Here is a 54,905-nt window from a genome sequence, read left to right as displayed (position 1 = left end):
AGCTTCAGCACCAGTCTTGTGAATGTACCGACGCCGCGCGAATCTGTCATCGGTAGGAGGCGTCCCGGCCATCATCCGGGCCAAATTCGCAGGCTGCGAGGACGCCAGCGAGCCTCGCGGGCGGACTGCGACGGCACCCTTAAAGCGCTGTTGCACGCCGCCATTCCAAACCCTGGCCGTCTCAGAAAGCAAAGATCAGCAGGCGCCCTTCCCGCGAGCGGGAAGGGCGCCTGCTGATCAGTCGATGCCGGACCGGTTAGTCGGCGATGTAGAACAGGCGCTTGTTGACGAATTCGTCCATGCCCAGCGGGCCAAGCTCGCGGCCGAAGCCGGAGCGCTTCACGCCGCCGAACGGGATGTCGGCGCCTTCACCGACGCCGTTGACGTTGGCCATGCCCACCTCCAGCTGCTGGGCAATCTTGCGGGCGCGCTCCTCGTCCTTGGAGAAGACGACGCCGCCCAGCCCGTAGTCGGTGTCGTTGGCCAGTTCCAGGGCTTCCTCGTCGCTGCTGACCTTGTAGACCACGGCCACCGGGCCGAACAGCTCTTCGCGGTAGGCTCGCATCTCCGGAGTGACGCCGGTCAGAACAGCCGGGGCCAGGTAGGCGCCGGGGCCATCGTGCAGGGTGCCGCCGGCGTGCAGCGTGGCACCCTTGTTGACGGCGTCCTTGAGCTGCTCGTGCAGTCCTTCGGCCGCCGCCCGGGAGGAAAGCGGGGCGTAGGTTCCCTCGGCCTCTTCGGCCGGGTCGCCGGGCTTGAGGTCCTTCGCCAGGTTGGTCAGCTCGGCCACGAAGTCGTCGTAGATGTCCTCCATGACGATCATGCGCTTGTTGGAGTTGCAGGCCTGGCCGGTGTTCTCGATGCGGGTGGCCCACGCCTGCTCGGCCGCGGCCTTGACGTCGTCGGTGTCCAGCAGCACGTAGGGATCGGAGCCGCCCAGTTCCAAGACGGCCTTCTTCAGGTTCTTGCCGGCGAGCTCGCCGATGATGGCGCCGGCCCGCTCGGAGCCGGTCAGCGAGACACCCTGCACGCGCGGGTCGGCAATGATGTCCGCGATCTGCTCGTGGCTGGCGAAGAGGTTGATGTAGACGCCGTCGGGCACGCCGGCGTCGTCCATGATTTTCTGGATGGCCAGGGCGGAGCGAGGGCAGGTCTCGGCGTGCTTGAGGATGATGGTGTTGCCCAGCATCAGGTTCGGCGCGGCGAAGCGGGCCACCTGGTAGTAGGGGTAGTTCCACGGCATAATGCCCAGCAGCGGGCCGACCGGCAGCTTCTGGATCATGGCGCGGCCGCCGCCGATGGCCTTGATTTCCTGGTCCGCCACCAGGTCGGGGCCTTCAGTAGCGAAGTAGCTGAAAATGTCGGTGCAGAACTCGGCCTCGCCCTTGGACTCGGACAGGGGCTTGCCCATTTCCTCGGTGATGATCGCGGCGAGCTCGTCGGCCCGCTCGGTGAACAGTTCCGCAATGCGGGACACCACCTTGGCACGGTCCGTGATCGGCGTGGCCTTCCACGCTGTGTAGGCAGCCTGGGACCTGGCGAGGGCGTCCTTGACCTCGGCGTCGGTGGCAGTGGGGAATTCCTCGACCACCTCGCCGGTGGACGGGTTTTGGACCCGGTAGCCCGGCTGGGTGGATGAAGCGGCGTGGGAAGTGGTGGTCACAGCCCTGATCTCCTTCAGATAATGACATAGCAGCGGGACGGCGGCGCGGCCGTCTCCGGTTTCCATCTTGTACCGTCCGGCCGGTTATGTGAAGTGAGTTACGCTCACGGCATGGAAGTAAGAAGCCCGGCGCGGCGTGAATTGACGGGCAGCGCGGGCCGATCGGTGCAGCATCGGGCCATCCGGCCGTCCTGAGCGGCCGCCGAACGGCTTCCGGGCTCCCGTCCTGAGCGGCCGCCGAACGGCTTCCGGGCTCCCGTTCCCAGCGGCCGCCGAAGCGCCGCCGGGCTCCCGTTCCAAGAAACCACCGAACTGCTTCCGCGCTCCCGTTCCTAGCGGGGGCCGCGCAGCCTGTCCATCTCCCGCCGGTCCTTCTTGGTTGGCCGGCCGGCACCCCGGTCGCGCTGCGGGATTCCGAGCGAGGGCATCGCCGGGCGCGGCGGCGTGTGGTCCGTGAAGCAGTGCGAGGCCGCCTCGGCTCCCACCCGCTTGGCGATCAGCCGGCGCACTTCCAGGATCCGTTCGTAGCCGGGCTGCCGCACCCGCAGGGTGTCGCCCGGGACCACCGGCTGGGAGGCCTTGACCGGGTTGCCGTTAAGCCGGACGTGTCCGGCACGGCAGGCGGCGGTGGCCGCGGAACGGGTCTTGTAGGCGCGGATGGCCCACAGCCACGCATCGACGCGCACCGAGCTCGGGGTATTGGCGGAAGTGTTCATGCCACTCCGAGTCTAGCGTCGCCGCGGCGGCATCCCGCGGCGGTCCGATTGCGCCGTCGCCGCGCCCCGGCCCTTGGGCGGTGTTTCCTTTCACTGCGAGTTCACAGCCAGTTGGCCCGCAGGTCCACTGGCGCTGTGAAGCTCGATGGCGGGGAAACCCGGACAACCACTACGAAGGGCGTCATATCCCATGGCATCTCGCCTGCTCAAAACATTGACCACCTCCGCCGCGGCCGTCGCCGTCGGCGCTACCCTCGTGGCCGCCCCGGCGGCCGGCGCGCAGAACAACCCGGGCGGGCAGGATGAAGCCCCGCTGCTGATCGGCCACCGCGGGGCCGCCGGCACCGCCCCCGAAAATACGGTTGCGGCCTTCAAGGACGGGCGCGCCTCCGGCGCCGACTTCTTCGAGATCGACGTCCAGCTCAGCGCCGATGGCGTACCGTTCCTGTTCCACGACGACACTCCGGCCCGGACCACCAACGTGGAGGAAGTATTTCCCGAGCGTGCCGGGGACCCCATCACGTCCTTTACTTGGGATGAATTGCAGCAGCTCGACGCCGGATCCTACTTCGGCGCCAAGTACCAGGGGGAGCGGATCCCGCACCTGGATGACGCGGCGAAGATCGCCACGGTGAAGACCGGCGTGTACATCGAAATCAAGTCGCCGAAGAACTCCCCGGGCATCGAACAGCTCGTCGCCGACGAGCTCCGCACCGATGCCGCCTGGACGAAGCTTGTTGCCGCCGACAAGGTCCAGGTCCTCGGCTTCGACGAGGCCTCCAACCGCACCTTCGCCGACCTGGCCCCCGAGATCGCGCTGCAGCAGCTCTCGAGCACCGTCCCGGGTCCGGCCACGCTGGAATCCTGGGCGGCCTTTGCCGATTCAATCGGCACCAACTACCGCACCCTGACGGCGCAAAATGTTGCAGACGCCAAGGCCGCCGGGCTGGTCGTCGGCGTCTACACCGCCAACTCGCCCGAGGCCGTCCAGCACTCCGTCGACCTCGGCGTCGATGCCGTCACCGGTGACTTCCCGATCCAGACCATGCGCTACCTGGACGGGCGGAAGCCCTTCCCCGCGGGCACCGGCCTGGAAATCGCCGGCGCGGTGAATGACCCCGCCGGCAGCGACGTTCAGCCGGAGACCGGCGAGCACGTGGTGCTGCGCAACACCGCCAACCACAGCATCGACGCCAGCGGCTACATCATCCGCGACGCGGCGAACAATATCCTGGCTGTGGGCGAGGGCTACGTGCTTGCCCCCGGCGCGGAGTTGCGGGTCTACACCGGTCCCGGCACCAACAGCGCCGAGGCCTACTACAACAATGGCACCGCGTCAGTACTGAACAACACCGGCGACTCCATTGCGCTGTGGGCCCCGCAGGGCACGCTGCAGGACGTCTTCGCCAACTAGGCGGCAGGTTCTGCAGCTCCGACGCCGGCACCTCGGGCGGCCTTGCCCGAGGTGCGGGCCTCGTTAATCGCGTTGCCCAAACGTGCGCCCGAAGCTGCGACGGCGAAGCTCTCGCCGGGCGGCGGGAGGACGGACCGGGCGTCCCCCAAAGTACCGACGGCTGTGCTCTCGCCGCGTGCCATTCCGGCCGGCCCTGCCTGGCGGACCGGGCATTTTGGTGCTCAGACATCAAACGTCTAACGTTTAGAGAATGATTTTAGAGCGACGGCCCAGCGGCGGCAGCAGCGGGGACCACGCGCTGGGCAGCGACCACGCGCCGGGCGGCGACCATGCGCCGGGCAGCGACGAGGCTCCGCGGGAGTTCGCCGAGGCCCTGGTGCCGGAGCTCAACGTGCAGGAGCCTGCCCCGGCGCCCGCCGCCGCGGACCGCCGCTGGTTCATTGCCGCGGCCGTAGCCGCCGTGATACTCATCGGGTTGAACCTCCGGGCTGGTATTGCCAGCGCGGCCGCGCTCTTCCACGACCTGCAGCAGCTGCTGGGGTACGGGCCGCTGGTCGCCGCACTGCTGCCCACCGTTCCCGTGTTGTGTTTCGCCGTGGCCGGAGCCGCGACCGCCTGGCTGAGCAGCCGCATGGGGCTGGAACGCGCCATCGCACTCGCGCTGACACTGCTGATTGCCGGCTTGGGCCTGCGCGGAGTCGAATCCGTCGGGATGCTGCTGGCCGGCACGGTGGTGTCCATGTCCGGACTGGCGGTCTGCAACGTGGCGCTGCCGGCGTTCATCCGCAAGTACTTCGCGCACCGGCCGTCGACGATGACCGGGGCCTACACCATCTCCATGTCCGTCGGCGCCACCCTGGCCGCGGCCGTCAGCGTCCCGCTGGCCGCACAGTTGGACTCGCCGTCGCTCGCGCTGGCCGTCTGGGCGCTGCTGGCCGTCGTCGGGCTCGCGGTGTTCCTTCCCATGGCCGTGGTCGGCAGGCGCGGGTCGGGCACACCGACGCGAGTCCATTCGTCGCCGTGGCCGCTGCTGCTCACGCGCAAGGGCGCGCTGCTCACCGGCCTGTTCACCATCCAGGCGCTGCTCGTCTATTCCGTGATGGGCTGGCTGCCGTACATCCTGATCTCGCGCGGGGTGGATGCCGCGGCCGCCGGGCAGCTGCTCGCGCTGGTCCAGCTGGTGTCCATCCCCGCCGTCGTGCTGCTGTTGTCCATGGCGGCGCGGCCGGGCCTGCTGCGGCCGGCTTTCATGATGACCTGCGCGGCGTCGCTGGTGGGCTACCTCGCCTTGCTGGTGCTGCCTGCCGAGCTCGCCGTGCTGCCCGCGGTTTTGATCGGACTGGGTTTCGGGGTTTTCCCGCTGCTGATGCTGGTGATCAGCCGCAGCGGTTCGGACGCGGCCGAGACCACCGCGCTGTCCACGCTGGCCCAATCGGTCGGCTACCTCTTCGCCGCACTGGGCCCGTTCGGGCTCGGCCTGCTGCACGATGCACTCGCCGACTGGACCATCCCGCTGGTGCTCCTGGTGGCCGGCGCGGCGATGCAACTGCTGCTGGCCCATGCGGTCAGCGGCCTGGTGCGGGAGGCGCGGCCGTGAGGTCCGGCCCGCTCCAGCGGCCGCCGCTCGCGGAGGAAGTGACGTCCAGGCTGCGGGAGTCCATCGCGGCGGGGCGGTGGCAGCTGGGTGCCCGGATCCCTTCGGAGCCGGAACTGATGGCGAGTCTGGGCGTCTCCCGCGGCACGCTGCGCGAGGCGGTCAAGGCTTTGGCCCACGCCGGGATGCTCGAGGTGCGCCGCGGCGACGGCACGTACGTGCGCGCCACCAGCGAGATCAGCGGCACCGCCCGCCGCGCCTACCGGGAGTACGACGACGAGGACGTGCTCCAGGTGCGCTTCGCGCTCGACACCCAGGCGGCGCGGCTGGCGGCGCAATCGTCGCGATCCGAGCCGTCGGGCCCCGGCGGCGCCGTGGAGGCGCTGCGGGAGAGGCTGGCCCGGCGCCGGCATGCGTGGGCCGAACAAGACCTGGAAGGCTGGATCGCTGCGGACTGGGACTTCCACCTGGCCGTGGCCGAGGCCTCCGGCAACCAGCTGTTGCACGAGCTGTACGGCAGCTTCGGCGATGTGTTCCACGGGACCAAGATGGCCCAGCGATTGCGGGACGGCTTCGATGGATGCCTGCGCGCCGGACACGAGGACCTCGCGGACGCCATCGCGGCCGGAGACGAAGAAGCCGCGGTGCGGACCGTCACCGCCAACCTGCGCTACTGCCTGAAATGGATGCCGCAGCACGGCCAATAACGCCATGCTCACGCCGTGCTGCGGCGGGCTCTGGCCGCCGCGGCCGCGCGTGTGGCATGATGCCGCCCCGCCGGGGTACCTTGAATCACGAAGCCCGGACTGTCGGGACGCAGGGAACGAGGAAAGCTGGCGATGTCCACTTCGACGAAACCGTCCGGGAGCACCCGGAAGACGTGGCTGAAGATCACCGCGGCGGTGGCCGGCGCCGTCGTCGTGCTCCTGCTGTTGGTGTTGCTGGCCAAATGGATGCGCACGATGCCGGGCGTCCAGGACTTCCTGGCCGCCTACCCGGGCCGTTCCGAACTGCCCGAATCCGCGCCCGTCGGGCTGCCCGCCTGGCTGGGCTGGCAGCACTTCCTCAACTTCTTCCTGATCGTGTTGATCATCCGCACCGGCCTGCAGGTACGGGCCGGTACCCGCTCGCCGGCGTACTGGACACGCAACAACAAGGGCCTGGTGAAGACCAAGAACGCGCCCACCAAGATCACCCTGAACCTGTGGTTCCACCTGACGCTGGATGCGTTGTGGGTGCTGAACGGCATCGTCTTCATGGTGCTGATCTTCGCGACCGGGCACTGGATGCGGATTGTGCCCACCAGTTGGGACATCTTCCCGAACGCGCTGTCCGCTGTGCTGCAGTACGCCTCGCTGGACTGGCCGCTGGAGAACGGGTGGGTGAACTACAACGCGCTGCAGCTGCTGACCTACTTCGCCACCGTCTTCATCGCCGCCCCGCTGGCCATCGTCTCCGGCCTGCGCACCTCGGCCGCCTGGCCCAAGCGGGCCGCGGTCAACAAATACTTCCCGATTGAGGCGGCCCGGGCCATCCACTTCCCGGTGATGGTGTACTTCGTGCTGTTCATCATCGTGCACGTGACCCTGGTGCTGGCCACCGGCGCGCTGCGCAACCTCAACCACATGTATGCGGCCACGGACGACGGCGGATGGACCGGTTTCTGGATCTTTGCCGCCTCCGTTGCGGTGACCGTGGCGGCTTGGTTCCTGGCCCGGCCGATCTTCCTGCGCCCGATCGCCTCGCTGACGGGCAAGGTCACGAGCCGCTGACCGCGCGGCCGCCTGATCGCCGGCCGCTGACCGCGTGGCACGCGTGGCCGCCGCCTTACCGCCAGCCGCTGACCGCCTGACCGCGGCTGAAGGCTGCACCGCTACACTGCTCCCCATGATCACCGTTGCGGCCATCGCCGCGTGCCTTGTCTTCGCGCTGTTGGCCGTCTTCCAGATCCTGCTGGCCGCGGGCCTGCCGCTGGGCCGGTTCGCCTGGGGAGGAAGCCACCGCATCCTGCCGGCGAAGCTGCGCATCGGGAGCGCGGTCTCGGTGCTCCTGTATGCGTTCTTCGTGTTCGTCATCATGGACCGCGCGCAGTTTCTCGACGCGTTGCCGGAGACCGCGTCGCTCGTTCTTGGCTGGGTCCTGACCGCGTACCTGTTCGTCGGCGTCCTGATGAACGCCATCTCGCGCAGCAAGCCCGAGCGGTGGACCATGACGCCGGTCGCCCTGGTCTTGGCCGCGCTGAGCCTGGTGGTTGCCCTCGGTTGACGTGGTTTCCCGCCCTTGGCGGGCGAGCTGCAAGGCTTTTCGTCGGTGGCCGTCCAGCCGTTTGCGGGCCTCACGGCCCTTCGCGGGCGGGGGGGTCCGGCGATTGACGGTCAGGCAGGGGAGGGGCTTGCCCCGCGGGCGGGGCGGGCTCACGATTGGTTCACTACCGGCCGATCGGAGGAAGCCATGCAGGTCCGTATCCGCCGCGCACTGACAGCAGTTGCCGTGCTCGTCACCGTCCCGGCGGCCCTTGCCGGCGGCCTGGTCCTGTGGCTGCGCTTCAGCCCCCGGCCGCTGGCGGTGCTGCTGCGGGTGCTGTCGGAACGGGACGGCCGGCGCACGGCCCGCGCGATGGCCCGGCACGTGCCGGACGGAATCAGCGAAGTATTGGATCAGGAATACCTCAGCAACCACGGGCATACCCGCCTGGACGTGTTCTTCCCGGACAAGGCGGCCGAGGATTCGCTGCGTCTTCCGACAATTGTCTGGATCCACGGCGGGGCCTGGATCTCCGGCACCAAGAACGACGTCGCCAATTACCTTCGAATCCTCGCCTCCTACGGCTTCACCGCCGTGGGGGTGGACTATTCGCTGGCCCACGTGCGCCGCTACCCCGCGCCGGTGCGCCAGACGGCCGCCGCGCTGCGCTACCTGGAACACAATGCCGAGCGGCTTCACATCGATACCGAGCGGATCGTGCTGGCCGGGGACTCGGCGGGCGCGCAAATTGCCGCGCAACTGGCGCTCGTCATCGCCGATCCCGACTATGCCAAAAGGCTCGGCATTGCCTCGCCCATGAAGCCGGAGCGGCTGCGCGCGGTGCTGCTGCACTGCGGGGCGTACGACCTCTCGCTCGCCGGGGCGGACCAGGCCGGGAACCAGAATTACCTGCGCACGGTGCTGTGGTCCTACACCGGGGCCAAAGACTATCTGGAGCGTCCGTACGTCGCGCTGGCCTCCGTGGCCAAGCACGTGGGCGCCGATTACCCGCCGGCTTTCGTGTCAGCGGGCAACACGGACCCGTTGCTGCCGCACTCGCTCGGGCTGGTCGAAGCGCTGCGGATCAAGGGCGCGGCCGTGGAGGAGTTCTTCCCCCATACGGAGGCCGGCCTAGGGCACCAGTTCCAGTTCAACCTGGAGTTGGAAGCGGCGTGGCAGGTGCTGGAGCGCAGCGTGGCGTTCCTCCGTCGCCACACCGGCTGATGCCGCCCGAGTTGAATCGGCGCCCCGCTACGAGGAGTGTTCTTCGGTGTCTGCATCACCCGGCCGGCGCCGACGCCTCCCCGGGCACCGCCGTCGTACGCTGGAAACCTGTCCAGCGAAGGGGGAACTTTCAATGAACGACGCCGGCTCGCGCCTCATATTCGGCTGCATGGGGTTGGGTGGTGGCTGGGGGAGCGGGCCGCTGGAAGCGGCCGATGTGGCGGCCGCGCACGCGGCCGTGGCGGCGGCGCTGGAGGCCGGGATCACGACGTTCGACCACGCCGACATCTACGCCCACGGCAAGGCCGAGGCCGCGTTCGGGCGGGTGTTGGCCGGAAGTCCCGAGCTGCGCGACTCGATCCGGCTGCAGGGCAAATGCGGCATCCGGCTGCCGGCCCCCGGCATGGTCGGGCACTACGACTCCTCGCGGAAAGCCATCCTGACCCGCACCGACGAGAGCCTGCGCCGGCTGCACACCGATCACCTGGATACGCTGCTGATCCACCGGCCCGATCCGCTGACGCCGGCCGAAGAGATCGCCGCGGCGTTCAACGAGCTTCGGATGGCCGGGAAGGTCCGCCGCCTTGGTGTCTCGAACATGTCCGGCGAACAGATGCGCTGGCTGCAGTCGGCGCTGGATGAACCGCTGGCGGTGAACCAGCTGGAAATGAGCCTGTACCGACGCGACTGGCTGGAGTCAGGGGTGCTGGTGAACCACCCGGAGGGACCGGGGATCAGCTTCCCGCACGGCACCTTGGAATACTGCGCCGCCCACGGGGTGGAGCTGCAGGCCTGGGGAGCGCTGGCCCAGGGCCGGTACAGCGGGCGTGCGGCAGCGGAGGCCGCGACACCGGATGCTTCCGCGCCCGCGGATGCCTCTCCCCCGGCGGATCAAGCAGCGGCAGCCCTGGTCACGGAACTTGCCCGGGACAAGGGGTGCCCGCCCGAGGCCGTGGTGCTGGGCTGGCTGCTGCGGCATCCGGCAGGCATCCGGCCGGTCGTCGGTACCAGCAGCCCGGACCGGATCCGGGCCTGTGCCGAGGCGGAAGCGGTTGGAGCATCGATGACCCGCGAGGAGTGGTACTCCCTGTGGGTGGCGGCCCGAGGCAGGCCGCTGCCTTAGCTGCCCGCGCCCGGCCCCGCAGCTGCGGGCGGGGCCGGGACCATGCGTCCTAGACGAAGGCCGGCTGTTCCAACCGGCGGAACGCGGAATCGTGGAAGACCAGGGGCTCGTGGGTGCCGTCGTGCGTGGACAGTCCGTGCACCTGCAGCAGCACGACGTGGTGGTCCCCGGCCGGGACTTCCTGGTGCACCGAGCAGTCCAGCCAGAGCGCCGCGTCGTTGAGGAAAAGCGCGCCGTCGTCGGTGCCGTGCAGGCTCAGGCCGGCAAAGCGGTCACCGGTCCTGGACGCGATCTGGCGGCAGACGCCGTCGTGCCCGGTGCCGAGCACCGAGACGCCGATCCGGTTGGCCCGCCGGACCAGCGGCCAGGTCCGTGAGGTGTTTTGCACGGCGAACATCACCAGCGGCGGCTCGAGGGAGACGCCCACGGTGAACGAGGAGGCGACGATGCCCTGCGGCTCGCCGTCGACGGTCGCGCACAGCGCCGCGATGCCCGAGGGGAACCGGCCGAAGGCGGAGCGCAACGTGTGGGGGGTCAGGTCATGGTGTAGCGACATGGCGTCCTTGGGGCTTGGGCGCATCCGCTGCGGCCGAGCTGCTGCGGGTGGATACGCGTACTTGCCTGCCGACATCCCCGGCGGGCCGAATCATCACCTGGAGCACCCCGCTACGGTAGAGGGTTGCCGGCCAACCAGCCAGGGCTGTGAAGTTGGCGCTCTTGATTCGTCTCCACGCTAAGAGCGGGGAAGGGCCTGGGTCAAACGCCGGTAACAGTTCGTCAAATGCAGCGTTTTACTCCCGGGCCACGCGAGGTGGCTGCTGCCCGACGGGCGGCCGTGCGACGGCTGCTGCCCCGAAGGCTACTGTCCGACTGCTGGCGCCACGGCTACTGCGCGGCGGCGCCCGGGCGCACGGTCTGCTGCCGGAACGGATGCGCCGGGTAGACGCCCAGGATGCGGATTTCGGTGGTGAAGAAGTCCAGTTCCTCGAAGGCGTGGACCATGGCCGGATCGTCCGGGTGGCCTTCGACGTCCACCATGAACATGGTGGCGGCAAACTCGCCGCCCACCATGTAGCTCTCCAACCGGGTCATGTTGATGCCGTTGGTGGCGAAACCGCCCAGCGCCTTGTACAGCGCGGACGGCACGTTCCGCACGCGGAACACGAAGCTGGTCACGGCCGGACCGGGAAGTTCCTCGCGGGACGGGACCGGCCGGCGGTCGGCCAGCACCACGAACCGTGTGGTGTTCGTCGGATCGTCTTCGACCTTTTCCGCGAAAACCTCCAGGCCGTAGAGTTCGGCGGCCATCGGCGGCGCCAGGGAGACCTTGGTCGGGTCCTTCCATTCGGCCACCTCCCGGGCCGAACCGGCGGTGTCGCCGGCGATGACCGGAGTGAGCCCGAGCCTGCGGATCAGCTTGCGGCACTGGCCCAAAGCATGGATGTGGCTGTGCACCTCCCGGGCCTGCTCCACGGTGGCCCCGCGTACGCCCAGCAGGCTGAAACGGATGGGCAGGAAGAATTCCTCCACGATCTGCAGGGTGGTCTTCGGCAGCAGGGCGTGGATGTCCGCCACCCGCCCGGCGATCGAGTTGTCGATGGGGATCATGGCCAGTTCCGCCTCGCCGCCGGTGACGGCAGCGAACGCATCCTCGAAGCTGGCACACGGCACCGCTTCCCAACCGGGGCGCACTTCCAGGCAAGCCATGTGGGAGTTCGAGCCGGGTTCACCTTGGTACGCAATCGCTGGAGCCATGGGCGAAATTATCCCACCGGGGCGGGCCGGCGCTTCATTCCGGGCAACCGGGCGGCGTCATATAACCGGGACCGGCCCGCCAACCGCTTAGTACAGATGCGATTCCTGGGTGATGCCGTAGGGCACGTCGTCGCTCAGCTCCACCGTAAACTGCCCGGGGCCGGTGCGAGTGACCAAGATGCCGCAATCGCCGTCGATGGCGGCGAGCTTTTGCAACTCTTCGACCGCAGCATTCAGGAGATCGTGCGCTTCGGAAGCCGTCTGTGCGGTCAACGACTTGGTAGCCAGGGAAGTGGCCATGGTTCTGCCTTTCGTGGCCGGAGGTTTCCGCGCAGGAGAAACGCGGGATGGAAGCTTCCGGCCGGAACGAGCCTGCCATGCGGAACGGTGCATGGAACTTTACATTCTGCCATCCCAGATGACATCAGATGAATTTCGCACCGGCGTGGCGTGCGCCACACCCGGCGTGGCGGCGTGGTGCTGTGGACCGGTGCAGGCGGGCCCCCCCCCCCGCGGATGCAGGGAGCCGTCGGGGGGAGGGTGGGGGCAGCCGGAAGTGAACCCGGTCCTAGAACGGGTTGAGCAGCCGGTGGACGAACTGCCGGGTGCGCTCCTCCCGCGGTTCGCGCAGCACCTGTTCGGGGTGTCCGCGTTCCACCACCACGCCGCCGTCCATGAACACCACTTCGCTGGCCACTTCACGGGCGAAGGCCAGCTCGTGGGTGACCAGGGCCATGGTCCAGCCCTCGTCAGCCAGTTCCTTGATCACGTGCAGCACGTCGCCCACCAGTTCAGGATCCAGTGCGGACGTGGGCTCGTCGAACAGCAGCAGCGAAGGTTTGAGCGCCAGCGCCCGGACAATGCCGACCCGCTGCTGCTGTCCGCCGGAGAGCTGATGCGGGTACTGGTCTTCCTTGCCGGAGAGCCCGACACGGTCCAGCAGCGACCTGGCCTCGCGCACCGCTTCGGCCTTGGACCGCTTCTGCACCTGGACCGGGCCCTCGATGATGTTCTGCAGCACGGTCATGTGCGGGAACAGGTTGTAGTGCTGGAACACCATGGCGCTTCGGTCGCGCAGGGCGGCGATCTGTTTTCGGTTCACCGGCGAACCGAAATCCACGGCCGGCCCGCCCGAAAAGGCGACCCGCCCGCCGTCGGGGATTTCCAAGCCGTTCAGGCAGCGCAGCACGGTGGTTTTGCCCGACCCGGAGGGTCCGATCAGGGCCAGTACCCCGCCCGTCTGGACGGAGAGGTCGATGGACTTGAGCACCTGGTTGCTGCCGAAGGACTTGCGCAGCCCCTCTACGGAGAGCACCGGCCCTGCGGCGGAGCCGGGCTGCGAAGCGGCGGCGGAGGGGACGTCAGTGGGCGACATAGCGGTCCAGCCTCTTCTCCAGTCGGGACTGCCCGGCGGAGAGCACCAGGCAGAACACCCAGTAGACCGCCGCGGCCTCAATGTAGAGCAGCATGAACTCCTGGCTGAACGCCGCGATTTCCTGGGCGGCCCGGAACGCCTCGGTGACCAGGATCAGGGAAGCGAGGGAGGTGTCCTTGACCAGCGAGATGAACGTATTGGACAGCGGCGGCACCGACACCCGCGCGGCCTGCGGCAGGATGATGCGGCGCAGGGTGGTGGTGCCGGCCATGCCGATGGTGTGGCCGGCTTCCCACTGGCCCTTGGGGACGGACAGAATCGCGGCGCGGATGATTTCGGCCGCATAGCCGCCCACGTTCAGGGAGAACGCGATGATGGCGCTCGGCCACGGTTCAAGCACCACGCCGATCGACGGCAGGCCGTAGAAGATCACGAACAGCTGGACGAGCAGCGGGGTGCCGCGGATCACCGAGACGTAGGCGCGCGCGATGCCGGCCAGGATCCGGTTGCGGCTCAAGCGCATCAGGGCCACGACGAGCGCCAGCAGCAGGCCGATGGCGAAGCTGGCCAGCGAGAGGGGGATGGTGCCGGTCAGCCCGCCCTGGACTATAGGCCAGAGTGAACTGCCGACGAGCTCCCAGTCGATGTCCATACGGTTACGTTAGCGTCTCCCTTTGAAGCGGCCGGATTTACTTGCTGACGTCCGCGCCGAAGTACTTCTCGGAGATCTTTGCCAGCGTGCCGTCGGCGCGCAGCTCCTCCAGCGCCGTGTTGAAGGCCTCCACCAGCTCGTCGCTGCCCTTCTGGAAGGCGAAGGCGCTCTGCGTTTCTTCGTCCGTTTCGGCGGCTACCTTGATGTCTTTGTTGTCGTTGGTGGCCTGGTAGTCCAGGTAGGTCAGCTTGTCGTTGACCGTGGCGTCCACCCGGCCCTGCTCCAGCAGCGAAACCGCCTGCGCCCAGCCCTCCACGGCCTCGACATTGGCTCCGGCGCCCTTGGCCAGTTTGTAGAAGTTGCTGGTCAGCGACTGGGCGGACGTTTTGCCCTCCAGATCCGCCAGGGAGGAAATGTCGTTGTTGTCCGACTTCACGACGACGACGCCGGTGCTGACCGTGTACGGGTCCGAGAAGTCGTACTTGGCCAGGCGGTCTTCGTTGATCGAAACCTGATTGGCGATTACGTCGAAACGGCCCGCCTCCAGCCCCGCGAAGATGGCGTCCCACTGGGTCTCTTCAAACCGCACGTCGACGCCGAGCTTGTCCGCCACCGCGGTGACGACCTCTACGTCGTAACCGGTCAGGTCGCCGGTGCCGTTCTCGTGGAAGGAGAACGGGCGGTAGGTCCCCTCGGTCCCCACGGTGATCACGCCTGCGTCCTGGATCTCCTGCAGCGTGGTCGCGGCGGAGGAGGTCGCCGGCTCCGACCCCGACGGCGAGGACGTGCTGCAGCCGGCCAGCACCAGGGCGGCGGCTGCGGCGGCACCGAGGACGGACAAACGACGACGAATCATGGTGGAAAACCCCTTGTGATGTGGGACGACGAGCCAACCGGCGGGTGGCCGGCAAACGCTGAAGCTACCACGTGCAACAACGGGTACCTCAAGATATGTTCCGAACTGTGTCGGCAATGTGAGCAGCCGCACTCCCGGCGGCGCGCACCGGCGTCGTTATTGTTCTATTCGGGTGCCACCCGCACCACGAGTGCGCCCGGATCGACGCGCATCATCAAACGGGACCCCATGCCAATATGGTCGCCGTCCAGCTGCATCTCCTGGGGCCGGCCGGCGTGGATCTCCACGTGCTTGCCCTGGTAGTAGTCAACCGAAGGATCCACGCTCCGGCCGCGTTTGGCGAGCCCGGCCAGCACGCCGAGCCAGCCCAGCCGGCCACGCGGGGAGATGGTCATGACGTCCAGCAGGCCGTCGTCGAGCTGCGCACCGGGGAACATCTCGAATCCGCCCTGGATCTTGCCGCAGTTCCCGCCCATTACGCTGCGCATCCGCACGGTCATGGGCTTGCCGCCGTCTATGGTGACCGTGGCACGGACCGGCTTGCCCGGAAGGTTGCGCAGGCCGGCTTCCACGTACGCCAGCCACCCGATACGGTCCTTGAGGCCGTCGTCGGTGCCGCCAATCACGGCGGCGTCGAAGCCGAGGCCGGCCATGACCAAAAACACGGAGTCACCGCCCGACCTGTCCACGGTGGCCCGGACCACGTCGATCCGCCGGTCCCGGCCGGCCAACGCGATGCCGGCAGCGGTCTCCGGGTCGTCAACCGGCAGGTCCAGGTTGCGGGCCAGCAGGTTGCCGGTGCCCAGCGGGATCACGCCCAGCGGCATGTCGGTCGCCGCCAGCCGGCCGGCCACCCGCCGCACCGTTCCGTCACCGCCGGCGGCGATGACCAGATCGACGCCCGCTTCCAGCGCCTGGTGCGCCTGGCCGGCGCCCGGATCTTCGAGCGTGGTCTCGAGCCAGAGCGGCGGCTGCCAGCCGGTCTCGGCGCACAGGCCCTCGACCAGCGCCACCAGGTCGAAGTTGAACTTCTTGGACGGGTTCCAGACCACCGCGGCACGGCGGGAAGCTGGGGGAGCGGATTCGGTCATGGTGTCCTTACTGTCCTGTTTGCCGGCTGAAGGCCGACGTCCCGACGAACCCATTCAAGCACCATCCCGCCGGTGCCGCCCGGCTCGACATCGCTGCTGGCCGCTTATAGGTTCTAACAGGACACCCTCGGATCCGGGAGAAGAATTGCTTCGGCGCGCACTTGCATCAATCACCGCCCTGCTGCTGACGGTAGCGGTCTCTGCCTGCGCTCCGGAGCGGGAATCGCCGGATCCGACCGCCCGGGCACTGGCGGAAGCGTTGGCTGCCAATGACGTGTCGAACGTGGCCTTCGCCGATGCCACCGGCGCCCAGGTGCAGGAACAACTGGCCGCGCTGACCGAGGGGATGGCCCCCTTGGAGCCCGAAGTCACCGTGGAAGGCGTCGAAGAGGTCGAATCCAACCTCTTCCGGGCCACCCTTTCCTATGACTGGCCGGTGGCCGATGCGGAGCAGGGCTGGAGCTACACCACCAGGGCCGACCTGCACTACGCCGAGGACACCTGGCACGTGCGGTGGAAGCCCGAAATCCTGGAGCCCTCGCTTGCCGAGGGCGAACGGCTGGTGCTCTCCACCGAGGAACCGCGGCGCGGCCAGATCCTCGACGCCGAGGGTGAGGCGATCGTGAAGAACCGCCCGGTCAGGGTCGTTGGCATCGACAAGACAGGCCTGGACACAGCGACCGCCGAGGACTCCGCGCGCGCGCTGGCCAAGCTGGTAAACATCGATGCCGCCGCTTACCTGGAAAAGGTTGAAGCCTACGGGCCCAAGGCATTCGTGGACGCCATCACGCTGCGTGAGGACGCCTTTGACAAGTTGGACCAGAAGAAGCTGAAGGACATCGAGGGCTTCCTGGCGGTAGGTGACCAGATTCCGTTGGCGCCCAACCGCACCTTCGCCGCGCCGGTGTTGGGATCGGTCCGGGAGGCCACGGCCGAAGACATCGAGAAGTCCAAGGGCACCGTGGCCGCGGGCGAGACCGTAGGCTCGTCCGGCTTGCAGGAAGCCTTCAACACCGAGCTCTCCGGCACGCCGGGAGTCACCGTCTCCGCCGTCGGGCAGCCCGCCGAAGAGGGCGGCGAAGCGCCGTCCCGCCAGCTGTTCCGCCAAGACCCGGTGGACGGCGAAAACGTGAAAACCACGCTCGTGCCGAAGTTGCAGTCGGCAGCCGAGGACATCCTGGCCGACATCGACTCGCCGAGTTCGATCGTCGCGCTGCGGCCGTCGACCGGTGCCGTCCTGGCGGCCGCGAACGGTCCGGACAGCGAAGGCTACAACACCGCGTTCCTGGGCCGGTACGCCCCCGGTTCCGCCTTCAAGATCGCCACCGCGCTGGGCATGCTGCGCAACGGCGCGACGCCCGATTCCGCCGTCACCTGTGACCCGGAACTGGTCGTGGACGGCCGAAGCTTTGAGAACGCGGACAGCTACCCCGCCGAGTTCACCGGCCGGATCACCTTGACCGAGGCCATCGCGCACTCCTGCAACACCGCGTTCATCGCCGAGCACCGGGAACTTTCCCAGGACCAGCTGGCTGATGCCGCCGGCGCCCTGGGCATCGGCATGACCGCGAACCCCGGCATCGAGGCCTTCATGGGCGACGTGCCGCGGGAGGACACCAAGGGGACCGCGCACGCGGCCTCGCTGATCGGCCAGTCACGGGTGCAGGCGTCGCCGCTGGCGCTGGCCACGATGATGGCGGCCGTGGTGGAAGGCGGTTCGGTCGTGCCGACGCTGGTGGACGGTCACGACCCCAAGGCCGAGCTCCCGGACGTGCCTGAACTGACCGCCGGGGAAGCCAAGCAGTTGCGCAGCATGATGCGCTCGGCCGTGGTGGACGGCTATCTGGCCAACCTGGCCGACCTGCCCGGGAAGCCCGCCATCGGCAAGACCGGCACCGCAGAGTACGGCTCGCAGGACCCGCCGCAGACCCACTCCTGGGTGATCGCCGGCCACGGGGACCTTGCCATCGCGGTGTTCGTGGAGGACGGCGAGCTGGGCTCCGAAACCGCGGGCCCGCTGGCCGAGGCTTTTCTGGAAGCCGCCGCCGGCTAGGCATCAAACGACGACGACGACGCCGGCGCCCGCCAAGGTGCCTGAAGGCACCGAAGGCGGGCACCGACGTCGCCAGCGGCCGGCCAAGGCCCGGCCTTCGCCCGCCAGCCGCCGGCCTGCCTGCAGAGTTCCAGGCTTACCAGCGGTGGGCCACGTCAATCACCAGGCGGGACATGCTGCCCGGGCCGTCCAGGGTGAAGACCCGGAACGGCAGGCGGGCGCGCACGCCGAGGCCGATGGTGGTGTACCCCTCGAAACTGCCGCCCCAGGAGAGCTGGCGGAAGGTGGTGTAGCCGGTGACGTTCACCAGCTCCTTCGGGTTGGCAGGCCGGTAGGTGCCGCGCCCGTTGGAGTCATACGCCGGAGCCTTCACGACCACGGCCAGATCGGCGCCGCCGCGCAAGGGGATTACATGGCCGGATCCTTGGGCCCGCACCGTCCCGTACCTCACCGAGTAGCCGGCCACGTCGCCGCGCAGGTCCACAACCATGCGGTCGAAACAGGCGTGCCGGCCGGTGCGCACGTTGGTAATGGGTGCGGTCGTGGTCCCCGGCGCGGACTCCGGCGTCGAGCCCCAGGTGATGCCGCAGTAGGGCGCCGCGGTGGCGGGGCCGGGCGCCACCAATCCCAGGCCGAGAACCAACAGGATTACGGACAGCCATGTGGGGAGCTTGCGCATGGCACACCGCCTTTCATGGGGGTGACAGATGCACTCAGGATAGGGGCGTTTTCCGCGACGGGACCCGGCACGTCCGCGATAACGCCGCAACCGTTACGGCACGCGGCCCGGGCACGCTTTTCTTGATCCTTCGGTAATCGGAAACGCACTCCGCCCGTAACCAAACACGGCGGGGAGAAGTGTTACGACGTTTCGTAACATAAATCACAGTGCTGCAATTTAAAGGCGCGGCCAGTGGCATAATTCCAGCATTAGCCGGTTCGGACCCCCACGTTTTTGCCGGGCCGGCGATCCCCCAAAGAGCCGGTCCCGCGTGAACATACCGCGGGGCCGGCTCGATTTAAACGTCACACCATAGGCGCCGCCCGCAGGCGTCCCCGGCGCCCCTGCAGCCCCTGCAGCCCCTGCAGCCCAGTGCAGACCCCTTCAGCCCACTTCGAAGGTCCTGAACCCGCCGGTGGGCGGGCCGTACGTCGCTTCGACCGCGTCCACCCGCCCCGGCGCCGTGCCGGATTCGAACGCGGCCGCGAACTGCCGCACCGCATCGCGCGGCCCCTCTGCCACCACGCCCACGGTGCCGTCCGCCTGGTTCACGGCCGAGCCCACCAGCCCCAGGCGTTCGGCGCGTTCCCGTGCCCAGTACCGGAAGCCCACTCCCTGGACCCGGCCGCTCACCGTCGCGCTCAGGCGGACGTTCCCGGTGGGTTCCTGTTGCATGCTTCGCTCCTGTTCGAACATCGGTCCAGCGTACGACGGCGCCTCGCTTCAGGCAGCGCCGGAACCGTAGGGGCGCGTGATGGCCTCCAGAAAGTGGCCGTTCGGGTCGGTGAAGTACACGCCGCGGCCGCCGTCGTTGCGGTTGATTTGCTGGGGTCGGCTGCGGCCCGGGTCTGCCCAGTAGGCGATTCCGGCCGACCGGATGCGCGTGAGGATCCCGTCGAAGTCGTCCTCGGCGACCAGGAAGGCGTAATGCTGGGGCTGCACGTTCCCGGCGGTGTCCGCGTAGTCGAGTGCCACGCCGCCCTCCAGCAGGACCGTCATGAAGTGTCCGAACATGGGCTGCGGCGGATCGAGGCCGAAGATCTCCGCAAAGAATTCCGCCGACGCCGTTTTGTCTGCGGCGTAGACGATGGTGTGGTTGAACGAGACGGCCATGGCATGCTCCGAAGGCGGTGGCCGGGACGGAAGCCGGCCCCAATGCTGGCTCCATTCAACTCCGGCCAGGCCCGCCGGACAAGCGCAGAACCGGGAAGGTCCGGGTTAACGAAGCAACGGACGACGCCGGCGCCGTGTGGTCGCCGAAGCCGTCCGCTCCGTTGGGGTGGCTGTGCCGCCCCGTGCTGATGTCAGCCCTTCTGCGGCAGCCGCCAGACCGTGCAGTCCTGCGTGCTGATGGCGCGGCGCGAGCCGTCCGACTCATCACGGATCCACACCAGGCCGACGCCGGGCGCGGTACGGTCGACGCGGCCCCGGTACTGGACGGCATTGTCCATGCGGGCCTCGACCGAATCGCCGCGGCGCAGATGTCCGAGATTGCGGATACGGGTGGGGGTGGAATTGACCAGCGGGGACTGACCGGGTGCGGATAGTGTCATCCGTGACCTCCTGTGTTGTGGCGGTAAGGGCGTGCTGTGCCAGGCGGATCAGCTGTGGGGCCGACCCTGCCGTGGCATCGTTCGGGGACTGCTCGTCAGGCGTGAAGCGCCGGCTCCTGCCGGGTGGCGGCGAGCGCTGACGACAGGGGCTGCGAGGCGGCAGGGCGCGGGAAAGAGCTTCTCCGCTGATCCCTGCTGCAAACTTGTTGGTGGTCCCTCAGCTGTCCGTTGGCAGTCTCACTTTAAGGAACACCTTTGGAGGGCCGGATTATTCCGCCGGAGCAGGAAAAGTTTTTTGGGCCCTCGCCGGTGGCCGCAAACGGAGCCAGGCTGCGTCCACGGCAGACGGCGGGCGGTTTCCCGCGGCGCTGCGGCGCCACTGGCCAGGCCCGGAAGCCTCAGGGGCCAGCACGCGAGCGGCAGGTTCAGTCCCTGGGCGGCAGCTGCTGCAGCGCCCAGGTGTTGCCGTCCGGGTCGCTGAAGTAGACGAACTTACCCCACGGCTGCGCGTCCACGTCGCTCGCTGCGACGCCGCGGCTGAGCAGTTCTTCCCGGGCCGCTTGGGCATCGGCAACGACCATCTGGAGCCCCTGCTGCGAGCCGGGTGCCATCTCCGTGATGCCCTCGCCGATCACGATGGAACAGGCCGAGCCGGGCGGCGTGAGCTGCACGAACCGCAGGCCGTCGCTTACCCGGTGGTCGTGGTCGGCGTGGAAGCCGACCTGCTCAACGTAAAAATGTTTGGCCCGGTCGACGTCGGTGACCGGCACGGCCACCAGTTCGAGTTTCATCTCCATGCCGGACACGCTAGCGCCGGCAGGGCGCCCGGCGGTAGGGGTTGGCGCGGGACTGCGGTCAGGCCCGGTCCGCAACCAGATGGAGCCGGTACCCCTCGGACGTTTCGAACAGGGGCCGCGGGTGGGAGCCAGGCGGCACGGGTGGGAGCAGCTGTGGCCAGCCAGAGATGATGCACCCGATGGCGGCCGCGGCCAGCTAATCCCCGAAATAGCCGCGCTCCAACAGGGAGCCGGGGTGGTACAGGCAAACGGACGTGCGATCACCCGAATCCCAATCCGCTTGCGTAGGGAACAAGAGCCGGTGCGTTCCGTCCGGAATCAACCGGGCTTCGAGAAACTGGGACATCACCTCGCCGCACCGGGGTCCGGCCTCGCGTTCCAGTGCTGACTGACCCGGATACAGCTCGCCGGCGTGGGTGATGGTGCCGAATATCTCGCCTTCATGCGGTTCCTGGCAGGGCACCTGAAACAACGCGGTGGTCGTGGGGCCGGAGGAATACTCCCAATCGAAGAACGCACAGTCGCCGACGGCTGCCTCACTCAGGGCCGAGGGCTCCACGCCGGAAGACCATTGCGTGGCGAGGAAGTCGTCGATGTAGGCACTAGTGCCCTCCGGATCCGCTGCTCCCACGGTCTCCGCGGGTGCCATGGTCGGGCGACCCGGCGGGGGAGAGGCCAGCCGGACGGGTCCCTGGGATGTGCCGGCGGCAGGGCCGCTGGCGTACCCGCCGCCGGAGGCTGGCGGAGTGGCACTAGCCGTGGCCGGGGATGCCGCTCCAGCTTCCGCCCCCGGTTCCGTGCAGCCCGCGAGCAGCAGCGCGAATAGCGCCATGAGGGCGGCCATCGGCCTATTCCGCATGTTCCCCCGATGCCGGCTCTGCAGCCGCCCGACCGGCGGCTGGAATTGTGAGCAGCCTAGCAGGGTGTGCCGGAGGGCCGGGGCGCGCCCCGCCCACGGCCACACTGCTAGCGGACCCATCGGTCCGGCTTGCGTCGCGGGGCCTTGCCGCCGTGCCGGGCGGGCCAGCCGGGCTTTAGACGGCTGCGGCAGCAGCGGCGTCGGCCGTCTTCTTCCGGTGGATGGCCAGGAAGGAAGAAATCCTGCGGACCGCCTCCTCGATATCCTCCACCGACGGCAGGATTACGAACCGGAAGTGATCCGGCGTGGGCCAGTGGAAGGCGCTGCCGTGCGAAACCAGGATTTTCTCCTCCTCGAGCAGGTCCAGGACAAACTTCTCGTCGTCCTCGAACGGATAAACGGCAGGATCCAGCTTGGGGAACAGGTACATCGCCCCGGCCGCGGGCACACAGCTGACGCCCGGGATCTGGTTGAGCAGCCGGCAGGCCAGGTCGCGCTGTTCGTGCAACCGGCCCCCGGGCTTCACCAGGTCCCCGATGGACTGGTAGCCGCCCAGCGAGGTCTGGATGGCGTGCTGCGCCGGGACGTTCGAGCACAGCCGGAGCGAGGCCAGCAGTTCCAGTGATTCGCGGTAGGCCGCGGTCTCGGCGCGCGGCCCGCTGATGGCCACCCAGCCGGCGCGGTAGCCGGGCATCCGGTACGCCTTGGAGAGCCCGCTGAACGTCAGCACCGGCAGGTCCGGGGCCACCGAGGCGGTGTGGACGTGCACGGCGCCGTCGTAGGTGATCTTCTCGTAGATTTCGTCCGAGAACAGCACCAGATCGTGCTTGCGAGCCAAGGCCGCGAACTGTTCCAGCACGTGCCGCGGGTAGACGGCGCCGGTGGGGTTGTTCGGGTTGATCAGCACGATCGCCCGTGTCCGGTCGGTGATTTTGGCTTCGACGTCCGCCATGTCCGGCCACCAGTGGTTGTCCTCGTCGCAGAGGTAGTGCACGGCCTTGCCGCCGGAGAGTGTGACCGACGCGGTCCACAGGGGGTAGTCGGGCGCGGGGATCAGCACCTCGTCGCCGTTTTCCAGGAACGCCTGCAGCGTCATGGAGATCAACTCGGACACCCCGTTGCCGATGAAGATGTCCTCCACGCCGATCTGCATCAAACCCTTGGTCTGGTAGTACTGCGAAATGGCCGTGCGGGCGGAGAAGATGCCCTTCGAATCGCTGTAGCCTTGGGCGCCGCGCAGGTGGTGGATCATGTCCACCACAATCGACTCCGGCGCCTCCAGCCCGAACGGTGCCGGATCGCCGAGGTTCATCCGCAGGATGCGGTGGCCCTCCGCCTCCATCTTCTTGGCCGCGTGCAAAATCGGGCCGCGAAGTTCGTACCGGACGTTCTGGAGTTTGCTGGAATGTTGCATGGGACGCATGCCCTATTTTTTCACAGAGTGCATCGGGCGTTCATGTGGGCTTCACCACTGCGCGGGTCTGGTGCCCGGTGCCGCATCGGCCTACCGTGGTTACGCTCCCATAGCGGCACCGGCACGCGGTGCCGGTGCCGTGCGCCCCGAACCGGAAAAACGGAGGAAAGCCAATGGCTCTCACGCACATTAATCCAGCAGGCATGTTCCGCAGTCCGGCCTTTTCCCAGGGCGTGCTCGTGGACGGCCCCGGCCGGCTGCTGATCGTCGGCGGCCAGAACGGGATCAACGCGGACGGCGAGATGGTCAGTGACGATCTTGCCGGCCAGACCAGGCAGGCGATGCGCAACGTGCTTGCGGTCCTCGAGGAGGCCGGTGCAACGCAGCAGGACGTGGCCAAGCTGAACATCTACCTCGCCGCCGGGCAGGACGCGAACGCGGGGTACGCCGCGGCAGCGGAGGTGTGGGGGCCGGTGCCGACGGCAATCACCGTCCTGCAGGTGGGGTCCGCGCGGCCCGGCGTGCTGGTGGAGATCGACGCACTCGCCCAGGTCCCGCCGCAGCCCGAGTAGCCGCGGCCTGCGTAGCCGCTGACAGGGACCGCAGCCACCGCCGTCGTGCGCTGCCCTGCCACCCTGGCGCGGTGGCGGCCTGCCCGGCCCGGGTTGCTTACTGCGGGCGGACCGGGTGCTTGCTGACGATGGAGACCCGGTTGAAGGCGTTCATCGCGACGGTGATCCAGCTGACCGCGGAGAACTCGTCGTCGGTGAGTTCCTCGCGGGCGGCGGAATAGGCTCGCTCCTGGCTGTGGTGGTCCGGCAGTTCGGTCAGCGCCTCGGCCAGGGCCAGCGCGGCCCGTTCTTTGTCCGTGAAAACCTCGGTGTCCCGCCAGGACGGAAGCACGGAAAGCCGCTGGGCCGTCTCGCCTTCGCCCAGGGCCAGCCGGGTGTGCATGTTCAGGCAGTACGCACAGCCGTTGATCTGCGAGATGCGCAGGTTCAGCAGTTCCACCAGCTTCCGGTCCAGGCCTGCCGCTTCGGCCGCTTCGCCGACCTTGAGCGCCAGTCCGTTGAGCGCGCGATAGGCTGCCGGCGTCTGCTTGTCGATGTAGAACTTGGCGGGACGATTGTCGGAACTCACTCATGCCTCCTGTGTTGCTGGTCGGCCTTCATTCTCTCAGCACTGCCGACGGGAGCCGCGGAGGAGTAGCGTGTGCCCCATGGAATTCGATGCACCCTTCACGGAACCCACTGCACGGCGGATCCGGGTGCGGCTGGGTGGAAGCCTGGTGGCCGACAGCACGCGGGCCAGGCTGATGGTCCAGTATGGCCGGGACGGTCTGCCGACCTACTATCTGCCGCGGGAGGACGTCGCGGCAGGGGTGCTGGCCAATGCGCGCCCCGGGCCGGCGGGCCAGCAGCTCTGGGATGTGGCCATCGGCAAGAAGCGCGCGGAGGCCGGGGCGTGGGAGCATCCGGAAGCGCACGGCTCGATGAGCGACCTGGCCGGCCACGTGACTTTCTCCTGGCGGCAGCTGGAGTGGTACGAGGAAGACGAGCGGGTGCTGGTCCATGCCCGTGATCCCTATAAGCGGGTAGATACCCTGCGCAGTTCCCGGCGGGTGCAGGTCTACCTCGCCGGCGAGAAAGTGGCGGACAGCATCCGGCCGCTGCTGCTGTTCGAAACCCACCTGCCCACCCGCTACTACTTGCCGGCCGAGGACGTGCGGACCGACCTGCTGGAGTCCAGCGACACCGTCACGAGCTGCCCCTATAAGGGCGAGGCCCGTTACTGGTCGGTGCGGGTAGGCGAAAACGTTGTCCGCGACGTTGTGTGGAGCTACCCGAACCCGATCCCGGAAAACCCCAAGATCCGCGATCTCTTCTGCTTCTACAACGAGAAGGTGGACCTCGTGGTCGACGGCAAACCGCAGGAGAAACCCGACACGCCCTGGGCGTGATTTCCGTCCCCGTTTCGCTCCGGTCCCGCGCTGCCATCGAGAGCGGCTGATACCCGACGCGGGCACGTCAGGGACGGACGTTCCCGCATGGCTCGGCCGCTCTGGATGATTTCGGCTGCTGCCGCTCTCCTCCGCCCCCGGTGGCCCGGGGCGCGGTCGGAGCGGCGGCTGCTTATACCTTCTTCTCCCGGGAGAAGAAAAGACTTTCGGGCATTTTTTCACCGTTCGCCTGTTGCATAATCAGCATGCTTATGGTCTCTTGGGGGAGAAGCGCTTCTGGTCCGCGCTTCCCGGATAGAGAGTGGGCCTCTGGTGCAATACAACGACAAGGATGACAAAGAGATACAGGTCTTGTTCCGCAGGGCGAGACGCGCCAAGGGGTCCCTGCGCGCCGCCTTGGAAGAGGAGTTGGTGCTGGGGCACCTGGGCATTGCCGAGGGGATCGCCCGCAACTATTCGGGCCCGGGCAGGGAGCTCGATGACCTGAACCAGGTTGCGCGGCTGGGGCTGCTCAAGGCGGTCCGCGGCTTCGACCCCGACCACGGCGCCGATTTCCGTGCCTACGCGGCTCCCACGGTCCACGGCGAACTGAAGCGCTATCTTCGGGACAGCTCGTGGATGATCCGCCCGCCGCGCCACCTTCAGGACCTGCGGACGGCGGCGATCAAAATGACCTCCGAACTCGCGCAGCGGCTGGGCCGCGAGCCCGGGCTGCAGGAGTTGGCCGACGCGCTCGCCGAAGACCCGGAAACGGTCGCCGAAGCCCTCAACTGCCACGGCAGCCTGCGGCCGGAATCACTGGAAGGGACCCCCGAGGGACAGGGCCTGGCGGAGACGCTGGCTGCCTCCGACGGCGGGACCGAACGGACCGAGGAACTGCTGATGCTTCGCGGCGCCATCCGCGAGCTGGAGCCGCAGGAACGGCAGTTGCTCTTCTACCGGTACTTCCAGGAAGAATCCCAGCGCCTCATCGGGGAGCGCATCGGCATGACCCAGATGCAGGTGTCCCGCGCGCTCGCCAGGATCCTGGTCAAGCTTCAGCGCCGGGTGCTGGGGGAACGGCAGACCCCCGGGCGGCAGCGGATGCGGACGGCGTAGCGACCGGCAGTTGTGCGACGGCGGCCAGGACGTCGTCCGGGCCGACGGCCAGCAGGGCAGGGTCGGGGTCGGCGGAGAACGTGTCGCCCAGGCGCAGGCTCTCGTCGGTCAGGACCGTATGGGGTCCGGGTGGCGGACCCCATACGCTGACGGGTGCCGGGCCGAAAATGACCACCGACGGCCGGGCATAGGCCGACGCCAGATGGGCGGCACCGGTATCGGCGGAAATGACGAGCGCGGCCTCGGCGATCGCCGCGGCAAACTCCGCCAGTGGCAGCGTCCCCGCGACGACGGTGTCAGGACCCAGCCCGGCCAGTTCGGCCACGGCCTGTGCCCGGGGCCGTTCCGCCGCGCTGCCGGTGAACACGATGCGGTGCCCTTGGGCTGCCAGTTCCCGGGCGACCGCGGCGAACCGCTCGGCGGGCCACAGCCGGCTGCCGTAGGCGGCACCGACATGGAGTACCGTCGCTCCCGGGCAGGGGCTCTGGACGGCGGGCTTGTCCAGCCGGTAGTCGAGCGGATCCGCGTCGATTCCGTGCCACTGCAGCAGCCGGGTCCAGCGCTCGCGTTCGTGCGCGCCTTCCGGCCATGAGGGGCCGTCCCACCCGGGGGCGCGGTGGCCAATGCGCCCGGCGGGCTGCAGGGCTTCCAGCCGGCCGCGGCTCTCCGGCCCGTTGCCGTGCAGGTTCACGGCGATCTCTACCCGGCCGGGTGCCAGCGCCAGGGGAACATCGAGGCCATGGGTGGCCAGCAGGTCGTCTACCGAGCCGGTCAGTCCGAGGAGGGGCCGCAGCCAGGCCTGGGCGGCGTAGATAATCCGGTGTTCCGGGTAGGCCGCGCGCAGTGCCCGCAACGCCGGAACCGCGACCAGCAGATCGCCCAGTTTGAGCGCCCGGAGCACCAGCAGTTCCGGGCGTCCGTCCCGTTCGAGTCCTTCAGCTTCTGCCACTGCACCCATCCTTCGTTCCGGCTGTGCCCATCCTTCCAGATGCCCGCAGCGTGCGCCTCCCGCGGCTGCGGTTGCCGTGGCGGGAAGTGGGCGACACAAAAGTAGTAGCAGGAGAAGTGTTTAGGTCGGAGCCGCGCTGGGAACAGTGCTGGTATGAGCACAACTGCTGCACACCCGCTGCGGGCCATCCTCTTCGACCGGGACGGCACGCTGGTCACGGACGTGCCCTACAACCCGGACCCCGCGGAGGTCCGGCCGGTAGCCGGCGCCCGCGCGGCCGTTGACGCGGTCCGGACCGCCGGGCTGCCCTGCGGGGTGCTCACCAATCAATCAGGCATCGGCCGGGGCTTGCTGAGCCGGGAACAGGTCGACGCCGTCAACCGGCGGGTGGAAGAGCTGCTGGGACCGTTTGACGTGTGGGAGATCTGCCCGCACAACCCGGACGACGGATGCCCCTGCCGGAAACCGCAGCCCGGGATGATCCTTGCGGCCTGCCGCCGGCTCGGGCTCGCTCCCGAGGAGGTGGCCTACGTCGGGGACATCGGGGCCGACGTCGAGGCCGCTGCCGCCGCCGGCGCCACCGGCGTCCTGGTACCGACCCCGGTGACCCGGCGCGAAGAGGTCGAGGCCGCCGCCATGGTCGCCGAAGACCTCACCGCCGCGGTCACGCTGCTGCTGGAGGGCCGGCGATGAGCCGCGTACTGGTGGCGCGGCTGGACAGCGTCGGAGACGTACTGCTGGCGGGCCCGGCGGTACGGGCAATCGCGGCAGGCCACGACGGCAATGCCCGCGACGTCATGATGCTGTGCGGCCCGCAGGGCAAAGCCGCCGCCGAATTGCTGCCCGGCGTCGCAGGCGTTTTCAGCTGGGCCAGCCCGTGGATCGTCGACCCCGCCCCACCGGCGACCCGGGAGCACGTGGCCGCGCTGGCGGACTGGGTCCGGGCCTCAGAGATCTCCGAGGCCGTCATCCTCACGTCCTTCCACCAGTCGCCGTTGCCGCTGGCGCTGCTGCTGCGGCTGGCCGGCGTCGGGCGCATCACCGGCGCTTCCGTCGATTACGCCGGGTCGCTGCTGGATCAGCGGCTGCGCCCCGGCGAGGACTTCCCGGAGGACCAGCCGGAGGCCGAACGGGCGCTGCAGATCGCCGCTGCCGCCGGGTACCGGCTTCCGCCCGACGACGACGGCCGGCTGCAGGTGCAAGGCATCCCGGACACCACCGACCTGACCGGCGGCGAACCCTACATCGCCGTGCACCCCGGCGCCTCCGTCCCGGCGCGCGCGTGGCCGCCCCTGCACCACGCCGCCGCCGTCGAACTGCTGATCGGCGCCGGCTACCGGGTGGTGGTCACCGGGGGCCCGCAGGAGCAGGAACTGACGGCCACCGTCGCCGTCCCCGGCGCGCTGGACCTGGGCGGGCAGACCGACCTGCGGAGCCTGGCGGGGGTCCTGGCCGGCGCGTCCGCCGTCGTGACCGGAAATACCGGGCCGGCGCACCTGGCCGCGGCCGTGGGCACGCCGGTCGTGTCCCTGTTTGCGCCGGTGGTTCCGGCGGTCCGCTGGGCACCGTACAAGGTCCCGGTGGAGCTGCTCGGGGACCAGCAGGCGCCTTGCCGGCTGAGCCGGGCGCGCAACTGTCCGGTTCCCGGCCATCCCTGCCTGTCCCAGGTGGCCCCCGAAGAAGTGCTCGAGGCTGTACAGCGGCTGACCCGCGGCGTGACGTACTTGTCCGCCAGGAGAAAGACGAGGAACGCATGAAGATCCTGCTTTGGCATGTCCACGGCGGCTGGACCGACGCTTTTGTCCGCGGCCGCCACGAATACCTGTTGCCCGCGACGGCGGAGGGCGGGCCGTGGGGCCTGGGCCGCGCCGGCCGCGACTGGCCGTCGTCGGTCCGGGACGTGCACCCGGACCGCCTGCGGGACGAAGAACCCGACGTCGTGGTGCTGCAGCGGCCCGAGGAAATCGAGGAATGCGAGCGGTTGCTGGGTCGCCGGCCGGGACGGGACATCCCGGCGGTGTTTTTGGAGCACAACACCCCCAAGGGGGACGTGCCCAACTCGCTTCACCCGCTGGCCGACCAGCAGGACATGACCGTCGTGCATGTCACCCACTTCAACCGCCTCTTCTGGGACTGCGGAACAGCCCGGACCACCGTGATTGAGCACGGCATCGTGGATCCCGGTCCGCTCTACACCGGGGAACTGGAACGCCAGGGCGTGGTGGTCAACGAGCCGGTCCGCCGCTGGCGGGTGACCGGAACGGACCTGCTGCCGGCCTTCGCCGAGGCAGGACCGCTGGACGTGTTCGGCATGGGCACCGACCAGCTGGGCGCGGCCACCGGGCTGGGCCCGGACAAGCTGCGCGTGCGCGGCGACCTGCCCGGTCCGCTGCTGCACGCCGAACTGGCCCGCTGCCGCCTCTACCTGCACCCGCTGCGCTGGACCTCGCTGGGCCTGGCGCTGTTGGAAGCCATGCATCTGGGCATGCCGGTGGTGGTGCTGGCCAGCACAGAGGCCGCCCGGGCCGTGCCGCCGGGGGCCGGCGCCATCTCGTCCGATGTGGACCAGCTGCGCCGCGAAGCGGCCCGGCTGCTGGAGGACCCGGACGAGGCCGCTGCGCGCGGAGCAGTCGCGCGCGAGGCGGCGCTGCGGAACTACGGGCTGCAGGCCTTCCTGGACAACTGGGACAGCCTGCTGGCAGAGACCACCACGCGCGCCGGACGGGTCTTTGCCGTCAACGAGAGGAGAGAGCCGTGAGGATATCGATGGTTTCCGAACATGCCAGCCCGCTGGCGGCGCTGGGTGGTGTGGACGCCGGCGGCCAGAACGTGCATGTGGCGGCCCTCTCCGCCGCCCTCGCCCGGCGGGGACACAGCGTGAGCGTCTACACCCGCCGCGACGATCCGATGCTTCCCGCCCGCGTCACGGTGCGGCCGGGAGTGGAAGTGGTCCACGTCAACGCCGGACCGCCCGAACCGGTCGCCAAGGATGAGCTGCTGCCCTACATGGGCCAGCTGGCCGACGGGATCAGCGCCGACTGGGCGGACAGCCCGCCGGATCTCGTACACGCGCACTTCTGGATGTCAGGGGTGGCGGCCCTCGACGCCGCGCGCCGCCCGGGAAGCCCCCAGGTGCCGGTGCTGCAGACCTTCCACGCGCTCGGCACCGTGAAACGGCGGCACCAGGGCGCGCAGGACACCAGCCCGGCCGAACGGGCCTGGCTGGAACCGTCCGTCGGCCGCAGCGTGGACCGGATCATCGCGACGTGCTCGGACGAAGTGTTCGAACTGGCGGCCATGGACATCCCGCGCGGCAATATTTCCATTGCCCCCTGCGGCGTGGACCTGGGACTTTTCAAGGCCGACGGGGAGGTCGAACCGCGCGGCCGCACCCACCGCATCGTCACGCTGGGCCGCCTGGTTCCGCGCAAGGGCATCGACCTGGCCGTCCAGTCCCTGCGGTTGCTCAAGGACCGGGGACTGGACGACGTCGAACTGATCGTGGTCGGCGGCGCCTCCGGTGCCACCGGGCTGGCGGCCGACCCCGAGGCCCAGCGGCTGCGAGGCCTCGCCCGCGAGCTCGGCGTGGAAGACCAACTGGTGCTGCGCGGCCAGGTGCCCCGGGAAGAAATCCCTGCGGTGCTGCGCAGCGCCGACGTCGTCGTCTGCGCGCCGTGGTACGAACCGTTTGGAATCGTTCCGCTGGAAGCAATGGCGTGCGGCGTTCCGGTGGTCGCGGCCTCGGTCGGCGGGCTGATCGACACCGTGGTGGACCGCAAGACCGGCCTGCACGTGCCGCCGCGGGACCCGGAGGCGGTGGCCGAAGCCGTGGCCGAGCTGCTGGCGAATCCCCAACTGCGCCGCGACCTCGGCCGCGCCGGCCAGCAGCGCGTGCGGAACCGCTACTCCTGGGACCGGGTGGCCGCCGACACCGAAAAGGCCTATCACCTGGCGGTCAGCAGGAGCGCGGGCGCCGTCGCCGCCGGCGTCCGGCAGTTGGAAGGGGAAGCACTATGAAGCGCCCAGCCGCCATGGCCAAGACAGCAGCACGGACCACGGCACTCGCCACCGCCGCGGCCCCAGCCGACCCCGCCGGCCCGGCCGGCACGGAGGCTTACCTGCGGCCGCCCGCACCGGGACCCGCCCTCGTCCCGGTGCCGGCAACCGGCCGGGAGCCGGTTGGGACCCAAGCGGTGGACGCGGTCCTGGCGCACCTGCAGGCGGTGGCACCGGCGGTGGAGTCGCTGCGCGCCCAGGCCGGCCAGCTGGCCGGTTGGGGGACGGAGCTGGCCCGGCGGCTGACGGGCGGCGCGCGCCTGCTGGCGGCCGGCAACGGCGGCTCCGCGGCGGAAGCCCAGCACCTCACCGCCGAACTGGTGGGCCGCTTCGACGGCGAACGCCGGGCCTTCTCCGCCATCTCGCTGCACGCGGAAACCTCGGCGGTCACGGCCATCTCCAATGACTACGGCTTCGACCAGCTGTTTGCCCGGCAGGTGCTGGGCCACGGGCGTGCCGGCGACGTGCTGCTCCTGCTGACCACCAGCGGCAAGAGCGGGAACCTGCTGCGCGCGGCCGAAGCTGCCCGCAGCATCGGCGTGACCTGCTGGGCGCTGACCGGCCAGGCGCCGAATCCGCTGACCGAGTTGTGCGACGACTATGTGGCAGTGGAGGCGCTGCCGGCCAATGTGCAGGAGGGGCACCTGATGGCGCTGCATGCCCTCTGCCGGGCGTTCGACGCCGAGGTGGCGCGTCTCGAGGGAGGCGCCGCGGGCGGGCGCGGGCAGGGAGGCCGGCCATGAGGATCGTGGTGGTGGGTGACGTACTGCTGGACGCGGACGTGGAGGGTGCGGCAACCCGGCTGAGCCCGGACGGACCGGTGCCGGTGGTTGACGCGGCCGAAACGACCTACCGCGCCGGAGGAGCCGGGCTGGTGGCACGGATGCTGGCCCGCGACGGCCGGGACGTCCTCCTGGTCACGGCACTGTCCGACGACGGCGCTTCCTCCCGGCTGCGCGACGCCCTGGACGGCGTCCGCGTGGTCGCCGGGCCATCCGGCGCCCCCACGCCGGTGAAAACCCGGATCCGTGCCGGCGGGCAGTCGGTGGTCAGGGTCGACGAAGGCTGCGCCCCGGCACCGGTGCCGGTACCGACACCGGACATGCTCGACGCGCTCGAAACGGCCGACGCCATCATCGTGGCGGACTACGGCCGCGGCTTGGCGGCCGCACCCGGGCTGCGCGACGCCCTGGCCTCGCTCGTGCACCGGATCCCCGTGGTATGGGATCCGCACCCGGCCGGCCCGGTCCCGGTCGAGGGCGTGGCCGCGGCGACGCCCAACCTGCCCGAAGCCCTGCGGATCGCCGGCCTGCGGGACAGCGGGACCCGGGAGGCTGCGCTGGCCGCGGCGGAACTGCGTACACGCTGGAACAGCCGCGCCGTCGTCGTCACGCTGGGCGGGGAAGGGGCCCTGATCCAAGCCGACGGCGGCCTGCCGCAGGCCGTACCAGCCCCCACGCTCGACCCGGCCGACACCTGCGGCGCGGGGGACCGGTTTGCCGCCTCCCTGGCGGTGGCGCTGGCCTCCGGACGGCCGCTGGCCGAGGCGGTGGAAGAGGCCGTCGGGCAGGCGGCAGCCTTCCTCGCCGCAGGCGGGGTGGCATCGCTTCGTCGGGAAACGGCCCCGGTCCAGCTGCGCGGTCCGGGGGTAGACGCCATGCGGGTCGCGGCGCAGACCCGCGAAGCCGGCGGCACGGTGGTAGCCACCGGAGGCTGCTTCGACTTGCTGCACGCCGGGCACGCCAGAACCCTGGCCGCCGCCCGGAAGCTGGGCGACTGCCTGATCGTCTGTCTCAACTCGGACGATTCGGTCCGCCGCCTCAAAGGCGAAGAGCGTCCGATCATGAACCAGGAGGACCGCACCGAACTGCTGCTGGCGCTGGAGTGCGTGGATGCGGTGCTGGTCTTCGACGAAGCCACCCCCGAAGCAGCGCTGGAAAGGCTGCGGCCGGACATCTGGGTCAAGGGCGGGGACTACACCGCGGACCAGCTGCCGGAAGCACGCCTGCTGCAATCCTGGGGCGGGCAAACCGTCACCGTGCCCTACTACCCGGCGCGTTCCACCACCGGCCTGGCCGCCGCCCTGGCCAAGGTCGGCTGACACGCCGGACTGCTCCGCAGATCCGGCGCGCCCTGAACTGAAGAATCCCGAACCTGAGGAGGAAACCATGAGCATTGCCCCAACGAACCCCGGCCGCGTCCTGGTCACCGGCGGAGGCTCCGGCCTGGGAGCCGCCGTCGTGGAGGCGGTCCTCGCCGCCGGCGGCACGCCGGTCGTGCTGGACCGTGACGTCAGCCGGGTGGGTCGGGCCAAGAGCATCGAGGTGGACGTCGCCGACCGGGCCGCCGTCGAGGCGGCCGTGCAGCAGGCCGCCGACACCCTCGGCGGGCTGGACGCCGTCGTGACGGCGGCCGGGATCGACCGCTGCGGGCGCCTGGAAGACGTGCCGGCCGAGGAATGGGAGAAGGTCATCGGGGTCAACCTGATGGGCACCGTCTCCGTGGTGCGCGCGGCCCTGCCGCATCTGATGTCCTCCCACGGGCGGGTCATCACGGTCGCCTCGTCGCTGGGGATCAAGGCCGTCTCCGACGCCACCGCCTACTGCGCCTCCAAGTTCGGCGTGGTCGGCTTCAGCCGGGCGCTGGCGGCCGAAACCCGCGGTCAGGTCGGAGTGACCACCATGATTCCGGCCGGCATGAAGACCAGGTTCTTCGACGACCGGACCGAACAGTACAAGCCGCAGGACGACTCCCGGCTCAACGATCCCGAGCGGGTGGCCGATGCCATCATCTTCGCGCTGTCACAGCCGAAGGGCTGCGAGGTGCGCGAGATGGTCATTTGCCACGAAGAAGAAGACTCGTGGCCCTAAGCTCGCGCAGGTCCGCGTAGACATCCTCTGCGCGGACCTGGTCCGTCAGGGAGAATTCGTGGCTGCAGCGTCCGGCGGTCCAGCCCACCTGGGTCAGGTCGGAGCCGCAGGCCGGACACTGCGTCATCCAGGACATGTGGATCCGGTGCAGGGTCCGGCCCAACGCCCCGGCCATGATCATGTTGCCGGCCCAGTAGATGCCCACCGTGGGCGTTCCCACCGCCTGCGCCAGGTGCCGCGGCCCGCTGTCGTTGCCGACCATCACGTCACTGGCACGCAGCACGGCGGACAGTTCATCCAGTTCCAGCCGGCCGGCCACGGACTCGATGCTGCCCCCGCCGCCGGCACCGGACGCCCCGCGGGCCAGGCCCACAACCTCCTCGGCCAGCGCCACGTCGGACTGATCGCCTACCACCAGGACCTGGCATCCGTCGTCGGCCGCCCATGCGGCCACCTGGGCGAACTCCGACGCCGGCCACCGCCGCCGCGGGTCCGTGGCGCCCGGGTGGATGGTCACCAGCGACGGCCGGCCTTCCTCGAGGAGCCCGGCCAGCAATGCCTCTTCATCGGCCAGGGGCTGCAGTTCCGGCTGCAGCGCGGCCGGAGCCGCGCCGGCCAGGCCCACCACCTCCAGCGCGCGCAACACCTCGTGCTGGTAGTACAGGTAGGGGATGGTCCGCTCGAGCGCGGCCGCGTCCGGGGTCCGGGTGCCCACCGTGTGCCGTGCGCCCAGTTCCAGCAGGAACGGGTTCGAGTTCCGGCCGCCGCCGTGCAGCTGCACGGCCAGGTCGAACTGCTCGCCGCGCATCCGCTGGTGGAACCGGGCGATGGCCTGCGGATCCTCCGGCCCCGGGCGAACCCCGTGCGCGAACGGCAGCGGTTCCACCCGGTGCACCGGGCCCGGCCGGCCGCGGAACAGGGCGGCATGGGCCTCCGTGCCCAGCAGGGTCACGCTGGCCTCGGGATAGGCGGCAGCCAGCGACTCGAGTGCCGGAACCGAAAAAAGCACGTCGCCCAGCCCTCCGCCCCGGAGCACCGCAATCTTCCGCACCCCCTCGAAGGGCTCCAACACCGGCCCAATGCCCCGGCCATGCCGGGCCTCGGTACTGAGCCTCTGGCCACCGAAAGCGGCGCCCCCTGTGGGAGAACCAGCCATCTCCACCTCCTGGATTAACGTTCCGCCTGCGGCGCAGCCACCCGGCGCGCGGGTGCCGTGCCTGCCGCAACCCCCTGGGCCCGCCCCCGCGGGCCCCTCGTGAACTTCACCCTAAGGTGCATTCGAGCCGCTGGCCAGAGCCGGAACCGGGACCGGAGGCAGGAACCGGCCCGCAGGAACCGCCCGCACCGGGCGTCCTGAAACCGGCAGCGTGTCTGAAACCGGCGGCGTGTCTGAAACCGCGCGATGGGGGGTAGGGAACCAGTACCACGCATTGTTGCCGGTGCTGCGCGCCCGCGATGGGCACTGCACCGCCGCCGCGTGACAGTGGACTTTGGCCAGACACCAATGGGCAGGCCCAGGCCGCCTTGGAGGGGAGGAGCAATATGACCACCGATTCCGATACCGCCCGGGACCTTGCCTTACTGGAGGTGCACGACCCGCGGGACGGCAGCCTGGTGGGCGTGCTGGAGGAAACAAGCTCAGACGAGGTGCGGGCCGCCGTCGCCGCCGCCAAGGCGGCCCAACCAGGCTGGGCAGCCACCGACGCTGCCGCCCGCGGCGAACTGCTGGAAGCGGCCGCGGCGGCCTTGCAGGAGCACTCGCAGGAGCTGGCCGCGATGAACGCGCGGGAGACCGGTCGGCCGGAACATGAAGCCCTGGAGGGCGTGCTGGCCGGGGCCGGAACCCTGCGCCAGTACGCCCAGCTGGGCCCGGTGCACCGCGGCCGAAGCCTGCGCGGCGGTTCGCTTGCCGCCGACTACACCGTGAACGAACCACGGGGCGTGGCCGTAGTGCTCACGCCTTGGAACGATCCGGTGGCGGTGGCCGCCGGGCTGCTGGGTGCCGCCCTGGCGACGGGAAACACGGTGTTGCACAAGCCTAGCGAACGCTGCCCGCATCTGGGTGAGCTGCTCGGCCGGATTCTCTCGGAGGTGCTGCCGCCGCAGGTCATGACCACGCTGACCGGCGGCCCGGCGGTCGGGGCGGCGCTGGCCGGCCACCCGGATGTCGATGTGATCGCGCACGTCGGATCGAGCCTCACCGGCGCCAGGATTGCCCGGGCCGCGGCGCTCACCGGCGCCCATGTCATCCGCGAGAACGGCGGAAACGATCCGCTGATCGTCGACGCCGGCGTGGATCCGGCATGGGCGGCGGAGCAGGCGGCCATCGGGGCGTTCGCCAACAGCGGCCAGATCTGCACGTCGGTGGAGCGTGTCTACGTGCACCGCGACGTCGCGGGCCCGTTCTGTGAGGCGCTCGCCGCCGAGGCCCGCAAACGCAACGACGGCGGGGCGATGGCGCCGCTGGTGGACCGCAGGCTCCGGGACAGCGTCAACGCCCAGGTGGCCGAGGCGCTCGCGCTCGGGGCGACGGCCGCCGAGGGCGGCTCGGTGCCAGAGGGGCCGGGCGCCCATTATCCGGCCACCGTGCTGCTGGACTGCACGGACCGCATGACCGTGATGCAGGAGGAGACCTTCGGCCCGGTGGCGCCGGTCCGGGTGGTGGACAGCTTCGACGACGGGCTTCAGTTGGCGGCGGAGGGCCGGTACGGCCTGGCCGCGACGGTGCTGACCGCGGACCTGGAGCATGCGCACCGGGCAGTTGCCGCGCTCCAGGTGGGCACGGTCAAGGTCAACGCCGTCTTCGGGGGCGCCCCGGGCGGCTCCGCGCAGCCCCGCCGGGACAGCGGCGATGGCTTCGGCTACGGCCCCGAACTGCTGGACGAGTTCTGTGCGGTGAAGGTGGTCCACGTGGGCCTCCCCGGCGGGGTGCGGCCATGAGCACGCCCCTGTCGGACGTTTCCGGGCTGGCCGGCTGGCTGCCGTCCCGGCTGGCGGAGGCCGCCCCGCGGGTCACCGTGGTCGGTGACGTGATGCTGGACGGCTGGTTCAGCGGCCGGATCGAACGGTTCTGCCGGGAAGCCCCCGCCCCGGTAGTGGACATGACCAGGCGGGAGTACGCGCCGGGCGGCGCCGCCAACACGGCCATGAACCTCGCCGCACTCGGCGCCCGGGTGCGCATTCTCGGCCTGGTCGGCGGGGACGACGCCGGGCGACGGCTCGCTGCCCTCCTGCAGGGTGCGGGGGTGGACATTTCGGGGCTGGTGGAACACGAGGACGTCCTGACCACCACCAAGTACCGCATCATCGGCGGCGACCAGATCATGCTGCGGCTGGACGAGCGCACGGAGCGGGTGCCGGAAGCGGCGCAGGAGCGGCTGGCCGCAGCAGTTCCGGACGCGCTCGCCGGCAGCGACGCCGTGGTGGTCTGCGACTACGGTTCCGGCGCGTTGGGCGGTGCCGTGCGCAGCGTGCTGGCCCGTCACCGCGGCGGCCGGCTGTTGGTGGTCGACGCCCACGACCCGCGGCCCTGGTCGGAGGTTGCGCCGGACCTGGTCACGCCGAATGCCGCCGAAGCTGCCGCGCTGCTGGGCGTGACGCTGGATCCCGACACGGACCGAGCCGCCGCCATAGCCGATCACGCCGGGGAACTGCTGGAGGCGACCGGGGCGGGCGCCGCCGTCGTCACCTTGGACAAGGACGGCTCCTTCCTGCTCACGCCCGACGGCGGGACCCACCGCACGTGGGCCACCCCGGTCACCGAGAAGCAGGCTTCGGGCGCCGGCGATACCTACGTGGCCTGCCTGACTCTGGCGCGGGCCGCGGGACTGCAGCTGAGCACCAGCCTGGACCTGGCCCAGGCCGCCGCGGACGTCGTGGTGCGCCGGCGCGGCACGTCGGTCTGCAGCACCACCGACCTCGCCTCGCACCTGGGCACCTTCTCCGATGCGGCCCTGGATGCGGAGGCGCTCGGGCAGGCGATCGCCGCCGAGCGGGCCTCGGGCAAGCGCATTGTGCTGACGAACGGGTGTTTCGACGTGTTGCACCGCGGCCACACCCGCTACCTGAACCAAGCCAAGCAACTGGGCGACGTGTTGGTCGTGGCGCTGAACAGCGACGCATCTGCCCGGCGGCTGAAGGGGCCGGACCGGCCGATCAACCCGGCCGCCGACCGGGCCGGCATCATCGCCGCGCTCAGCTGTGTGGACTACGTGACCGTGTTCGACACGGACACGCCCATCCCGCTGATCGAAGCGATCCGGCCCGACATCTACGCCAAGGGCGGGGACTACTCTCCGGAGATGCTCGAGGAAACGGCGGTGGTGGAAGCCTGCGGAGGCGAGGTCTGCATCCTGGACTATGTGTCCGACCACTCCACCACGGCGGTGGTCCGCCGGATCCGCGGCTCGGCGCCCCCGGCGGAAACAGGTCCCGCGCCGGCCGCGGGAGCGAATCCGGCCTCGGGACTTGATTCGGCGTGAGCCGCAGGAGTTCGGCCAGCTGGGCCCTGGCTGCACCGGAAACAGGGCCGGAGCTGGACGTGTTGGTGCCCAGCTATGGCCGGGAAGCGGAGCTGGCGGTGACGCTCGCCGGGTTGGCGGCGCAGGACGGCCCGGAGTTCTCGGTCATCGTCAGCGACCAGACCGACGGCGCCCCCGCCTGGGAGCACCCAGCCGCCGGGGCGATGATCCGGGTGCTGGAAGCCCAGGGGCGCCCGGTCCGGCTGGAGCGGAATCTGCCCCGGCGCGGGCTGGCCGAGCAGCGCGACTTCCTGCTCCGGCTTGCCACGGCTGAACTCGTGCTGTTCCTGGACAACGACGTGTGGCTGGAACCGGGCATGCTGGTCCGGATGACGGCGGCCATTCGGGAGGCGGGCTGCGGATTTATCGGTGCAGCGGTGCAGGGCATGTCCTACCTGGACGACGTGCGGCCGGGGGAGCAGGAACCCTTCGAACTGTGGGACGGCCCGGTGCGGCCCGAGCGCATCCGCCGCGAGGACCACCGGTTCGGCCGCTGGCAGCTGCATAACGCGGCAAACCTGACGCATATCGCCGCCGGGTTGGGCATTCCGAACGGCGGCTGGCGGCTGTACAAGATCGCGTGGGCCGGCGGCTGCGTGCTGTACCGTCGGAGCGCGCTGCTGGAGTGCGGCGGGTTCGGATTCTGGCAGGAACTGCCGCCGGCCCACGCCGGGGAAGACGTGGTGGCGCAGCTGAGGGTCATGGAACGCTACGGCGGTGCCGGCATCCTGCCATCCGGCGCCGTCCACCTGGAATCGCCCACCACGGTCACCGATCGCTCCACGGAAGCCGCGGACGTGGTGCTGCGGGATTAGCCCCGGCGCAACCTATCCCGCTTCCTGCCAACCGCCGCCGACAGTGTAGCTGGCGACCAGCGTGCCCGCCCCGGGCTGCATCGAGTCGTCGGGATCGTCGTAGAGCTGCGCCGCGTCCGCCTTGCTGTTGGACAGGATGGACTCCGCCGCTTCCTTGGCCTCGGCCAGCGAGGCCCCGAACACCTCGCTGCGGGCAGGCAACTGGTCGGTGCGGACGATTTCCGCATCGGTTTCGCTGAGCGGGACCGTATAGCCGCGGTGCTCGTCGCTGACCGGGAACTCGAAGCTTTCCCCGTCCGGCGCGGCCGGAATGGTGTACTCCAGGTAGTAGGACATGGCGGTGCTCCTTTCGGCGCTGTCGGCCGCCGGTCAATCACGGCGGCGGCCCGGGCCCCCAGCCTGTCACAGCCGAAATGCGGTGCATAGGCCGCAGGAGTCCAACCCCCTCCGGCGGGGCGTTCCCGTCCCGGCCGCCCCGGATTCGCCCGCGCCCGGTTAGCCGTGCAGCGTCGTCGTCGTTAGACTGGCAGTTGCGTAAGGGAGTATCCAGATGCGCTGCAGCCGTCAACACGTAGGGCGCCGACGCCCGGCCGGTTGCAGTGGCCGGCCGTGCCGGAGGAGAGACTTGCGGGCTCACCGCTACCCGCTTACGGAAGGAAACCCATGAGCGTTTCTCCCCTGATTTGGGGCATCACGATCGCCGTGATCCTCGCGTTGCTCGCCTTCGACTATTTCTTCCACATCCGCAAGGCGCACGTGCCCTCGCTGAAGGAAGCGGCCATCTGGTCCGCCTTGTACGTGGGCATCGCCATCGTCTTCGGGATCCTGGTGCTGATTTACGGCGGCGTGGACATGGGCTCCGAGTACTTCGCCGGCTACATCACCGAGAAGGCGCTCTCGGTGGACAACCTGTTTGTCTTCCTCATCATCATCGCCAGTTTCAAGGTGCCGCGCGAAGACCAGCAGAAGGTGTTGCTGTTCGGCATTGTGTTCTCGCTGATCGCCCGCACCGGGTTCATCTTCCTGGGCGCGGCGCTGATCAACACGTTCGCCTGGGTGTTCTACGCCTTCGGCCTGATCCTGATCATCACGGCGGGCAACCTGCTCAAGCCCGGACACGACGGCGGCGAGGCGGACAACTTCATCATCCGGCTGGCCAAGCGCTTCTTCCACACCACGGATTACTACGACGGCGACAAGCTGTTCACCGTCAAGGACGGCAAGAAGGCGATGACGCCGATGCTGCTGGTCATGGTGGCCATCGGCGGCACGGACATCCTGTTCGCGCTCGACTCCATTCCCGCGATCTTCGGCCTGACGCAAAACGTCTTCATCGTCTTCACCGCCACCGCATTCTCGCTGATGGGCCTGCGCCAGCTGTACTTCCTGATCGACGGCCTGCTGGACCGGCTGATCTACCTGTCCTACGGCCTCGCAGCAATCCTGGCCTTCATCGGCGTGAAGCTGATCCTGCACGCACTGCACGAGAACAACCTGCCCTTCGTCAATGACGGCAACCCGGTTCCCGTGGTCGAGATCACCACCGGACTTTCGCTCACCGTCATCATCGGCATCCTGGTGGTCACCGTCGTCGCCTCGCTGCTCAGCAAGGCCGGCAAGGCACAGAACGCCATCAACAACGCACGCCGGCACGCGGTCAACTACATGGATCTCTCCTACACCGCTGACCCGGCAGAACGTGAACGCATTTACCGGCTGCTGGTGGAAGAAGAGCGCCAGATCGTGCAAATGGATCCGAAGTACCGCAACAAGGCCAAGGACGTGGACATCATCCGCGAACAAGTGGCCGAGGCCCACCGCCAACACGCGGAATACCAGCGGAGCTAAGTCCGCCCGGGCCGGTCGGACAAACGTCGGCTGACCGGCCCGGCGCACTGATTCGCCGGGCCGGTCGGGACAGGACCGGCCCCCCTTCAAGGGCAAAACGTCCGGTGCTACCGTGAGTCTACTGATCAAGAAAACCCGCAGTTCCAATAGCAGGGAAGGTGATCACCATGACCGAGCAGGTCAACACGACCCACGCAGCCAACAAAAGGTACGCCGAGCTGTACAAGAAGCCGGGACCCTGGATCACGGTCTACGTGGACGCCAGCACGGGGACCGTGGACTCCCTGCGGGCAGGCGATGTGCTGCCGGACAGGCTGCGGGAATCGCTCGGGAAGCAGGGCGCCGCGAAAGCGGACATCGAGGCCGTGATCGACGCCGTTTCGCCGGCCACCGGCGTTCCGTCCCCGGTCTCCCGCTTCGTCCTGGTGCGCGGCGGTGAGGCCGAAATCAACGAGGTGCTCCCGGGCGAAATGTCCGGCCCGGAGGTGGTTCACACCGGCCCGATTCCGGACCTGGTGCCCCTGTTAAAGGCCCGCGGCGACGACTTCCCGTACGTGGTGGCCGAAGTGGGCCGGGACGGCGGCGAGGTCCACCTGCAGTACGCTCGCCGGAACGGCGTGGTGGAAACAAGGACGGTGGAGGGCGAGCGGGAGAACCTGACCAAGGTTCCCGGCGGCGGCTGGTCCCAGGGCCGCTATCAGCACCGCACCGAGGAAATCTGGCGCAAGAATGCCGATGAAATCGCCGCCGAGATCGACCGCGTGGTGCAGGCCAGCAAGGCGCGGCTGCTGATTGTGGCCGGCGACATACGGGCCCGGGAACTGGTGGTCGACCAGCTTTCCGAAGCCAGCCGGGCGATCGAAGTCACCATCGAGTCGCACACCCGTACAGGCGGCGCGGACAAGGACGCGCTCCGTGCCGAAATAGCCGCCCGGGTGGCCCATGTGTGGACGGAACAGCGCAAAGCCATCCTCGACCGCTTGGCCAACCAAACCGGGCAGGCCCATCCGGAGTGGACGGCGGGCCTGGGCGAGTGCGTCCGGGCCCTGCAGCAGGCGCAGGTCGGCACGCTGCTCATGAACGACGACGCCCTCGCCGATCACAACGTGCATGCCCTGACGGCCGAACCGTGGATCGCTACGGCGGGGGAGCAAGCCGTCAATGGTGACCTGCTGGCCAAGGTGCCTGCCCCTGCGGCGCTGGTCCGGGCAGCGGCGCTGACCGACGCGCGGGTGACCATGGTCCCCGAAGGAGCCCTGCCGGGAGGCAAAAGCATAGCGGCGCTGCTGCGCTGGCCCACGGGCCCCGACGTGCCGCGCGGCTAAGGTCCTTCGGCGGGCCAGCGGGCCAACGGGCCAGCGGGCAGCCGGGCGGCTAGACGGCCGAGGCGCTGAATCCGCCCAGTGCCAGCGCCACGGGCACCGCGGCGGCGGCTGCCCCGGCGTGCGGCCGGCAGGCGGACGGATACGGCAGCGCCGGCCGGACCTCCACCGCGGCCTGCCCGCTGAAGAGTTCCGGCAACCGGTAGCCGAATCCCTCGGCCGCGTCGAGCAGTCCTGCCGCCAGCTGTGCGGCCTGTTCCTGGAAGCCGGTGCGCAGCAGCCCCATCACAATCCACGCGGTCTCCTGCGTCCAGACCGCCCCCGAGCGGCGGCGGGTGGGCCAGAACCCGGGGTTCGCCGTCGACAGGGTGCGGACGCCGTAGCCGGAGAACAAGGTCCGGTCCATCAGCCGCGCGGCCACCGTCCTGGTCTCCTCGGTGTTCAGCAGCCCCGTGCCCAGCAGGTGTCCCATGCCGGACCCGACCCCGTCCACCCGCTGCTTCCGTTCGTCGAGTGCCATCGCCGGGTACGGGCCGGCGTCGTCCGCGCACCAGAACCGGCTGCGGAAGTTCTCCGCCAGCCGCGACGCGTAGTCGCGCCACTCGGCGCCGGTGTTCATTTCGCCGAAGTAGTCGAGCAGCACGGCCGCGGCACGGGCCGCCTCGTAGGCGTAGGCCTGGAGTTCGGCCGAGGCGACCGTTCCGGTGGCCGGCCTGCCGTCCAGATAGTGGTAGGCGGCCCGCGTGTCGCCGGACCCCTGGTGTCCCGGACCCTGCAGGGCGGGAACCGGCGTTTCCAGGAAGCCGTCGCCGTCGGGGTCGCCGTCGATGCGCAGCCAGTCCAGCGCGGCCTCCAAATGGGGCAGCAGGTCCCGGACGGCATCCTCCGGCATCCCCGAGTGCCAGGCGTCGTGCAGCAGCACGATCCACAGCAGCGTGGCGTCGGGCGACCCGTACAGGACCGGGGGCAGTTGCCGGACCACGGCGTCCGCGGGCATCGACAGGCGGCGCTGCCGCACCTCCTGGACCATCAGGCCGGGCTGTTCGCCCGATTCCGCCGACTCGGCCGTGCCCTGCCAAGCTGCCACCGCCCGCAGCGTCCCTTCCGCTACCGCGGCGTCGACCGGCAGCAGCAGCCTGGCGGCAACCAGCGCCTCCCGGCCGTACAGCGTCAGGAACCATGGGGCCCCCGCGGCCAGGAAGACGTCGCCGGGGGCTTGGCGCCCGGCCATCCGCAGGCTGTTAAGGTCGGTCATGGAGCGGCTCATCAGTCGTTGGAGCCGGGGATCCCCGGCCAGCGACGGCGTGCGCAACGGGGGCGCGGCCGCGCCGGTCAGGGGAGCCTCGGCGTCGTCAAGCTCCAGGCTCCAGGACAGGACGAGGACGGCGCCCGGCTTGAGCAGTTCCGTCCACTCCAGCCGGACCAAGCTGCCGTCGAAACCGACCCGGGCGCCTTCGGCCGTCAGCGCGGCGCGTGTCTTGTCCCGCCAGCTCCAGACGGCGCCGCCGGGGGCCACCGAGCCGGCCTCGCCCGCGGCCCCGGCCCGCACCTGCTCCAGGGGAATGGCATCGGCCACCAGGTCGACGCGGACCTGGAGTTCCAACTCGTCCTCCAGGGCCGACGTGAACGTCAGCGCCTCGGCCAGCCGGCCGCCTTCTGCCGCCCGCGAGCGGTTCAGGGTGACCAGCGGATCGGCCCCGTCCTCGGCGGTCCGGATGAAGGAGAAGAAGTCGGCGCGCCCGGCCGAGCGCGACTGGGTGGAGATCCACTCCGGTTCCTGCCCGTTCACCGCCAGCAGGCACCGGGCCAGCACCCGGTCGTCCCCGCAGTAGACACCTTGGGCCCCGGTACCCCGGATCTGCCCGTGGGGCTCGCTCCAGGCTTGGACGGGGGCCGCAAATACTCCCGTGAGATCGTGCAGGTACGGCTGGCGGTAGACCATGGAATCATCTTGGCAGCATCGGCTGCGCGGGAACAATCTTCGGCAGGCCGGACACCGGCAGGCTGGACACCGGCCGGCCGGACACCGGACGAATGGATTCAGGCGACGGTGCCGGAGGCGTCCCGCCCGCCGGGTGTCCAGGACAGGTGGATCAGGACCCCGTCCGTCGTCTCTTCGATCACCAAGCGCAGCTCGTCGCCGTAGAGCTCCCGGGGCCCGGAAGGGCCGCTTTCGCTTTGCTGGACCAGATCGACCAACGCGGCCGCCATCGCCCGCCCCCAGTCTTGGTGGTTCTTGCTGTTGGCGGTTGCGGTGGCGGTATAGGTGGCGTTCATTCTGCGCACGTCCTGACTGCACGTTTAGAACCTGCCGCACGACGCTGTGCCGCAGGTCCCATCAGAGTAGCCAGCACCAGTGACCCCGATCTACCTTTTCGCGTACATTACTCGTATGTGACGTCGGTCATACGCGGCAGGGGGGTCATGATGAGGGGCAGCGGTCCCGGGGGTGCGGACCGCGACGAAGCGGTCCGCAGGCTGCGGGAGGACATCCTGGCGGGCGGTTTGGAGCCGGGCTCCAGAGTGACCGTTGCCGGGCTCGCTGGCCGCATCGGTACGGAGGAAGCCTTGGTGCGCGACGCCGTCGGCGATCTCACGCAAGAAGGCCTGATCGAGGCCACCGGGCACGAACACCGGATCGCCAATCCCGGTCCCCAGCAGGCCATCCAACTCCTGGATGTGATGGGCGTGGTGCTGGTAGCGCTGTTCGAGCGGGCAGCCCCGCGGCTGTCGCCTCAGGAGATCGACACCATGGCCACGATGGCGGACGACCTGCGGGCGGCGACCGACCGGGAGGACATCCTGGGCGCCTACCGCGCCGCCGGCAGCCTGGTAACCGTCATCCTGGGGGCGGCGGATCACCAGGAACTGAGGGCCGTGAACATGCACGTCCTCGACCGTTCGCTGGCCCGGTTGCACTTGTTCCAACACGCCCTCGCCTATCCTCTCTGGGCCGACGGCTGGCGCGAGACCGTGCAGTACCTCCAGCGGGGCCAGCATGAGGCGGCGGTGGAGCGGCTGCGCCAGACATTCTGGATCCTCGCCGAAGGGCTGGGCCAGGAGGGTTCCTAGCCCGCCTGCCGGGCAGCCGGGCCGCGACGGGATAAAGTGATTCCCGGCCGGTTTTGATCCCGGCCGCCCGCCCGGCCTTTCGACCCATGGACCACGCTTGCCCTCGCCCGCACAACTGACCGCCGACGCCCCACCGAGCCCGGATTCCCCACCGCCTCAGGGTGCCAGCCCCGCCCCGCGGCGGCCTGCCCCGTTTGCCGGCCGGCTGACCGTGCTCGTCGGCGTCCTGCTGCTGGCGCTCAGCCTGCGGCTGGCCGTCTCCGGCGTGTCGCCGGTGCTGGCGGATATTGCCGCGGATCTGCCGTTCGGCACGGCCTCCGCCGGTGTGCTGGGCATGCTGCCGACCGCCGCCTTCGCCGCTGCCGGGTTCGCAGTTCCGTTGCTGATGCGCCGGATCGGCATGGAAGCACTGCTGCTCGTGGCACTGGGCATGGCCGCCGTCGGCCAACTGGGCCGTGCGCTGGCCTCCGACGTGCCGGCGTTCCTGGTCCTGTCCGGCCTCACCATGGTTGGCTACGGGATCGGCAACATTTTGCTGCCGCCGCTGGTGAAGCGCTATTTCCCGGACCGGATCGGCCTCATCACCGCGCTTTACGTGACCTTGCTGGCGGCCAGTACGGCGCTCAGCCCGCTGCTTGCCGTGCCGCTTGAGCAGGCTGCCGGCTGGCGGTTCTCGATCGGAGTGTGGGCGGCCGTGAGCGCGGCCGCCCTCGTGCCGTGGCTGATGACCGCGTGGACGGAACATTGGCGCCGCCGCACCGCGCGCCTGGTGCTGCAGCCCTACCGGCCCGGCGGCTTGGACATCCTCCCGCCCGATGAGGGCAGCGCCCGGCAGCCGGCCGGTTCCGGGCCTGCCGTGAGTCTCGGTACGGGGGCCGGCCCCGGCGCTGCCGGCCCCGGGGCGGTGACCGTCCCCGGCCCTGCGGCCGGCCCCGCAGGAGCCGACGGGCCGCCCGTTGCGGAAGCCTCGGAGCCCGCAGCGGGAGCTGAGGCCGGTTCCGTCGGGACGACGTCGGTCCGCGTCTGGCGCTCGTCGGTCGCCTGGGGCCTGGCCCTGGTGTTCGCCGGGACCTTGTCGAACACGTTTGCCATGTTCACGTGGTTGCCGCCGTTGCTGGTGGACAGCGGGATGCTGCCCCCGACGGCGGGCACCATGCTGGCCTACTACGCCATCCTGGGCCTGCCCACCAGTCTGTTGGTGCCGCTGATCGCGGGGCGGCTGCGCAATCCCCTGGGCCTGGGCCTGCTGTTCATCGGCTTTTACACGGCCGGATACGCCGGGCTGCTGCTGTCACCCTCGTTCGGCACCTGGTTGTGGATCACCCTGGCGGGGCTCGGCCAGGGCACCTTTGCGCTGGGCCTGCTGCTGGTGAACCTCAGGACCCGCACCACGGCCGGCGCGGGGCTGCTCTCCGGGTTCGCGCAAGGCATCGGCTACACGGTCGCCTGCGCCGGCCCGCTGATGTTCGGGCTGCTGCGCGAGGCCAGCGGCGGCTGGGGTGCTTCCTTCGGCCTGCTGGGCGGTGCCTTGCTCATCCTGGCGGTGGGCCTGGTCATCGTGGGCCGGCCCCGCTATCTGGAGGATTCGGCCCGGGATGGATAGCGGCCGCTGAGGCACAGCGCGTGGTTGGATGGGGAAATGCCGAGCCATGCCCTTGTGTCCCCGCCCAAGCTTGAGCCCGGTGACCGGGTCGCGATTCTCTCCCCGTCCTTTGCTGCCCCCGGGTTCGCGCCGGATGTCCACGAGCAGGCGATGCGTCGACTCAGCGCCGAAACGGGACTGGTCCCTGTGGAATACCCGACGACCCGGAAGCTTGGCGCTTCCGCCGCGGAACGCGCCGCGGATCTGCACGCCGCTTTGTCCGACCCGGCCATCCGGGCCATCCTCGCGACCATCGGCGGCGACGACCAGGTAGCCCTCATTCCCCATCTGGACGCCGGTCTCGCCGCCGCGAACCCCAAGATCTTCATGGGCTACAGCGACAACACGAACCTCTTGAACTGGCTGTGGTCGGTCGGGATAGCAGGCTACTACGGGGGCTCGACCCAGGTGCACCTCGGAGCCGGGCCGCACATTGACGACCAGCACCTCGCGTCGCTGAAGGCAGCGCTCTTTAAGGGCGGTGAGCTGGAGATTGTTGACCCAGGCGAGTCCGAGGACTTCGGGCCGGACTGGCTGACGCCACAAGCCCTTGTCAACTTCGGTGAACGGGAACCCACGCAGCCGTGGACGTGGGCGGGGCCCGAGCGGGAAGCGACCGGCCGCACCTGGGGCGGGTGCCTGGAAGTCATCGATCAGCTGGCCATGGCCGATCGGCTGCCGCCCCTGGGAGCCCTCGAGGGGTCGATCCTGATTGTTGAAACCAGTGAGGAGTTGCCTCCGGCAGCGTGGGTCAAGAGATGGGTCCGGGCATTGGGGAACGGGGCGTCCTCTCGGCGGTGGAAGGAGTGCTCGTCGCCCGGCCTCCGGTGAGCAGTCACGGTACCGTCCCGCCAGCGGAGGAGCGTGCCCGGCTCCGCGCCGCGCAACGCGATGCAGTCCTCGCCGAGATAAAGCGCTACAACGACCCGGCCGTCGTCTGCATCGGAGTCCCGTTCGGCCATACCCGTCCGCAATGGATCGTGCCCTACGGAGGGACAATGCGGCTCAATGGCCGGGATCGAACCATCACGGCCGATTACAGTTGACCGCTGAGGCAGGCGGTCCGGGCGACGGATGCGCGGCTGCGTGAGCGTCCCCGCGCCTGCGGGCAGGCACGCATTCCTCGCCGTGGCCCCGGCCGGTAAGCTGGCGCCACAGTCGACCGGCGGGAGGCGCCATGAAGTTCAACGACCTGCTCGCAGATGCCTACGGCAGGATCCAGGAGCGCGTCCACTCCGTGCTGGACGGGCTGGACGCCGGACAACTGGCCGCCCGGCCCGGCGGTGACAGCAACTCGATTGCCTGGCTTATCTGGCATCTGACGCGCATCCAGGACGACCATATTGCCGATGTCGCCGGCACGGACCAGTACTGGCTGACCGGCTGGGCGGAGCGGTTCGACCTGCCGCTGCCCCGGAAGGACCATGGCTACGGCCACACGTCGCAGCAGGTGGCGGCCGTCCGGGTCGAATCGGCCGACCTGCTGCGCGGCTACTACGACGACGTCCATGCCGGCACCCTGGAGTATCTGGCCGGACTGAGCGAGGATGACCTGGACCGGATCGTGGACACCCGGTGGGACCCGCACGTCAGCCTGGGGGTGCGGCTGGTCAGCGTCCTGGACGACTGCCTGGAGCACGTCGGACAGGCCGCCTACGTGAAGGGCATGCTCTCGCGCACCGATGCCTAGCGGCGGCCACGCGGGTTCCGGCGCCCCCGCGGCGGCCGCAAGCCGCGCCGTCGGGCGTCGCCGCCTTGTTGCGCGCCAGCCGCTGGACTACCATTCAAGGAGTCAGTACAACTGCATACAGCCTTCGACATGCGGCGGGAGAGTCCTGCTGGGTACCAGTCAGCAGGCGCCGTAGGAGCAATACCTCCCCAGGAATCTCTCAGGCCCCTGTACCGCCGCGAAGAGGCAACTCTGGAAAGCAGCCGGACCGTTCAGGACCGGCTCACCGACGGTGCAAGCAGGAGGCGGCCCCTTGGGCCACAGCCTGCGGAATCTCTCAGGTTCAGTCACAGAGTGGGGAGGAACCCTTCACTACCGGCATGGTCAGCCCAGCCGGGGATAACTGGAGTTCCTCACATGACGGCTAAGTCCACCAGCGCTACCCGGCCCGGCAGCGCCTCCTTCACCGACCGACACATCGGTCCGCGCCGGAACGACGCGGAAACCATGCTCAAGCAGTTGGGCTACGGCAGCATCGACGAGCTGGTGGACGCGGCCGTGCCCGCCGACATCCGCCAGCAGGAACCGCTGGCGCTGCCCGCCGCCCGCAGCGAGTCCCAGGTCCTGGGGGACCTGCGCGCCCTCGCCGCGAAGAACGTGACGGCCGTGCAGATGATCGGCCAGGGCTACTACGACACCATCACGCCGCCGGTGATCCGCCGCAACGTGGTGGAAGACCCGGCCTGGTACACCGCCTACACCCCGTACCAGCCGGAAATTTCGCAGGGCCGGCTGGAGGCGCTGCTGAACTTCCAGACCATGGTCCAGGACCTCACCGCGCTGCCGATCGCCAACGCCTCCCTGCTGGACGAAGCCACCGCAGTGGCCGAAGCCGTGCTGTTGATGCGCCGGTCCAACAAGTCCAAGTCCGCCGGCAAGACCGTGCTGGACGCGGACCTGCTGCCGCAGACCATCGCCGTCGTCAAGGGCCGGGCCGAGGCGCTGGACTTTGACGTAGAGGTTGCCGACCTCTCCGCCGGCCTGCCGGACGGCGACATCTCGGGCATCGTGCTGCAGCAGCCGGGAGCCTCCGGCCGGGTGTTTGACCAGGCTCCGGTCATCGCGCAGGCCAAGGAGCGCGGCGCCTTGGTCACCGTGGCCGCCGACCTGCTGGCGCTGACCCTGATCACGCCGCCGGGCGAGCAGGGCGCGGACATCGCCGTCGGCAACACCCAGCGTTTTGGCGTGCCGCTCTTCTTCGGCGGCCCGCACGCCGCCTACATGGCCGTCCGCAAGGGGCTGGAGCGTTCCTTGCCCGGCCGCCTGGTGGGGGTCTCGAAGGACGACGCCGGCCGCCCCGCCTACCGCCTGGCGCTGCAGACCCGCGAGCAGCACATCCGCCGCGAGAAGGCCACCTCCAACATCTGCACCGCGCAGGCACTGCTGGCCGTCGTGGCCAGCATGTACGCCGTCTACCACGGCCCCGAGGGCCTGAAGGCGATCGCGCAGCACGCCAATGAGGCCGCCCGCACGCTGGCAGGCGTGCTCACCGGCGCCGGGTATGCGCTGGCGGCAGACCGGTTCTTCGACACCCTCACGGTGAAGGCTCCGGGCAAGGCCGCCGAGATCGCCGCCGCCGCCGAGGCCAAGGGCGTGAACCTGCGCCGCATCGACGCCGACCACGTCGGCATTTCCGCCGATGAAACGACGACGGCGGAGCACCTCGCCCTGGTCGCGGAGGCCTTCGGCGTGGAGGACGCCGCCGGCAAGACCGCCGAAACGGCCGGGAACGCCGGCTTCGAGCTGCCGGAGGAGCTGCTGCGCAGCTCCTCCTACCTGGACCATCCGGTGTTCCACAGCCATCGCTCCGAGACCCAGATGCTGCGCTACCTGCGCCGGCTGTCTGACCGAGACCTGGCCCTGGACCGGACCATGATCCCGCTGGGCTCGTGCACCATGAAGCTGAATGCGACGGCGGAAATGGAGGCGATGACCTGGCCGGAATTCGCGTCCATCCACCCGTTCGCCCCGGCCAGCCAGACCGCCGGCTGGCGCGAGCTGATCACCGATCTGGAGGAACGACTCGCGGCGATCACCGGCTACGCCGGCGTCTCCATCCAGCCCAACGCCGGTTCGCAGGGCGAATACGCCGGCCTGCTCGCCATCCGCCGCTACCACTTGGCCAACGGCGACGACCAGCGCGACGTCTGCCTGATCCCCGCCTCCGCGCACGGCACCAACGCCGCCTCGGCCGTGCTGGCCGGCATGAAGGTTGTCGTGGTCGCCACGGCACCGGACGGCACCATCGACCACGCCGACCTGCGCGCGAAGATCGACCAGAACGCCGACTCGCTTTCGGCCATCATGATCACCTATCCGTCAACGCACGGCGTGTACGACGCCGACGTGCGCGACGTCTGCGAGGCGGTCCATGCCGCCGGCGGGCAGGTGTACATCGACGGGGCCAACCTCAACGCGCTGGTAGGACTCGCGCAGCCGGGCAAGTTCGGCGGCGACGTCTCCCACCTGAACCTGCACAAGACCTTCTGCATCCCGCACGGGGGCGGCGGCCCCGGCGTCGGGCCGGTAGCGGTGGCCGAACACCTGGTGCCGTTCCTGCCGGGCAACGCCGCGCTGGCCGAACACGAAGGCAAGGGCGTGCCCGTCTCGGCCAGCGAGTACGGCTCGGCCGGCGTGCTGCCGATCTCCTGGGCCTACGTGGCCATGATGGGGGCCGAGGGCCTGACCGAGGCAACGAAGAGCGCCCTGCTGGCCGCGAACTACGTCGCCGCCCGGCTGAACGAGCACTTCCCGGTGCTCTACACCGGCAACGACGGGCTGGTCGCGCACGAGTGCATCCTGGACCTGCGCGAACTCACCGCCAAGTCGGGGGTGACCGCCGAGGACGTGGCCAAGCGCCTGATCGACTACGGCTTCCACGCGCCCACCCTGTCCTTCCCCGTGGCCGGCACCCTGATGGTGGAGCCGACCGAGTCCGAGGACCTGACGGAGATTGAGCGGTTTATCGACGCGATGATCGCGATCAAGGGCGAAATCGACCAGGTGATCGCCGGCGACTTCCCGCTCGACGCCAGCCCGCTGCGCCTGGCCCCGCACACCGCCGCCGCCGTGGTCAGCTCCGACTGGGACCGGCCGTACACCCGGGAGCAGGCCGCCTTCCCGGTACCGGGCCTGCAAGTGGACAAATACTTCGCCCCGGTGGGACGGATCGACGGCGCCGGCGGCGACCGCAACCTGATCTGCAGCTGCCCGCCGCCCGAAGCCTTCGAGAACTAGAGAGGTCAGCACCGCATGACTACCGAGACCACCACCATGCCCCGCCACACCGCGCTCTACGAGGAACACGAGCGGCTGGGTGCCTCCTTCACCGACTTCGGCGGCTGGATGATGCCGCTGAAGTACAGCAGCGAACTGGCCGAGCACCGCGCCGTGCGCAACAGCGCCGGCCTGTTCGACCTCTCCCACATGGGCGAAGTCTGGGTCACCGGCCCGGAGGCCGGGAAGTTCCTGGACTACGCACTCGTCGGCAAGCTCTCCGCCGTCACCGAGGGCCGGGCCAAGTATTCGCTGATCTGCAACGCCGACGGCGGCATCATCGATGACCTGATCATCTACCGGCGTCCCGCCGACCAGCACGGGGACCGTTACCTGGTGGTGCCCAATGCCGGCAACGCCCCGACGGTTGCCGCGGAACTCGCCGCACGGGTCGAAGGTTTCGACGCCACGGTGGAGGACGCCACGGCCGAGACCTCGCTGGTGGCAGTGCAGGGACCGAAGTCCGTGGAAATCCTGCTCCAGCTGGTGCCCGCCAACCAGCATGGCACGGTGCGGGACATGAAGTACTACGCCGCCGACGAGGTGGACTTCACGGTGTCCGGGGCGCCGCTGAAGCTGCTGCTGGCCCGGACCGGGTACACCGGCGAGGACGGCTTCGAGATCTACGTCCCGAATACCAACGCGGCCGCGCTCTGGAACGCCCTGCTGGAAGCCGGGCGGGGCGCCGACCTGCTGCCGGCCGGGCTGGCCTGCCGCGACTCGCTTCGGCTGGAGGCGGGCATGCCGCTGTACGGCAACGAGCTCACCCTCGAGACCAGCCCGTTCGACGCCGGCCTGGGCGGCGTGGTGGCGCTGAAGAAGGACGGCGACTTCGTGGGCCGCGGCGCCCTCGAGGCGCAGAAGGAGAAGGGCTCGGCCCGCAAGCTCGTGGGACTCAAGGGGCTTGGCCGGCGCGCCGGCCGCTCCCACTACCCGGTGCTGAAAGACGGCCGGACCATCGGCGAGGTCACCTCCGGCCAGCCCAGCCCCACCCTCGGCTATCCGGTGGCTCTGGCCTACGTGGACGCCGAGTATGCCGAACCCGGGACCAGGGTGGACATCGACCTGCGCGGCAAGCCCGAACCGTTCGAGGTTGTAGGGCTGCCGTTCTACCGGCGGGAGAAGTAGTCCTCACCCGCTTTCAGGGTGCCGCCGTCCCCGCGGCCGCGGGGACGGCGCCGCCGCACCTCTCCACTCAAACAGGAAAGGGATGACATGGCCGTAGGCGTTTTCGACCTTTTCTCCGTAGGCATCGGTCCCTCCAGCTCGCACACGGTCGGCCCGATGCGGGCCGCCTCCGCGTTCGTGCGGGAGGTGGCCGACGCCGGCCTGCTCGACAGGGTTAACGGGCTGCGCGTGGACCTGTACGGCTCCCTCGCCGCCACCGGTCGCGGGCACGGGACGTTCACCGCCGTGCTGCTGGGGCTGGAGGGCTTCGAACCGGAGCACATCCTGCCCGACCAGGTGGAGGAGCGGCTGGCAGACATCGCCGCGTCCGGCCGGCTGCGGCTGGGGGCGGAACTGCCCGGCGCCGCCGCCCGGCCCCTGGACTACGGGGTGCAGGACATGGTGCTGCACCCGCTGACCGTGCTGCCCCGGCACACCAACGGCATGAGGTTCCAGGTGCTGGAATCGAGCGACGACGGCGAGGCACGGATTCTGCACGAAGCCACCTTCTTCTCCGTGGGCGGCGGCTTCATTGTCCGCGGCGGCGAGGAGGAAGCCGCCCGGGAGGAGTTGGAGTCCTCCAAACAGCAGCTGCCCTATCCGTTCCGCACGGCGGCGGGGCTGCTGGAGCACTGCCGCAGCACCGGCCTGGCCATCAGCGACATCATGATGCTCAACGAGGAGGCCTCCCGCCCGCGGGAAGAGATCGAGGCCGGACTCGTGCACATTTACAACGTGATGGAGGAGTGCAAGGACTCGGCCATCCGCCGCGAGGGCGAGCTGCCCGGCGGACTCAACGTCCGCCGTCGGGCCCCCGCCTGGCATGAGCGGCTGCGCAAGGAAGACCCGGACCGGGACCACAAGTACTGGCAGGAATGGGTCAACCTGGTGGCGCTGGCGGTGAACGAGGAGAACGCCTCGGGCGGGCGGGTGGTCACCGCGCCCACCAACGGGGCCGCCGGCATCATCCCCGCCGTGCTGTTCTACGCCACGCACTACGCACCCGGCATGGAACAGGCCAGCCGCGAGGACAAGGAGCAGGTGGTCGTGAAGTTCCTGTTGACCGCCGGTGCCATCGGGGTCCTTTACAAGGAGCAGGCTTCCATCTCCGGCGCCGAGGTCGGCTGCCAGGGCGAAGTCGGCTCAGCCTCGTCGATGGCTGCCGCGGGACTGGCCGAAATCCTCGGCGGAACTCCGGCCCAGGTGGAAAACGCGGCCGAAATCGCGATGGAGCACAACCTGGGGCTCACCTGCGATCCGATCGGCGGGCTGGTGCAGATCCCGTGCATCGAACGGAACGCCATCGGTGCCGCCAAGGCCGTGAACGCGGCCAAGATGGCGCTGATGGGGGACGGCACGCACCGGGTGTCGCTGGACGAGGTCATCATCACGATGCGCGAGACCGGCCGCGACATGAGCGACAAGTACAAGGAAACCGCCACCGGCGGCCTCGCCGTCAACGTCGTGGAGTGCTAGG

General features: G+C 69.5%; 52 protein-coding genes, 1 pseudogene and 2 riboswitches (1 of these 55 only partly in view). Of the genes and pseudogenes, 30 read left to right on the top strand and 23 right to left on the bottom strand.

Annotated elements, in window-relative coordinates:
- Nucleotides 1-256: 256 nt before the first annotated feature.
- On the bottom strand, nucleotides 257-1,663 hold the full coding sequence (locus tag AC5RVG_RS05345; RefSeq protein WP_494012965.1) for an NAD-dependent succinate-semialdehyde dehydrogenase: 1,407 nt from the start codon (nucleotides 1,661-1,663) through the stop codon (nucleotides 257-259).
- A gap of 332 nt (nucleotides 1,664-1,995) precedes the next feature.
- Nucleotides 1,996-2,379: an RNA-binding S4 domain-containing protein gene (locus AC5RVG_RS05340; protein ID WP_494000818.1), complete on the bottom strand. Its 384-nt coding sequence runs from the start codon at nucleotides 2,377-2,379 to the stop codon at nucleotides 1,996-1,998.
- A 190-nt stretch (nucleotides 2,380-2,569) separates the two neighbouring features.
- On the opposite strand from AC5RVG_RS05340, the gene AC5RVG_RS05335 reads away from it, so the two are divergent.
- The 7 genes from AC5RVG_RS05335 (at nucleotide 2,570) to AC5RVG_RS05305 (ending at nucleotide 9,978) form a co-directional block, all read left to right on the top strand.
- Nucleotides 2,570-3,793 carry a glycerophosphodiester phosphodiesterase family protein gene (locus AC5RVG_RS05335; RefSeq protein WP_494000817.1) on the top strand — a complete coding sequence of 408 codons (1,224 nt, stop codon included), beginning with the start codon at nucleotides 2,570-2,572 and terminating at the stop codon, nucleotides 3,791-3,793.
- Between the two features lie 250 nt (nucleotides 3,794-4,043).
- Nucleotides 4,044-5,390 (top strand): MFS transporter, encoded by a 1,347-nt coding sequence (locus tag AC5RVG_RS05330; protein ID WP_494000816.1) that lies wholly within the window; start codon nucleotides 4,044-4,046, stop codon nucleotides 5,388-5,390.
- Nucleotides 5,387-6,094 (top strand): FadR/GntR family transcriptional regulator, encoded by a 708-nt coding sequence (locus AC5RVG_RS05325; RefSeq protein WP_494000815.1) that lies wholly within the window; start codon nucleotides 5,387-5,389, stop codon nucleotides 6,092-6,094. The genes AC5RVG_RS05330 and AC5RVG_RS05325 overlap by 4 nt, the downstream gene beginning before the upstream one ends.
- 132 nt (nucleotides 6,095-6,226) lie before the next feature.
- Nucleotides 6,227-7,159, top strand: a complete 933-nt coding sequence (locus tag AC5RVG_RS05320; RefSeq protein ID WP_494000814.1) for a cytochrome b/b6 domain-containing protein — start codon at nucleotides 6,227-6,229, stop codon at nucleotides 7,157-7,159.
- Nucleotides 7,160-7,274: 115 nt separating this feature from the next.
- Nucleotides 7,275-7,652: a hypothetical protein gene (locus tag AC5RVG_RS05315; protein ID WP_494000813.1), complete on the top strand. Its 378-nt coding sequence runs from the start codon at nucleotides 7,275-7,277 to the stop codon at nucleotides 7,650-7,652.
- A 186-nt stretch (nucleotides 7,653-7,838) separates the two neighbouring features.
- Nucleotides 7,839-8,855 (top strand): alpha/beta hydrolase, encoded by a 1,017-nt coding sequence (locus AC5RVG_RS05310; protein WP_494000812.1) that lies wholly within the window; start codon nucleotides 7,839-7,841, stop codon nucleotides 8,853-8,855.
- Between the two features lie 133 nt (nucleotides 8,856-8,988).
- A complete protein-coding gene (locus AC5RVG_RS05305; protein WP_494000811.1) occupies nucleotides 8,989-9,978 on the top strand; it encodes an aldo/keto reductase in 990 nt (329 codons plus the stop codon).
- 49 nt (nucleotides 9,979-10,027) lie between these two features.
- Here AC5RVG_RS05305 and AC5RVG_RS05300 read toward each other — a convergent pair whose 3' ends face one another.
- The 7 genes from AC5RVG_RS05300 to AC5RVG_RS05270 form a co-directional block, all read right to left on the bottom strand.
- Nucleotides 10,028-10,534, bottom strand: coding sequence for a flavin reductase family protein (locus AC5RVG_RS05300; RefSeq protein ID WP_494000810.1), 507 nt, complete (start codon nucleotides 10,532-10,534; stop codon nucleotides 10,028-10,030).
- A gap of 52 nt (nucleotides 10,535-10,586) precedes the next feature.
- A riboswitch (SAM riboswitch) is annotated at nucleotides 10,587-10,701 on the bottom strand.
- A 162-nt stretch (nucleotides 10,702-10,863) separates the two neighbouring features.
- Entirely contained in the window at nucleotides 10,864-11,733 is an 870-nt protein-coding gene (locus tag AC5RVG_RS05295) for a prephenate dehydratase (protein WP_494000809.1), read from the bottom strand.
- A gap of 87 nt (nucleotides 11,734-11,820) precedes the next feature.
- Nucleotides 11,821-12,033: a hypothetical protein gene (locus AC5RVG_RS05290; protein WP_494000808.1), complete on the bottom strand. Its 213-nt coding sequence runs from the start codon at nucleotides 12,031-12,033 to the stop codon at nucleotides 11,821-11,823.
- 268 nt (nucleotides 12,034-12,301) lie between these two features.
- Complete coding sequence (locus AC5RVG_RS05285) at nucleotides 12,302-13,108, bottom strand: amino acid ABC transporter ATP-binding protein (protein WP_494000807.1); 807 nt, start codon at nucleotides 13,106-13,108, stop codon at nucleotides 12,302-12,304.
- Nucleotides 13,095-13,754: an amino acid ABC transporter permease gene (locus AC5RVG_RS05280; RefSeq protein ID WP_494001307.1), complete on the bottom strand. Its 660-nt coding sequence runs from the start codon at nucleotides 13,752-13,754 to the stop codon at nucleotides 13,095-13,097. The genes AC5RVG_RS05285 and AC5RVG_RS05280 overlap by 14 nt, the downstream gene beginning before the upstream one ends.
- 43 nt (nucleotides 13,755-13,797) lie before the next feature.
- Nucleotides 13,798-14,616: an amino acid ABC transporter substrate-binding protein gene (locus AC5RVG_RS05275; protein WP_494000806.1), complete on the bottom strand. Its 819-nt coding sequence runs from the start codon at nucleotides 14,614-14,616 to the stop codon at nucleotides 13,798-13,800.
- A gap of 164 nt (nucleotides 14,617-14,780) precedes the next feature.
- Nucleotides 14,781-15,707, bottom strand: coding sequence for a diacylglycerol/lipid kinase family protein (locus AC5RVG_RS05270; RefSeq protein WP_494000805.1), 927 nt, complete (start codon nucleotides 15,705-15,707; stop codon nucleotides 14,781-14,783).
- Between the two features lie 145 nt (nucleotides 15,708-15,852).
- On the opposite strand from AC5RVG_RS05270, the gene AC5RVG_RS05265 reads away from it, so the two are divergent.
- Nucleotides 15,853-17,760 carry a penicillin-binding transpeptidase domain-containing protein gene (locus tag AC5RVG_RS05265; RefSeq protein WP_494012964.1) on the top strand — a complete coding sequence of 636 codons (1,908 nt, stop codon included), beginning with the start codon at nucleotides 15,853-15,855 and terminating at the stop codon, nucleotides 17,758-17,760.
- 136 nt (nucleotides 17,761-17,896) lie between these two features.
- Here AC5RVG_RS05265 and AC5RVG_RS05260 read toward each other — a convergent pair whose 3' ends face one another.
- The 7 genes from AC5RVG_RS05260 to AC5RVG_RS05230 all read right to left on the bottom strand — a co-directional run bounded on the left by AC5RVG_RS05260 (nucleotide 17,897) and on the right by AC5RVG_RS05230 (nucleotide 23,113).
- A complete protein-coding gene (locus tag AC5RVG_RS05260; protein ID WP_494000803.1) occupies nucleotides 17,897-18,439 on the bottom strand; it encodes an AMIN-like domain-containing (lipo)protein in 543 nt (180 codons plus the stop codon).
- 426 nt (nucleotides 18,440-18,865) lie between these two features.
- Nucleotides 18,866-19,156, bottom strand: a complete 291-nt coding sequence (locus AC5RVG_RS05255; RefSeq protein WP_494000802.1) for an acylphosphatase — start codon at nucleotides 19,154-19,156, stop codon at nucleotides 18,866-18,868.
- A gap of 48 nt (nucleotides 19,157-19,204) precedes the next feature.
- The gene (locus AC5RVG_RS05250; protein WP_494012963.1) at nucleotides 19,205-19,594 is read right to left on the bottom strand and encodes a VOC family protein; all 390 of its coding nucleotides are present in this window, start codon (nucleotides 19,592-19,594) and stop codon (nucleotides 19,205-19,207) included.
- A 191-nt stretch (nucleotides 19,595-19,785) separates the two neighbouring features.
- On the bottom strand, nucleotides 19,786-20,034 hold the full coding sequence (locus AC5RVG_RS05245) for a hypothetical protein (RefSeq protein WP_494000800.1): 249 nt from the start codon (nucleotides 20,032-20,034) through the stop codon (nucleotides 19,786-19,788).
- Nucleotides 20,035-20,459: 425 nt separating this feature from the next.
- Complete coding sequence (locus AC5RVG_RS05240; RefSeq protein WP_494000799.1) at nucleotides 20,460-20,831, bottom strand: glyoxalase superfamily protein; 372 nt, start codon at nucleotides 20,829-20,831, stop codon at nucleotides 20,460-20,462.
- Nucleotides 20,832-21,027: 196 nt separating this feature from the next.
- Nucleotides 21,028-21,480, bottom strand: coding sequence for a septum formation family protein (locus AC5RVG_RS05235; RefSeq protein WP_494000798.1), 453 nt, complete (start codon nucleotides 21,478-21,480; stop codon nucleotides 21,028-21,030).
- Between the two features lie 385 nt (nucleotides 21,481-21,865).
- Complete coding sequence (locus AC5RVG_RS05230) at nucleotides 21,866-23,113, bottom strand: pyridoxal phosphate-dependent aminotransferase (RefSeq protein WP_494000797.1); 1,248 nt, start codon at nucleotides 23,111-23,113, stop codon at nucleotides 21,866-21,868.
- A 164-nt stretch (nucleotides 23,114-23,277) separates the two neighbouring features.
- On the opposite strand from AC5RVG_RS05230, the gene AC5RVG_RS05225 reads away from it, so the two are divergent.
- The gene (locus AC5RVG_RS05225) at nucleotides 23,278-23,676 is read left to right on the top strand and encodes a RidA family protein (RefSeq protein ID WP_494012962.1); all 399 of its coding nucleotides are present in this window, start codon (nucleotides 23,278-23,280) and stop codon (nucleotides 23,674-23,676) included.
- 97 nt (nucleotides 23,677-23,773) lie between these two features.
- On the opposite strand, the gene AC5RVG_RS05220 is transcribed toward AC5RVG_RS05225, so the two are convergent.
- Nucleotides 23,774-24,244 carry a carboxymuconolactone decarboxylase family protein gene (locus AC5RVG_RS05220; protein WP_494012961.1) on the bottom strand — a complete coding sequence of 157 codons (471 nt, stop codon included), beginning with the start codon at nucleotides 24,242-24,244 and terminating at the stop codon, nucleotides 23,774-23,776.
- 79 nt (nucleotides 24,245-24,323) lie between these two features.
- Between AC5RVG_RS05220 and AC5RVG_RS05215 the strand changes: the two genes are divergently transcribed.
- Both AC5RVG_RS05215 and AC5RVG_RS05210 read left to right on the top strand, forming a co-directional pair.
- Complete coding sequence (locus AC5RVG_RS05215; protein ID WP_494012960.1) at nucleotides 24,324-25,064, top strand: DUF427 domain-containing protein; 741 nt, start codon at nucleotides 24,324-24,326, stop codon at nucleotides 25,062-25,064.
- A 312-nt stretch (nucleotides 25,065-25,376) separates the two neighbouring features.
- On the top strand, nucleotides 25,377-26,162 hold the full coding sequence (locus AC5RVG_RS05210; RefSeq protein WP_494012959.1) for a sigma-70 family RNA polymerase sigma factor: 786 nt from the start codon (nucleotides 25,377-25,379) through the stop codon (nucleotides 26,160-26,162).
- Here the strand turns inward: AC5RVG_RS05210 and AC5RVG_RS05205 are convergent.
- On the bottom strand, nucleotides 26,095-27,120 hold the full coding sequence (locus tag AC5RVG_RS05205; protein WP_494012958.1) for a glycosyltransferase family 9 protein: 1,026 nt from the start codon (nucleotides 27,118-27,120) through the stop codon (nucleotides 26,095-26,097). The genes AC5RVG_RS05210 and AC5RVG_RS05205 overlap by 68 nt on opposite strands.
- A gap of 144 nt (nucleotides 27,121-27,264) precedes the next feature.
- On the opposite strand from AC5RVG_RS05205, the gene AC5RVG_RS05200 reads away from it, so the two are divergent.
- From AC5RVG_RS05200 to AC5RVG_RS05170, 7 genes are all read left to right on the top strand, one after another.
- On the top strand, nucleotides 27,265-27,804 hold the full coding sequence (locus AC5RVG_RS05200; protein WP_494012957.1) for a D-glycero-alpha-D-manno-heptose-1,7-bisphosphate 7-phosphatase: 540 nt from the start codon (nucleotides 27,265-27,267) through the stop codon (nucleotides 27,802-27,804).
- Nucleotides 27,801-28,868 (top strand): glycosyltransferase family 9 protein, encoded by a 1,068-nt coding sequence (locus tag AC5RVG_RS05195; protein ID WP_494012956.1) that lies wholly within the window; start codon nucleotides 27,801-27,803, stop codon nucleotides 28,866-28,868. The genes AC5RVG_RS05200 and AC5RVG_RS05195 overlap by 4 nt, the downstream gene beginning before the upstream one ends.
- On the top strand, nucleotides 28,865-29,869 hold the full coding sequence (locus AC5RVG_RS05190) for a glycosyltransferase family 4 protein (protein ID WP_494012955.1): 1,005 nt from the start codon (nucleotides 28,865-28,867) through the stop codon (nucleotides 29,867-29,869). The genes AC5RVG_RS05195 and AC5RVG_RS05190 overlap by 4 nt, the downstream gene beginning before the upstream one ends.
- Nucleotides 29,866-31,128, top strand: a complete 1,263-nt coding sequence (locus AC5RVG_RS05185; protein WP_494012954.1) for a glycosyltransferase — start codon at nucleotides 29,866-29,868, stop codon at nucleotides 31,126-31,128. The genes AC5RVG_RS05190 and AC5RVG_RS05185 overlap by 4 nt, the downstream gene beginning before the upstream one ends.
- Nucleotides 31,125-31,910 carry a D-sedoheptulose-7-phosphate isomerase gene (locus AC5RVG_RS05180; protein ID WP_494012953.1) on the top strand — a complete coding sequence of 262 codons (786 nt, stop codon included), beginning with the start codon at nucleotides 31,125-31,127 and terminating at the stop codon, nucleotides 31,908-31,910. Before AC5RVG_RS05185 ends, AC5RVG_RS05180 begins: the two co-directional genes overlap by 4 nt.
- Nucleotides 31,907-33,268, top strand: a complete 1,362-nt coding sequence (locus AC5RVG_RS05175) for a PfkB family carbohydrate kinase (RefSeq protein ID WP_494012952.1) — start codon at nucleotides 31,907-31,909, stop codon at nucleotides 33,266-33,268. The genes AC5RVG_RS05180 and AC5RVG_RS05175 overlap by 4 nt, the downstream gene beginning before the upstream one ends.
- Nucleotides 33,269-33,335: 67 nt before the next feature.
- Entirely contained in the window at nucleotides 33,336-34,037 is a 702-nt protein-coding gene (locus AC5RVG_RS05170; RefSeq protein WP_494000785.1) for an SDR family oxidoreductase, read from the top strand.
- On the opposite strand, the gene AC5RVG_RS05165 is transcribed toward AC5RVG_RS05170, so the two are convergent.
- Nucleotides 34,003-35,193: a glycosyltransferase family 9 protein gene (locus tag AC5RVG_RS05165; RefSeq protein WP_494012951.1), complete on the bottom strand. Its 1,191-nt coding sequence runs from the start codon at nucleotides 35,191-35,193 to the stop codon at nucleotides 34,003-34,005. The two genes, AC5RVG_RS05170 and AC5RVG_RS05165, sit on opposite strands and share 35 nt — an antisense overlap.
- Nucleotides 35,194-35,579: 386 nt before the next feature.
- On the opposite strand from AC5RVG_RS05165, the gene AC5RVG_RS05160 reads away from it, so the two are divergent.
- Genes AC5RVG_RS05160 through AC5RVG_RS05150 form a run of 3 tightly spaced genes read left to right on the top strand, consistent with a single transcriptional unit; the run spans nucleotide 35,580 to nucleotide 39,372 of the window.
- On the top strand, nucleotides 35,580-36,977 hold the full coding sequence (locus tag AC5RVG_RS05160; RefSeq protein WP_494012950.1) for an aldehyde dehydrogenase family protein: 1,398 nt from the start codon (nucleotides 35,580-35,582) through the stop codon (nucleotides 36,975-36,977).
- Nucleotides 36,974-38,518 (top strand): D-glycero-beta-D-manno-heptose 1-phosphate adenylyltransferase, encoded by a 1,545-nt coding sequence (gene rfaE2 / locus AC5RVG_RS05155; protein WP_494000782.1) that lies wholly within the window; start codon nucleotides 36,974-36,976, stop codon nucleotides 38,516-38,518. The genes AC5RVG_RS05160 and rfaE2 overlap by 4 nt, the downstream gene beginning before the upstream one ends.
- The gene (locus AC5RVG_RS05150) at nucleotides 38,515-39,372 is read left to right on the top strand and encodes a glycosyltransferase family 2 protein (protein ID WP_494012949.1); all 858 of its coding nucleotides are present in this window, start codon (nucleotides 38,515-38,517) and stop codon (nucleotides 39,370-39,372) included. Before rfaE2 ends, AC5RVG_RS05150 begins: the two co-directional genes overlap by 4 nt.
- 12 nt (nucleotides 39,373-39,384) lie before the next feature.
- Here the strand turns inward: AC5RVG_RS05150 and AC5RVG_RS05145 are convergent, their stop codons facing one another.
- Entirely contained in the window at nucleotides 39,385-39,708 is a 324-nt protein-coding gene (locus tag AC5RVG_RS05145) for a hypothetical protein (RefSeq protein ID WP_494000780.1), read from the bottom strand.
- A 327-nt stretch (nucleotides 39,709-40,035) separates the two neighbouring features.
- Between AC5RVG_RS05145 and AC5RVG_RS05140 the strand changes: the two genes are divergently transcribed.
- Together AC5RVG_RS05140 and AC5RVG_RS05135 are read left to right on the top strand one after the other, a co-directional pair.
- Nucleotides 40,036-41,220 carry a TerC family protein gene (locus AC5RVG_RS05140; protein WP_494000779.1) on the top strand — a complete coding sequence of 395 codons (1,185 nt, stop codon included), beginning with the start codon at nucleotides 40,036-40,038 and terminating at the stop codon, nucleotides 41,218-41,220.
- A gap of 167 nt (nucleotides 41,221-41,387) precedes the next feature.
- On the top strand, nucleotides 41,388-42,545 hold the full coding sequence (locus tag AC5RVG_RS05135; RefSeq protein WP_494012948.1) for a baeRF2 domain-containing protein: 1,158 nt from the start codon (nucleotides 41,388-41,390) through the stop codon (nucleotides 42,543-42,545).
- Nucleotides 42,546-42,594: 49 nt separating this feature from the next.
- On the opposite strand, the gene AC5RVG_RS05130 is transcribed toward AC5RVG_RS05135, so the two are convergent.
- Both AC5RVG_RS05130 and AC5RVG_RS05125 read right to left on the bottom strand, forming a co-directional pair.
- A complete protein-coding gene (locus AC5RVG_RS05130; RefSeq protein ID WP_494012947.1) occupies nucleotides 42,595-44,484 on the bottom strand; it encodes a glycogen debranching N-terminal domain-containing protein in 1,890 nt (629 codons plus the stop codon).
- A gap of 98 nt (nucleotides 44,485-44,582) precedes the next feature.
- Nucleotides 44,583-44,819 (bottom strand): hypothetical protein, encoded by a 237-nt coding sequence (locus AC5RVG_RS05125; RefSeq protein WP_494000776.1) that lies wholly within the window; start codon nucleotides 44,817-44,819, stop codon nucleotides 44,583-44,585.
- A gap of 147 nt (nucleotides 44,820-44,966) precedes the next feature.
- On the opposite strand from AC5RVG_RS05125, the gene AC5RVG_RS05120 reads away from it, so the two are divergent.
- The 7 genes and pseudogenes from AC5RVG_RS05120 to AC5RVG_RS05090 all read left to right on the top strand — a co-directional run bounded on the left by AC5RVG_RS05120 (nucleotide 44,967) and on the right by AC5RVG_RS05090 (nucleotide 54,904).
- Nucleotides 44,967-45,614: a GntR family transcriptional regulator gene (locus AC5RVG_RS05120; RefSeq protein WP_494012946.1), complete on the top strand. Its 648-nt coding sequence runs from the start codon at nucleotides 44,967-44,969 to the stop codon at nucleotides 45,612-45,614.
- A 97-nt stretch (nucleotides 45,615-45,711) separates the two neighbouring features.
- Nucleotides 45,712-47,217 carry an MFS transporter gene (locus AC5RVG_RS05115; RefSeq protein ID WP_494012945.1) on the top strand — a complete coding sequence of 502 codons (1,506 nt, stop codon included), beginning with the start codon at nucleotides 45,712-45,714 and terminating at the stop codon, nucleotides 47,215-47,217.
- Between the two features lie 36 nt (nucleotides 47,218-47,253).
- Nucleotides 47,254-48,302 (top strand): annotated as a pseudogene (locus AC5RVG_RS05110) (S66 family peptidase).
- A gap of 131 nt (nucleotides 48,303-48,433) precedes the next feature.
- Nucleotides 48,434-48,946 carry a mycothiol transferase gene (locus AC5RVG_RS05105; protein WP_494012944.1) on the top strand — a complete coding sequence of 171 codons (513 nt, stop codon included), beginning with the start codon at nucleotides 48,434-48,436 and terminating at the stop codon, nucleotides 48,944-48,946.
- Nucleotides 48,947-49,071: 125 nt separating this feature from the next.
- Nucleotides 49,072-49,171: riboswitch (glycine riboswitch) on the top strand.
- Nucleotides 49,172-49,342: 171 nt separating this feature from the next.
- Complete coding sequence (gcvP, locus tag AC5RVG_RS05100) at nucleotides 49,343-52,222, top strand: aminomethyl-transferring glycine dehydrogenase (RefSeq protein WP_494012943.1); 2,880 nt, start codon at nucleotides 49,343-49,345, stop codon at nucleotides 52,220-52,222.
- A gap of 15 nt (nucleotides 52,223-52,237) precedes the next feature.
- Nucleotides 52,238-53,389 (top strand): glycine cleavage system aminomethyltransferase GcvT, encoded by a 1,152-nt coding sequence (gene gcvT, locus AC5RVG_RS05095; RefSeq protein WP_494012942.1) that lies wholly within the window; start codon nucleotides 52,238-52,240, stop codon nucleotides 53,387-53,389.
- Between the two features lie 87 nt (nucleotides 53,390-53,476).
- Complete coding sequence (locus tag AC5RVG_RS05090) at nucleotides 53,477-54,904, top strand: L-serine ammonia-lyase (RefSeq protein WP_494012941.1); 1,428 nt, start codon at nucleotides 53,477-53,479, stop codon at nucleotides 54,902-54,904.
- Here the strand turns inward: AC5RVG_RS05090 and AC5RVG_RS05085 are convergent.
- A protein-coding gene (locus AC5RVG_RS05085; RefSeq protein ID WP_494012940.1) for a hypothetical protein crosses the window boundary here: on the bottom strand, nucleotides 54,901-54,905 show its final stretch. The gene runs 646 nt beyond the window's last position; only the last 5 of its 651 coding nucleotides appear in the window; its start codon lies off the right edge, out of view; it ends in the stop codon at nucleotides 54,901-54,903. The two genes, AC5RVG_RS05090 and AC5RVG_RS05085, sit on opposite strands and share 4 nt — an antisense overlap.

The organism is Arthrobacter senegalensis (assembly GCF_059091765.1).
The sequence above is the reverse complement of the archived record's forward strand: the minus strand, read 5'-3'. Positions and strand labels throughout refer to the sequence as shown.

What these genes read in the sequence shown, in the direction of transcription:
- AC5RVG_RS05340 (WP_494000818.1), bottom strand. Translation starts at nt 2,379, where the DNA reads ATGAACACTTCCGCCAATACCCCGAGCTCGGTGCGCGTCGATGCGTGG.
- AC5RVG_RS05335 (WP_494000817.1), top strand. Translation starts at nt 2,570, where the DNA reads ATGGCATCTCGCCTGCTCAAAACATTGACCACCTCCGCCGCGGCCGTC.
- AC5RVG_RS05330 (WP_494000816.1), top strand. Translation starts at nt 4,044, where the DNA reads ATGATTTTAGAGCGACGGCCCAGCGGCGGCAGCAGCGGGGACCACGCG.
- AC5RVG_RS05320 (WP_494000814.1), top strand. Translation starts at nt 6,227, where the DNA reads ATGTCCACTTCGACGAAACCGTCCGGGAGCACCCGGAAGACGTGGCTG.
- AC5RVG_RS05315 (WP_494000813.1), top strand. Translation starts at nt 7,275, where the DNA reads ATGATCACCGTTGCGGCCATCGCCGCGTGCCTTGTCTTCGCGCTGTTG.
- AC5RVG_RS05310 (WP_494000812.1), top strand. Translation starts at nt 7,839, where the DNA reads ATGCAGGTCCGTATCCGCCGCGCACTGACAGCAGTTGCCGTGCTCGTC.
- AC5RVG_RS05305 (WP_494000811.1), top strand. Translation starts at nt 8,989, where the DNA reads ATGAACGACGCCGGCTCGCGCCTCATATTCGGCTGCATGGGGTTGGGT.
- AC5RVG_RS05300 (WP_494000810.1), bottom strand. Translation starts at nt 10,534, where the DNA reads ATGTCGCTACACCATGACCTGACCCCCCACACGTTGCGCTCCGCCTTC.
- AC5RVG_RS05295 (WP_494000809.1), bottom strand. Translation starts at nt 11,733, where the DNA reads ATGGCTCCAGCGATTGCGTACCAAGGTGAACCCGGCTCGAACTCCCAC.
- AC5RVG_RS05290 (WP_494000808.1), bottom strand. Translation starts at nt 12,033, where the DNA reads ATGGCCACTTCCCTGGCTACCAAGTCGTTGACCGCACAGACGGCTTCC.
- AC5RVG_RS05285 (WP_494000807.1), bottom strand. Translation starts at nt 13,108, where the DNA reads ATGTCGCCCACTGACGTCCCCTCCGCCGCCGCTTCGCAGCCCGGCTCC.
- AC5RVG_RS05275 (WP_494000806.1), bottom strand. Translation starts at nt 14,616, where the DNA reads ATGATTCGTCGTCGTTTGTCCGTCCTCGGTGCCGCCGCAGCCGCCGCC.
- AC5RVG_RS05270 (WP_494000805.1), bottom strand. Translation starts at nt 15,707, where the DNA reads ATGACCGAATCCGCTCCCCCAGCTTCCCGCCGTGCCGCGGTGGTCTGG.
- AC5RVG_RS05260 (WP_494000803.1), bottom strand. Translation starts at nt 18,439, where the DNA reads ATGCGCAAGCTCCCCACATGGCTGTCCGTAATCCTGTTGGTTCTCGGC.
- AC5RVG_RS05255 (WP_494000802.1), bottom strand. Translation starts at nt 19,156, where the DNA reads ATGCAACAGGAACCCACCGGGAACGTCCGCCTGAGCGCGACGGTGAGC.
- AC5RVG_RS05250 (WP_494012963.1), bottom strand. Translation starts at nt 19,594, where the DNA reads ATGGCCGTCTCGTTCAACCACACCATCGTCTACGCCGCAGACAAAACG.
- AC5RVG_RS05245 (WP_494000800.1), bottom strand. Translation starts at nt 20,034, where the DNA reads ATGACACTATCCGCACCCGGTCAGTCCCCGCTGGTCAATTCCACCCCC.
- AC5RVG_RS05240 (WP_494000799.1), bottom strand. Translation starts at nt 20,831, where the DNA reads ATGGAGATGAAACTCGAACTGGTGGCCGTGCCGGTCACCGACGTCGAC.
- AC5RVG_RS05235 (WP_494000798.1), bottom strand. Translation starts at nt 21,480, where the DNA reads ATGGCACCCGCGGAGACCGTGGGAGCAGCGGATCCGGAGGGCACTAGT.
- AC5RVG_RS05230 (WP_494000797.1), bottom strand. Translation starts at nt 23,113, where the DNA reads ATGCGTCCCATGCAACATTCCAGCAAACTCCAGAACGTCCGGTACGAA.
- AC5RVG_RS05225 (WP_494012962.1), top strand. Translation starts at nt 23,278, where the DNA reads ATGGCTCTCACGCACATTAATCCAGCAGGCATGTTCCGCAGTCCGGCC.
- AC5RVG_RS05215 (WP_494012960.1), top strand. Translation starts at nt 24,324, where the DNA reads ATGGAATTCGATGCACCCTTCACGGAACCCACTGCACGGCGGATCCGG.
- AC5RVG_RS05205 (WP_494012958.1), bottom strand. Translation starts at nt 27,120, where the DNA reads ATGGGTGCAGTGGCAGAAGCTGAAGGACTCGAACGGGACGGACGCCCG.
- AC5RVG_RS05200 (WP_494012957.1), top strand. Translation starts at nt 27,265, where the DNA reads ATGAGCACAACTGCTGCACACCCGCTGCGGGCCATCCTCTTCGACCGG.
- AC5RVG_RS05195 (WP_494012956.1), top strand. Translation starts at nt 27,801, where the DNA reads ATGAGCCGCGTACTGGTGGCGCGGCTGGACAGCGTCGGAGACGTACTG.
- AC5RVG_RS05190 (WP_494012955.1), top strand. Translation starts at nt 28,865, where the DNA reads ATGAAGATCCTGCTTTGGCATGTCCACGGCGGCTGGACCGACGCTTTT.
- AC5RVG_RS05180 (WP_494012953.1), top strand. Translation starts at nt 31,125, where the DNA reads ATGAAGCGCCCAGCCGCCATGGCCAAGACAGCAGCACGGACCACGGCA.
- AC5RVG_RS05175 (WP_494012952.1), top strand. Translation starts at nt 31,907, where the DNA reads ATGAGGATCGTGGTGGTGGGTGACGTACTGCTGGACGCGGACGTGGAG.
- AC5RVG_RS05170 (WP_494000785.1), top strand. Translation starts at nt 33,336, where the DNA reads ATGAGCATTGCCCCAACGAACCCCGGCCGCGTCCTGGTCACCGGCGGA.
- AC5RVG_RS05165 (WP_494012951.1), bottom strand. Translation starts at nt 35,193, where the DNA reads ATGGCTGGTTCTCCCACAGGGGGCGCCGCTTTCGGTGGCCAGAGGCTC.
- AC5RVG_RS05160 (WP_494012950.1), top strand. Translation starts at nt 35,580, where the DNA reads ATGACCACCGATTCCGATACCGCCCGGGACCTTGCCTTACTGGAGGTG.
- rfaE2 (WP_494000782.1), top strand. Translation starts at nt 36,974, where the DNA reads ATGAGCACGCCCCTGTCGGACGTTTCCGGGCTGGCCGGCTGGCTGCCG.
- AC5RVG_RS05145 (WP_494000780.1), bottom strand. Translation starts at nt 39,708, where the DNA reads ATGTCCTACTACCTGGAGTACACCATTCCGGCCGCGCCGGACGGGGAA.
- AC5RVG_RS05140 (WP_494000779.1), top strand. Translation starts at nt 40,036, where the DNA reads ATGAGCGTTTCTCCCCTGATTTGGGGCATCACGATCGCCGTGATCCTC.
- AC5RVG_RS05135 (WP_494012948.1), top strand. Translation starts at nt 41,388, where the DNA reads ATGACCGAGCAGGTCAACACGACCCACGCAGCCAACAAAAGGTACGCC.
- AC5RVG_RS05130 (WP_494012947.1), bottom strand. Translation starts at nt 44,484, where the DNA reads ATGGTCTACCGCCAGCCGTACCTGCACGATCTCACGGGAGTATTTGCG.
- AC5RVG_RS05125 (WP_494000776.1), bottom strand. Translation starts at nt 44,819, where the DNA reads ATGAACGCCACCTATACCGCCACCGCAACCGCCAACAGCAAGAACCAC.
- AC5RVG_RS05120 (WP_494012946.1), top strand. Translation starts at nt 44,967, where the DNA reads ATGATGAGGGGCAGCGGTCCCGGGGGTGCGGACCGCGACGAAGCGGTC.
- AC5RVG_RS05105 (WP_494012944.1), top strand. Translation starts at nt 48,434, where the DNA reads ATGAAGTTCAACGACCTGCTCGCAGATGCCTACGGCAGGATCCAGGAG.
- gcvP (WP_494012943.1), top strand. Translation starts at nt 49,343, where the DNA reads ATGACGGCTAAGTCCACCAGCGCTACCCGGCCCGGCAGCGCCTCCTTC.
- gcvT (WP_494012942.1), top strand. Translation starts at nt 52,238, where the DNA reads ATGACTACCGAGACCACCACCATGCCCCGCCACACCGCGCTCTACGAG.
- AC5RVG_RS05090 (WP_494012941.1), top strand. Translation starts at nt 53,477, where the DNA reads ATGGCCGTAGGCGTTTTCGACCTTTTCTCCGTAGGCATCGGTCCCTCC.